This window comes from Nonomuraea glycinis (assembly GCF_014646515.1).
Taxonomy (GTDB): Bacteria; Actinomycetota; Actinomycetes; order Streptosporangiales; family Streptosporangiaceae; genus Nonomuraea; species Nonomuraea glycinis.
Genome location: NZ_BMNK01000019.1, coordinates 144739 through 200974, shown reverse-complemented (window position 1 = coordinate 200974; position 56236 = coordinate 144739). Strand labels below are relative to the sequence as shown.

The 56236-nt window shown below is 70.5% G+C and carries 55 protein-coding genes (2 of these 55 running past the window's edge); 16 read left to right on the top strand and 39 right to left on the bottom strand.

Going from position 1 to position 56236, the window contains the following annotated elements:
• Positions 1 to 370: the 3' portion of a PH domain-containing protein gene (locus IEY87_RS38455; protein ID WP_189143766.1), read on the top strand. The gene continues 32 nt to the left of window position 1, outside the view; the window shows 370 of its 402 coding nt (coding positions 33-402); its start codon lies beyond the left edge, outside the window; it ends in the stop codon at positions 368 to 370.
• Here the strand turns inward: IEY87_RS38455 and IEY87_RS38450 are convergent.
• The 9 genes from IEY87_RS38450 to argC form a co-directional block, all read right to left on the bottom strand.
• Positions 310 to 1026, bottom strand: a complete 717-nt coding sequence (locus tag IEY87_RS38450; RefSeq protein ID WP_189143765.1) for a DNA-3-methyladenine glycosylase — start codon at positions 1024 to 1026, stop codon at positions 310 to 312. The genes IEY87_RS38455 and IEY87_RS38450 overlap by 61 nt on opposite strands.
• Positions 1008 to 2405, bottom strand: coding sequence for an argininosuccinate lyase (argH, locus tag IEY87_RS38445; protein ID WP_189143793.1), 1398 nt, complete (start codon positions 2403 to 2405; stop codon positions 1008 to 1010). The genes IEY87_RS38450 and argH overlap by 19 nt, the downstream gene beginning before the upstream one ends.
• A gap of 68 nt (positions 2406 to 2473) precedes the next feature.
• A complete protein-coding gene (locus IEY87_RS38440; protein WP_189143764.1) occupies positions 2474 to 3673 on the bottom strand; it encodes an argininosuccinate synthase in 1200 nt (399 codons plus the stop codon).
• 52 nt (positions 3674 to 3725) lie between these two features.
• Positions 3726 to 4232: an arginine repressor gene (locus IEY87_RS38435; protein WP_189143763.1), complete on the bottom strand. Its 507-nt coding sequence runs from the start codon at positions 4230 to 4232 to the stop codon at positions 3726 to 3728.
• On the bottom strand, positions 4229 to 5149 hold the full coding sequence (gene argF, locus IEY87_RS38430) for an ornithine carbamoyltransferase (protein ID WP_189143762.1): 921 nt from the start codon (positions 5147 to 5149) through the stop codon (positions 4229 to 4231). Before argF ends, IEY87_RS38435 begins: the two co-directional genes overlap by 4 nt.
• Complete coding sequence (locus tag IEY87_RS38425; RefSeq protein WP_189143761.1) at positions 5146 to 6312, bottom strand: acetylornithine transaminase; 1167 nt, start codon at positions 6310 to 6312, stop codon at positions 5146 to 5148. The genes argF and IEY87_RS38425 overlap by 4 nt, the downstream gene beginning before the upstream one ends.
• A complete protein-coding gene (gene argB, locus IEY87_RS38420; RefSeq protein ID WP_189143760.1) occupies positions 6309 to 7184 on the bottom strand; it encodes an acetylglutamate kinase in 876 nt (291 codons plus the stop codon). Before argB ends, IEY87_RS38425 begins: the two co-directional genes overlap by 4 nt.
• Entirely contained in the window at positions 7181 to 8332 is a 1152-nt protein-coding gene (argJ, locus tag IEY87_RS38415; RefSeq protein WP_189143759.1) for a bifunctional glutamate N-acetyltransferase/amino-acid acetyltransferase ArgJ, read from the bottom strand. Before argJ ends, argB begins: the two co-directional genes overlap by 4 nt.
• 67 nt (positions 8333 to 8399) lie before the next feature.
• Positions 8400 to 9422: an N-acetyl-gamma-glutamyl-phosphate reductase gene (gene argC, locus IEY87_RS38410; RefSeq protein WP_189143758.1), complete on the bottom strand. Its 1023-nt coding sequence runs from the start codon at positions 9420 to 9422 to the stop codon at positions 8400 to 8402.
• 226 nt (positions 9423 to 9648) lie between these two features.
• Between argC and IEY87_RS38405 the strand changes: the two genes are divergently transcribed.
• From IEY87_RS38405 to IEY87_RS38370, 8 genes are all read left to right on the top strand, one after another.
• The gene (locus tag IEY87_RS38405) at positions 9649 to 11310 is read left to right on the top strand and encodes a class I adenylate-forming enzyme family protein (RefSeq protein ID WP_189143757.1); all 1662 of its coding nucleotides are present in this window, start codon (positions 9649 to 9651) and stop codon (positions 11308 to 11310) included.
• Between the two features lie 172 nt (positions 11311 to 11482).
• Positions 11483 to 11671 (top strand): DUF5999 family protein, encoded by a 189-nt coding sequence (locus tag IEY87_RS38400; protein WP_189143792.1) that lies wholly within the window; start codon positions 11483 to 11485, stop codon positions 11669 to 11671.
• A 2-nt stretch (positions 11672 to 11673) separates the two neighbouring features.
• Positions 11674 to 12126, top strand: coding sequence for an ATP-binding protein (locus tag IEY87_RS38395; protein WP_225278022.1), 453 nt, complete (start codon positions 11674 to 11676; stop codon positions 12124 to 12126).
• A gap of 210 nt (positions 12127 to 12336) precedes the next feature.
• Entirely contained in the window at positions 12337 to 14619 is a 2283-nt protein-coding gene (locus IEY87_RS38390) for an ATP-binding protein (protein ID WP_225278015.1), read from the top strand.
• Positions 14620 to 14707: 88 nt separating this feature from the next.
• A complete protein-coding gene (locus IEY87_RS38385) occupies positions 14708 to 15112 on the top strand; it encodes a hypothetical protein (protein ID WP_189143755.1) in 405 nt (134 codons plus the stop codon).
• A gap of 34 nt (positions 15113 to 15146) precedes the next feature.
• A complete protein-coding gene (locus IEY87_RS38380; RefSeq protein WP_189143754.1) occupies positions 15147 to 15503 on the top strand; it encodes a nuclear transport factor 2 family protein in 357 nt (118 codons plus the stop codon).
• 100 nt (positions 15504 to 15603) lie between these two features.
• Positions 15604 to 16920, top strand: coding sequence for an MFS transporter (locus IEY87_RS38375; protein WP_225278014.1), 1317 nt, complete (start codon positions 15604 to 15606; stop codon positions 16918 to 16920).
• A gap of 108 nt (positions 16921 to 17028) precedes the next feature.
• On the top strand, positions 17029 to 18123 hold the full coding sequence (locus tag IEY87_RS38370; protein ID WP_225278013.1) for a hypothetical protein: 1095 nt from the start codon (positions 17029 to 17031) through the stop codon (positions 18121 to 18123).
• A gap of 56 nt (positions 18124 to 18179) precedes the next feature.
• Here IEY87_RS38370 and IEY87_RS38365 read toward each other — a convergent pair whose 3' ends face one another.
• A complete protein-coding gene (locus IEY87_RS38365) occupies positions 18180 to 18413 on the bottom strand; it encodes a hypothetical protein (RefSeq protein ID WP_189143752.1) in 234 nt (77 codons plus the stop codon).
• A gap of 92 nt (positions 18414 to 18505) precedes the next feature.
• Between IEY87_RS38365 and IEY87_RS38360 the strand changes: the two genes are divergently transcribed.
• A complete protein-coding gene (locus tag IEY87_RS38360; protein WP_225278012.1) occupies positions 18506 to 19111 on the top strand; it encodes a Uma2 family endonuclease in 606 nt (201 codons plus the stop codon).
• 53 nt (positions 19112 to 19164) lie between these two features.
• On the opposite strand, the gene IEY87_RS38355 is transcribed toward IEY87_RS38360, so the two are convergent.
• The 7 genes from IEY87_RS38355 to infC form a co-directional block, all read right to left on the bottom strand.
• Entirely contained in the window at positions 19165 to 21720 is a 2556-nt protein-coding gene (locus IEY87_RS38355; protein WP_189143751.1) for a phenylalanine--tRNA ligase subunit beta, read from the bottom strand.
• The gene (gene pheS, locus IEY87_RS38350; protein ID WP_225278021.1) at positions 21720 to 22760 is read right to left on the bottom strand and encodes a phenylalanine--tRNA ligase subunit alpha; all 1041 of its coding nucleotides are present in this window, start codon (positions 22758 to 22760) and stop codon (positions 21720 to 21722) included. Before pheS ends, IEY87_RS38355 begins: the two co-directional genes overlap by 1 nt.
• A 121-nt stretch (positions 22761 to 22881) precedes the next feature.
• Entirely contained in the window at positions 22882 to 23916 is a 1035-nt protein-coding gene (locus IEY87_RS38345) for a sensor histidine kinase (protein WP_189143788.1), read from the bottom strand.
• 98 nt (positions 23917 to 24014) lie between these two features.
• The gene (locus IEY87_RS38340; RefSeq protein ID WP_189143749.1) at positions 24015 to 24818 is read right to left on the bottom strand and encodes a TrmH family RNA methyltransferase; all 804 of its coding nucleotides are present in this window, start codon (positions 24816 to 24818) and stop codon (positions 24015 to 24017) included.
• A gap of 115 nt (positions 24819 to 24933) precedes the next feature.
• Positions 24934 to 25317 carry a 50S ribosomal protein L20 gene (gene rplT, locus IEY87_RS38335; RefSeq protein WP_189143748.1) on the bottom strand — a complete coding sequence of 128 codons (384 nt, stop codon included), beginning with the start codon at positions 25315 to 25317 and terminating at the stop codon, positions 24934 to 24936.
• Between the two features lie 24 nt (positions 25318 to 25341).
• Positions 25342 to 25536 (bottom strand): 50S ribosomal protein L35, encoded by a 195-nt coding sequence (gene rpmI, locus IEY87_RS38330; RefSeq protein WP_049568545.1) that lies wholly within the window; start codon positions 25534 to 25536, stop codon positions 25342 to 25344.
• Positions 25537 to 25659: 123 nt separating this feature from the next.
• Positions 25660 to 26334, bottom strand: coding sequence for a translation initiation factor IF-3 (gene infC, locus IEY87_RS38325; RefSeq protein ID WP_225278011.1), 675 nt, complete (start codon positions 26332 to 26334; stop codon positions 25660 to 25662).
• A 242-nt stretch (positions 26335 to 26576) separates the two neighbouring features.
• Here infC and IEY87_RS38320 point away from each other — a divergent pair, with 242 nt between their 5' ends.
• Positions 26577 to 26855, top strand: coding sequence for a type II toxin-antitoxin system Phd/YefM family antitoxin (locus IEY87_RS38320; protein ID WP_189143747.1), 279 nt, complete (start codon positions 26577 to 26579; stop codon positions 26853 to 26855).
• Positions 26852 to 27268, top strand: a complete 417-nt coding sequence (locus tag IEY87_RS38315; RefSeq protein WP_189143746.1) for a type II toxin-antitoxin system VapC family toxin — start codon at positions 26852 to 26854, stop codon at positions 27266 to 27268. Before IEY87_RS38320 ends, IEY87_RS38315 begins: the two co-directional genes overlap by 4 nt.
• Here the strand turns inward: IEY87_RS38315 and IEY87_RS38310 are convergent.
• From IEY87_RS38310 to IEY87_RS38270, 9 genes are all read right to left on the bottom strand, one after another.
• Complete coding sequence (locus tag IEY87_RS38310; protein WP_189143745.1) at positions 27243 to 28097, bottom strand: shikimate dehydrogenase; 855 nt, start codon at positions 28095 to 28097, stop codon at positions 27243 to 27245. The genes IEY87_RS38315 and IEY87_RS38310 overlap by 26 nt on opposite strands.
• A gap of 5 nt (positions 28098 to 28102) precedes the next feature.
• On the bottom strand, positions 28103 to 29248 hold the full coding sequence (gene mltG / locus IEY87_RS38305; protein ID WP_225278010.1) for an endolytic transglycosylase MltG: 1146 nt from the start codon (positions 29246 to 29248) through the stop codon (positions 28103 to 28105).
• A gap of 247 nt (positions 29249 to 29495) precedes the next feature.
• On the bottom strand, positions 29496 to 30542 hold the full coding sequence (gene mltG / locus IEY87_RS38300; RefSeq protein ID WP_189143743.1) for an endolytic transglycosylase MltG: 1047 nt from the start codon (positions 30540 to 30542) through the stop codon (positions 29496 to 29498).
• Positions 30539 to 31021, bottom strand: a complete 483-nt coding sequence (gene ruvX, locus IEY87_RS38295) for a Holliday junction resolvase RuvX (RefSeq protein ID WP_189143742.1) — start codon at positions 31019 to 31021, stop codon at positions 30539 to 30541. The genes mltG (IEY87_RS38300) and ruvX overlap by 4 nt, the downstream gene beginning before the upstream one ends.
• Before the next feature lies 1 nt (position 31022).
• Complete coding sequence (gene alaS / locus IEY87_RS38290) at positions 31023 to 33695, bottom strand: alanine--tRNA ligase (RefSeq protein ID WP_189143741.1); 2673 nt, start codon at positions 33693 to 33695, stop codon at positions 31023 to 31025.
• Between the two features lie 17 nt (positions 33696 to 33712).
• Positions 33713 to 33943: a hypothetical protein gene (locus IEY87_RS38285; protein ID WP_189143740.1), complete on the bottom strand. Its 231-nt coding sequence runs from the start codon at positions 33941 to 33943 to the stop codon at positions 33713 to 33715.
• The gene (locus IEY87_RS38280; RefSeq protein WP_189143739.1) at positions 33940 to 34311 is read right to left on the bottom strand and encodes a DUF948 domain-containing protein; all 372 of its coding nucleotides are present in this window, start codon (positions 34309 to 34311) and stop codon (positions 33940 to 33942) included. Before IEY87_RS38280 ends, IEY87_RS38285 begins: the two co-directional genes overlap by 4 nt.
• A gap of 123 nt (positions 34312 to 34434) precedes the next feature.
• Positions 34435 to 35736: a replication-associated recombination protein A gene (locus IEY87_RS38275; RefSeq protein WP_189143738.1), complete on the bottom strand. Its 1302-nt coding sequence runs from the start codon at positions 35734 to 35736 to the stop codon at positions 34435 to 34437.
• A 9-nt stretch (positions 35737 to 35745) separates the two neighbouring features.
• The gene (locus tag IEY87_RS38270; protein ID WP_189143737.1) at positions 35746 to 36204 is read right to left on the bottom strand and encodes a DUF2231 domain-containing protein; all 459 of its coding nucleotides are present in this window, start codon (positions 36202 to 36204) and stop codon (positions 35746 to 35748) included.
• Between the two features lie 167 nt (positions 36205 to 36371).
• On the opposite strand from IEY87_RS38270, the gene IEY87_RS38265 reads away from it, so the two are divergent.
• Complete coding sequence (locus IEY87_RS38265) at positions 36372 to 37262, top strand: peptidylprolyl isomerase (protein ID WP_189143736.1); 891 nt, start codon at positions 36372 to 36374, stop codon at positions 37260 to 37262.
• Positions 37263 to 37308: 46 nt separating this feature from the next.
• Here IEY87_RS38265 and aspS read toward each other — a convergent pair whose 3' ends face one another.
• The 3 genes from aspS to IEY87_RS38250 are packed head-to-tail and all read right to left on the bottom strand — an operon-like array spanning position 37309 to position 40981.
• Positions 37309 to 39045: an aspartate--tRNA ligase gene (gene aspS, locus IEY87_RS38260; protein WP_189143735.1), complete on the bottom strand. Its 1737-nt coding sequence runs from the start codon at positions 39043 to 39045 to the stop codon at positions 37309 to 37311.
• On the bottom strand, positions 39042 to 40301 hold the full coding sequence (gene hisS / locus IEY87_RS38255) for a histidine--tRNA ligase (RefSeq protein WP_189143734.1): 1260 nt from the start codon (positions 40299 to 40301) through the stop codon (positions 39042 to 39044). The genes aspS and hisS overlap by 4 nt, the downstream gene beginning before the upstream one ends.
• A complete protein-coding gene (locus IEY87_RS38250; RefSeq protein WP_189143733.1) occupies positions 40301 to 40981 on the bottom strand; it encodes an MBL fold metallo-hydrolase in 681 nt (226 codons plus the stop codon). The genes hisS and IEY87_RS38250 overlap by 1 nt, the downstream gene beginning before the upstream one ends.
• A 139-nt stretch (positions 40982 to 41120) precedes the next feature.
• On the opposite strand from IEY87_RS38250, the gene IEY87_RS38245 reads away from it, so the two are divergent.
• The 3 genes from IEY87_RS38245 to IEY87_RS46335 all read left to right on the top strand — a co-directional run bounded on the left by IEY87_RS38245 (position 41121) and on the right by IEY87_RS46335 (position 44630).
• Positions 41121 to 41996: a peptidylprolyl isomerase gene (locus tag IEY87_RS38245; RefSeq protein WP_308113007.1), complete on the top strand. Its 876-nt coding sequence runs from the start codon at positions 41121 to 41123 to the stop codon at positions 41994 to 41996.
• Between the two features lie 61 nt (positions 41997 to 42057).
• Positions 42058 to 43287: a DUF349 domain-containing protein gene (locus IEY87_RS38240; RefSeq protein WP_189143731.1), complete on the top strand. Its 1230-nt coding sequence runs from the start codon at positions 42058 to 42060 to the stop codon at positions 43285 to 43287.
• Positions 43288 to 43532: 245 nt separating this feature from the next.
• Complete coding sequence (locus IEY87_RS46335) at positions 43533 to 44630, top strand: cupin domain-containing protein (protein ID WP_225278009.1); 1098 nt, start codon at positions 43533 to 43535, stop codon at positions 44628 to 44630.
• Positions 44631 to 44889: 259 nt separating this feature from the next.
• On the opposite strand, the gene IEY87_RS38225 is transcribed toward IEY87_RS46335, so the two are convergent.
• The 10 genes from IEY87_RS38225 to IEY87_RS38180 all read right to left on the bottom strand — a co-directional run.
• Positions 44890 to 47079, bottom strand: coding sequence for a RelA/SpoT family protein (locus tag IEY87_RS38225; RefSeq protein ID WP_189143730.1), 2190 nt, complete (start codon positions 47077 to 47079; stop codon positions 44890 to 44892).
• Between the two features lie 174 nt (positions 47080 to 47253).
• Positions 47254 to 47817 carry an adenine phosphoribosyltransferase gene (locus IEY87_RS38220; RefSeq protein ID WP_263653088.1) on the bottom strand — a complete coding sequence of 188 codons (564 nt, stop codon included), beginning with the start codon at positions 47815 to 47817 and terminating at the stop codon, positions 47254 to 47256.
• A 145-nt stretch (positions 47818 to 47962) separates the two neighbouring features.
• Positions 47963 to 48958 carry a protein translocase subunit SecF gene (gene secF, locus IEY87_RS38215; RefSeq protein WP_189143728.1) on the bottom strand — a complete coding sequence of 332 codons (996 nt, stop codon included), beginning with the start codon at positions 48956 to 48958 and terminating at the stop codon, positions 47963 to 47965.
• Position 48959: 1 nt separating this feature from the next.
• Positions 48960 to 50750, bottom strand: a complete 1791-nt coding sequence (gene secD, locus IEY87_RS38210; RefSeq protein ID WP_225278008.1) for a protein translocase subunit SecD — start codon at positions 50748 to 50750, stop codon at positions 48960 to 48962.
• A 43-nt stretch (positions 50751 to 50793) separates the two neighbouring features.
• Complete coding sequence (yajC, locus tag IEY87_RS38205) at positions 50794 to 51177, bottom strand: preprotein translocase subunit YajC (protein WP_225278007.1); 384 nt, start codon at positions 51175 to 51177, stop codon at positions 50794 to 50796.
• 195 nt (positions 51178 to 51372) lie between these two features.
• The gene (ruvB, locus tag IEY87_RS38200; RefSeq protein WP_189143727.1) at positions 51373 to 52404 is read right to left on the bottom strand and encodes a Holliday junction branch migration DNA helicase RuvB; all 1032 of its coding nucleotides are present in this window, start codon (positions 52402 to 52404) and stop codon (positions 51373 to 51375) included.
• Complete coding sequence (gene ruvA, locus IEY87_RS38195; RefSeq protein WP_189143726.1) at positions 52401 to 53021, bottom strand: Holliday junction branch migration protein RuvA; 621 nt, start codon at positions 53019 to 53021, stop codon at positions 52401 to 52403. The genes ruvB and ruvA overlap by 4 nt, the downstream gene beginning before the upstream one ends.
• On the bottom strand, positions 53018 to 53572 hold the full coding sequence (gene ruvC, locus IEY87_RS38190; RefSeq protein WP_189143783.1) for a crossover junction endodeoxyribonuclease RuvC: 555 nt from the start codon (positions 53570 to 53572) through the stop codon (positions 53018 to 53020). Before ruvC ends, ruvA begins: the two co-directional genes overlap by 4 nt.
• 85 nt (positions 53573 to 53657) lie before the next feature.
• The gene (locus tag IEY87_RS38185) at positions 53658 to 54812 is read right to left on the bottom strand and encodes a GNAT family N-acetyltransferase (RefSeq protein ID WP_225278006.1); all 1155 of its coding nucleotides are present in this window, start codon (positions 54810 to 54812) and stop codon (positions 53658 to 53660) included.
• Positions 54813 to 54823: 11 nt separating this feature from the next.
• Positions 54824 to 56236, bottom strand: partial view of a carbohydrate ABC transporter permease gene (locus tag IEY87_RS38180; protein WP_189143725.1) — the 3' portion only. It continues 420 nt past the right edge of the window; the window shows 1413 of its 1833 coding nt (coding positions 421-1833); its start codon lies beyond the right edge, outside the window; the stop codon is at positions 54824 to 54826.

Here is a 56236-nt window from a genome sequence, read left to right as displayed (position 1 = left end):
CAAGATCTTAGGGGCTCTGGCATGCGCCGGGCTCGCCGCCTACTGGTATGTGGACGGCGACGTGCGCGGGGTGATCCTGGCGGTGCCGGCCACCATGCTGGTGGGGGCGATGGGGGTGCGGGATCTGCTGGTGCCGGTGCGGCTGTCGGCGGACCCGAGCGGCATCACCGTGGTGCGCGGCTTCGCGGGCAGGCGGCACGTGCCGTGGGAGGCGATCGAGGACGTCAAAGTGGACGTGCGCAGAAGGTTCGGGCTGCGCAGCGAGATGCTGGAGATCGACACCGGCGACGACCTGCACATCTTCAGCCCTCACGATCTGGGCGCCTCCCCCACCGAGGTGGCCGCGGCGCTGCGCCGCCGTGGTGCGTGAGCCTTGTAGGGCGACACCGTCGGGTCGCCCTCGATCCAGAACCGCCAGGGCGTGTCCCTGGCCGTCGAGACCCCGGTCCGCGGTCCTGACCTGATCGCGGCGGGCTCCGGCGGGCGGCCTGCCAGCAGCACGACCGAGCCGGCGGGCAGGCCGGTCAGCGAGCCGTGGCCGTTCAGCGCCTGCGGGGAGCCCTCCCAGATGGCGTCGAGGCCGTTGTGCTCGCGCAGCAGCCCGAGCGCCACCGCCAGCCGGGCCGGGCCGCGGGCCAGATCCCGGTCGGGCAACGTCTGGCCGCCCGAGCGGCGGGCGCGGGCCACGGCGCCGCCCGCCACCACCTCGCCGGCCCGCATCAGCACTCCCGACCCGTGGCCCTCGGGCAGGCAGACGACGTTGGCGCAGAAGTGCATGCCGTAGGTGAAGTACACGTAGAGGTGGCCGGGCGGGCCGAACATGACCGCGTTGCGTGGCGTCTTGCCGCGGTAGGTGTGGGCCGCCGGATCCTCGCCCGGACCGCCGTACGCCTCGACCTCGGTGAGGCGTACGGCGACGTCGCCGTGCACGAGCACGCGCCCGAGCAGCTCGGGCGCGACCTCGTGCGACGGCCTGTCGAAGAAGGCGCGCGGCAGCGGCGCGGAGCTCAGGAGCCCGCCGCCCATGCCGCCTGGGCGTCGACGGCCTCGCCCAGCGCCACGAGCTGGTCGCGGACCCGGTCCGGGGCGGTGCCGCCGGGGGCCTTGCGCGCGGCCAGGGCGCCCGGCACGTTGAGCACGTCGCGGACGTCGGGCGTGAGGTGCGGTGAGACCTTGGCCAGCTCGTCGTCGGTGAGGTCGCCGAGGTCGGAGTCGTTGACCTGGCACCACACCACCAGGTGGCCGACGGCCTCGTGCGCCTCGCGGAACGGCACGCCGCGGCGCACCAGCAGCTCGGCCAGGTCGGTGGCCAGCGCGAAGCCGTCGGGCGCGGACTCCTGCATGCGGGCGGTGTTGACGCGCATGGTGGCGACCAGTCCGGCGACGGCGGGCAGCACCAGCAGCAGCGTGTCGACCGAGTCGAACACGGGCTCCTTGTCCTCCTGCAGGTCGCGGTTGTAGGTGAGCGGCAGGCCCTTGAGCGTGGTCAGCAGCGCCATGAGGTTGCCGATGAGGCGGCCGGACTTGCCGCGGGCCAGCTCGGCCACGTCCGGGTTCTTCTTCTGCGGCATGATCGACGAGCCGGTGGAGTAGGCGTCGTCCATCTCGATCCAGCGGAACTCCTGCGAGGCCCAGAGCACGATCTCCTCGCCCAGCCGCGACAGGTGCATGCCGATCATGGCCGCGGCGAACAGGAACTCGGCCGCGAAGTCACGGTCGGAGACCGCGTCCATCGAGTTGGCCGCCGGCGCCGAGAAGCCGAGCTCCTCGGCCACGGCCTGCGGGTCGAGCGGCAGCGACGAGCCGGCCAGCGCGCCCGCGCCGAGCGGCGAGATGGCCGCGCGCTTGTCCCAGTCGGTGAGCCGGTCGATGTCGCGGGTGAAGGCGTGCACGTGCGCGAGCAGCTGGTGGCCGAAGGAGACCGGCTGCGCGTGCTGCAGGTGCGTCATGCCGGGCGCGGCGGTCTCGGCGTGCTGCTCGGCCTGGGCCATCAGCGCCGTTTCCAGCTCGACCAGGCGGGAGACGATCGTGCGGGCGTGGTCGCGGAGGTAGAGGCGCAGGTCCGTGGCGATCTGGTCGTTACGGCTGCGGCCGGCGCGCAGCTTGCCGCCGAGCGAGCCGAGCCGCTCCAGCAGGCCGCGCTCCAGTGCGGTGTGCACGTCCTCGTCGGCGACCGTCGGCCGGAACTCGCCCGCCTTGCAGGCGCGCTCCAGGTCGTCGAGCGCGCCGATCATGCGCTCGAGCTCGCCGCCGTCCAGCAGCCCCGCCCTGTGCAGCACGCGGGCGTGCGCCCTGGACGCGGCCAGGTCGTACGGCACCAGCCGCCAGTCGAAGTGCACGCTCACCGATAGCCGGGCCAGCGCGTCGGACGGGCCGCTCTCGAAGCGTCCGCCCCACAGCCGCATCGGCTTGCCATCACTCACCAGTGTCTCCTCAAACTTCCCCACGACGTCCTCCGCGACGATAGTGCAACTCAGCCGTGCTTGGCGTCGCGCGCCGCTGCGATCTTGGATGGCAGGCTGAAGAGCTGCACGAAGCCCTTGGCCAGGGATTGGTCGAAGGTGTCGCCGGTGTCGTAGGTGGCGAGCGAGAAGTCGTACAGGGACTGCTCGGAGCGCCGGCCGGTGACGGTGGCGCGGCCGCCGTGCAGGGTCATCCGGATGTCGCCGGAGACGTATTTCTGGGCGTCGGCGATCAGCGTGTCGAGGGCCCGCTTGAGCGGCGAGAACCACAGGCCGTCGTAGACGAGCTCGCTCCAGCGCTGGTCGACGCCGCGCTTGAAGCGGGCCAGGTCGCGCTCGACGGTGACGGCCTCCAGCTCCAGGTGCGCGGTGATCAGCGCGATGGCGCCGGGCGCCTCGTACACCTCGCGGGACTTGATGCCGACCAGCCGGTCCTCGACCATGTCGATGCGGCCGACGCCCTGCGCGCCCGCGCGCTTGTTGAGCTCGTCGATGATCTGGTACGGCGTCAGCGTCCGGCCGTCGATCTTGACCGGGACGCCCTGCTCGAAGGTGATGACGAGCTCGTCCGGCTCGCGCGGGACGGCGGGGTCGGCGGTGTAGGCGTAGACGTCCTCGGTGGGGCCGTTCCAGATGTCCTCCAGGAAGCCGGTCTCGACGGCGCGGCCCCACAGGTTCTGGTCGATGGAGAACGGGTTCTTCTTGGTGGTCTCGATCGGCAGGCCGCGCTGCTCGGCGAACTCGATCGCCTTGTCCCGGGTCCAGGCGTAGTCGCGGGCCGGGGCGACGACCTTGAGGTCGGGGGCCAGCGCGGCCAGGCCGGCCTCGAAGCGGACCTGGTCGTTGCCCTTGCCGGTGCAGCCGTGGGAGACGACCGTGCCGCCGAACTGCTTGGCGGCGGTGACCAGGTGCTTGACGATGAGGGGCCGCGACAGCGAGGACAGGAGAGGGTAGCGGTCCATGTAGAGGGCGTTGGCCTGGAGCGCGGGCACGCAGAAGTCGGCGGCGTACTCCTCCTTGGCGTCCACCACCACGGACTCGACCGCGCCGCAGTCCATGGCGCGCTTCTGGATGACCCCCATGTCCTCGCCGCCCTGGCCGAGATCCACCGCGACGGCGACGACCTCGGCGTTCATCTTCTCGGCGAGGAAGGGGATGGCGACCGAGGTGTCGAGGCCCCCCGAGAACGCTAGAACTACTCTCTCCGTCATTTCGTGATCTCCATTACTAAAGTCTGAAATTTCGCCTTAACGCCCTTGAGGGCTAGGTACGTCGGTCAGCCACCTTCAGCAGGGCCTCGGCCACGGCCTGTCCGCCCTGCGGATCGCGGCTGATGACCAGAATCGTGTCGTCGCCCGCGACGGTGCCGAGAATCGACTCCCAGTCGGCGTGGTCGATGGCGGAGGCGAGGAACTGCGCGGCGCCCGGCGGCGTCCTGGCGATCACCAGGTTGGCCGACGCGTCCGCGCTGACCAGCAGCTCTTCCGCGATGCGGTGCAGCCGGGCGGCCGGCGACTCGCCGGTGCCGAGCCGCGCCAGCCGGATCCGGTCGCCGCCCTCGCCGGGCAGCGCGTAGACCAGCGAGCCGTCCTCGGCGCGCAGCTTGAGCGCGCCCAACTCGTCCAGGTCACGGGAGAGCGTGGCCTGAGTGACCTCGACGCCGCTCTCGGCGAGCAGTTTGGCCAGCTCGGGCTGGGAGCGTACGGCCTGCCGCTGCAGCAGGTCGGTGATCTTCGCCTGCCGGGCGACCTTGGTCATCGGGAGGGTCATGTCCGGCTCACCAGCCAGTGCAGCAGCGCCTTCTGCGCGTGCAGCCGGTTCTCCGCCTGGTCCCACACCACACTCCGCGGACCGTCGAGCACCTCCTCGGTGATCTCGTTGCCCCGGTAGGCCGGCAGGCAGTGCAGCACGATCGCTTCCTCCGCGGCGTGCTCCAGGAGCTCGGAGTTGACCTGGTAGGGCATGAGCGTCGCCACCCGCTCCTGCTTGCCGTCCTGGCCCATCGACACCCAGGTGTCGGCGGCCACGACGTGCGCGCCCCGTACGGCCGCCGCCGGGTCCGACAGCGAGAGCACGGAGCCGCCGGTCCGCGCGGCGATGGCCGCGGCCTGGTTCACGATGACGGCGTCCGGCTGGTAGCCGGCCGGGGCGGCGACGCGGACGTGCATCCCCGCGGTGGCGCCGCCGAGCAGGTAGGAGTGGGCCATGTTGTTGGCGCCGTCGCCGACATAGGTGAGCGTCAGCCCGGCCGTCCTGCCGAGCCGCTCGCGCACCGTCTGCAGGTCGGCGAGGATCTGGCAGGGGTGGAAGTCGTCGGTGAGCGCGTTGACCACGGGCACGGCCGAGTGCGCGGCCATGGTGTCGATCAGCTGCTGGCCGCCGGTGCGCCAGACGATGGCGGCGACCTGCCGGTCGAGCACCCGGGCGAGGTCCTCGACGGGCTCGCCCCGGCCCATCAGCGTCGAGACGCCGTCGACGACCAGCGGCAGGCCGCCGAGCTCGCCGATGCCGACGTGGAAGGAGACCCGGGTCCTGGCCGACGGCTTGTCGAACAGCACCGCGACCGTCTTGGGCCCCTCGAACGGGCGGTAGCCGTAGCGGTCCTTCTTCATCGCCGCGGCCAGGTCGAGCACCTCGGCCTGCTCGGCGGGCGAGAGGTCGTCATCGCGCAGGAAGTGCCTGGTCATCCGGCCGCCTCCGTGAGGATCCGCGGGAACGCGGCGACGAACGCGTCGATCTCCTCGTCCGTCACCACCAGCGGCGGCGCGAGTCGTACGGCGTCCGGCTGCAGCGCGTTGACCAGGAAGCCGGCGTCGGCGGCGGCCTGCTGCACCTTGCCGGAGACCGGCTCGCTGAGCACCGCCGCGAGCCACAGGCCGCGCCCGCGCACGCCCTTCAGCAGCGGATGGCCGATCGCCTCCAGCCCGCCGCGCAGCCGAGCGGCGGCCGACCGCACCCGGTCGAGGTCCACATGATCGAGTACGGCCAGCGCGGCGGCGCACGAGACCGGGTTGCCGCCGAAGGTGGAGCCGTGGTCGCCCTTGTCGAACAGCGTGCCCGCGTCGCCGAAGCCGATGCACGCGCCGATCGGCAGGCCGCCGCCCAGCCCCTTGGCCAGGGTGAGGATGTCCGGGGTGAAGCCGTCGGCCTGGTGGGCGAACCAGTGGCCGGTGCGGCCGATGGCCGACTGGATCTCGTCGGCCACCAGCAGGGCGCCGGTGGCGTCGCAGATCTCGCGGGCCGCCCTCAGGTAACCGTCCGGCGGCGGGACCACGCCCGCCTCGCCCTGCGTGGGCTCGAGGAAGACCGCGGCGCACTCGCCGGTGACGGCCGCCTTGAGCGCGTCCGCGTCGCCGTAAGGGACGAACCGGACGTCCGTCGGGAAGGGGCCGAACTGGTCGCGGATCGACGCCTTGCCGGTCAGCGACAGGGCGCCGAGGGTGCGGCCGTGGAAGCCGTTCTCGGCGGCGACCAAGTAACTGCGGCCGGTGCGCTTGGCGTACTTGAGCGAGAGCTTGAGCGCGGCCTCGTTGGCCTCGGTGCCGGAGTTGGCGAAGAAGACGCGGCCGGGCGCGTCCAGCAGGCCCAGCAACCGCTCGGCCAGCAGCACCTCCGGCTCGTGCAGGAACAGGTTGCTGGTGTGCGCGATCGTCGCGACCTGCTTGGCGACCGCCTCGACCAGCGCCGGGTGGGCGTGGCCGATCGAGGTGACCGCGATGCCGCCGATGAAGTCGAGGTAGGTCTTGCCGTCGACGTCCCACACGCGGGTGCCCTCGCCTCTGGCAAGGGCCACCGGCGGGACGCCGTAGTTGGGCATGAATGCCTGCTCGAACCTGTCGTAGAGGCTCATGAGGGCATCACCATGGTTCCGATTCCTTCGTTGGTGAAGATCTCCAGCAACAGCGAGTGGGGCACCCGGCCGTCGAGCACGTGCGCCTGCGGGACGCCGCCCTGGACCGCGGTCAGGCACGCCTCCATCTTGGGCACCATGCCGCTCGACAGGCTGGGGATGAGCCGCTCCAGCTCCGCCGCGTTCAGCTGGTCGATCAGTTCGGTGTTGTCGGGCCAGTTGGCGTACAGGCCCTCGACGTCGGTGAGGACGACCAGTTTCTCCGCGCTCAGCGCCACGGCGAGGGCGGCGGCGGCGGTGTCGGCGTTCACGTTGAAGACCTCTCCGTCGACGCCGCGCGCCACGCTGGAGACCACGGGGATGCGGCCGTCGGCGATCAGGGCCTGGACCGCGCCGGGCTCGACCTTGACGATCTCGCCGACCTGGCCGATGTCGACCGGACTGCCGTCGACCATCGCACTCTTGCGCTCGGCGGTGAACAGGTGGGCGTCCTCGCCCGACAGGCCGACCGCGAACGGGCCGTGCCGGTTGACCAGGCCGACGATGTCGCGGTTGACCTGGCCGACCAGCACCATCCTGACGACCTTCATGGCCTCCGGGGTAGTGACGCGCAGGCCGGCGGTGAAGGTCGACTCGATGCCGAGCCGGTCGAGATGCTCGCTGATCTGCGGGCCGCCGCCGTGCACGACGACGGGCCGCAGACCGGCGTAGCGCAGGAAGACGATGTCCTCGGCGAAGCCCTCCTTGAGCGCCTCGTCGGTCATCGCGTTGCCGCCGTACTTGATCACGATGGTGGCGCCGTGGAAGCGCTCCAGCCAGGGCAGTGCCTCGATGAGCACGCCCGCCTTGGCGTGTGCCGTGCCGGCCCTCATGAGGAGTACGCCGAGTTCTCGTGGACGTAGTCGGCCGTCAGGTCGGTGGTGTGCACGGTCGCCGTGTGCGGACCGGCCGACAGGTCGACGGTGATCGTCACGTCGCGGGGCCGCATGTCCACCTTGTCGCGATCGTCGCCGACCGCGCCGGCGCGGCAGATCCAGATGCCGTTGATGGCCACGTTGAGCCGGTCGGGCTCGAACTCGGCGTCGGTGGTGCCGACGGCGGCCAGCACCCGGCCCCAGTTGGGGTCCTCGCCGTGGATGGCGCACTTGAGCAGGTTGGAGCGGGCGACCGAACGGCCCACCTTGACCGCGTCGTCCTCGGACGCGGCGCCGACGACCTCGATGGCGATGGCCTTGGAGGCACCTTCGGCGTCGACGAGGAGTTGCCTGGCCAGGTCGGCGCAGACCTCGGTGACCTTCTGCTCGAACTCCGCGATATCGGGCTTGATCCCGGAAGCGCCGCTCGACATCAGCAGAACCGTGTCGTTGGTCGACATGCAGCCGTCGGTGTCGAGCCGCTCGAACGTCTGCGCGGTGGCCCTGCGCAGCACCGCGTCGAGCTCTTCTGCGGTGAGGTCGGCGTCGGTCGTGATGACGCTGAGCATGGTGGCCAGGCCGGGGGCGAGCATGCCCGCGCCCTTGGCCATGCCGCCCACCATGTAGCCCTCTCCCCGCTTGAAGGAGATCTTGGAGACGGTGTCGGTGGTGCGGATCGCGTCGGCGGCGGCCAGGCCGCCGTCCCTGGAGAGCTGCGCGGCCGCCACCTCGACGCCGGGCAGCAGGTCGTCCATCGGCAGCCGCTCACCGATCAGGCCGGTCGAGCAGACCGCGATCTCGCCCGCGGAGTCCTCGATGACCTCGGCCACCTTCTCGGCCGTGGCGTGCGTGTCCTGGAAGCCCTCCGGGCCGGTGCAAGCGTTGGCGCCGCCCGAGTTGAGCACGACCGCGCGCAGCCGGCCGCCGCGCAGGACCTGCTGGGACCAGAGCACCGGGGCGGCCTTCACGCGGTTGGCGGTGAAGACTCCGGCGGCCGCGCGGTTCGGGCCGTCGTTGACGACGAGGGCCAGATCGCGGGAGCCGCCCGCCTTGATGCCGGCGGCGATGCCCGCGGCCCGGAAGCCGAGAGGTGCGGTCACGCTCATGCGGCCTCCTTCGCCGACCGCCAGGGTGTCACGCACCCGTGCTTGCTGATGGATGGGCTGCGCTTGCTCACGGAGCAACTCCTGTCAGGGGGAGGCCGAGCTCTTCCGGCAGGCCGAGGGCGAGATTGGCGCTCTGGACAGCGCCTCCGGCCGTGCCCTTGGTGAGGTTGTCGATGGCGATGACGGCGACCACGCGGCCGGCGCGCTCGTCGAGCGTCACCTGCACGGCGGCGGTGTTGGCGCCGTAGGTCATCGCGGTGGCGGGCCAGGTGCCTTCCGGCAGCAGTCGCACGAACGGCTCGGCCTTCAGTGCCGCCTCGTAGGCGGTCCTGAGCGACTGCCGGGTGACGCCGGGCTTGGCGGGGGCCGAGCAGGTGGCCAGGATGCCGCGGCTCATCGGGGCCAGCGTCGGGGTGAACGACACCCGCACCGGCGTGCCCGCGGCCAGGCTGAGGCCCTGCTCCATCTCCGGCGTGTGGCGGTGCGTCCCGCCCACGCCGTAGGCGCTGACCGAGCCCATGACCTCGCTGCCGAGCAGGTTGGTCTTGAGCGAGCGGCCGGCGCCGCTGGTGCCGCTGGCGGCCACGACCACCACCTCCGGCTCGGCCAGGCCGTGCGCGAAGGCGGGCAGCAGCGCCAGCAGGACGGAGGTCGGGTAGCAGCCCGGCACCGCGATGCGGGTGGCGGCGCGCAGCACGTCCCGCTGGCCGGGCAGCTCGGGCAGGCCGTAGGGCCAGGTGCCGGCGTGCTCGCCGCCGTAGAACTCCTGCCAGGCGGCGGGGTCGGCGAGCCGGTGGTCGGCTCCGCAGTCGACGACGAGCGTATCCTTGCCCAGCTGTGCGGCCACGGCCGCCGAGTGGCCGTGCGGCAGGGCCAGGAAGACCACGTCATGGCCGGCCAGCGCCTCGGCGGTGGTCTCCTGGATGATCCGGTCGGCCAGCTGCGGCAGGTGGGGCTGGTGGGCGCCGAGCGCGCTGCCCGCGCTGGCGGCCGCGGTGAGCGTGCCGATCTCCAGCTCGGGGTGGCCGAGCAGGAGGCGGAGCAACTCGCCACCCGCGTAGCCGCTGGCTCCGGCGATCGCCGCTCTCATCAGACCTCCTGCATGTTCATGCATCCGTGCTCATGTTCTTGCTTATCGATGATGCCCTCCAGCGGGTGCACATGCAAGCCGATAGCGCCGAGTGTCCAGATGTCGAGACGATGTCAGAGTCCGCAATTCCCACTCCCACCGGCCGTGAAGACAATCTGGCGTCACGTACTTACCGGTCGGTACTGTGATTTATCCGACAGTCCTTAATTGCCGGGAGTGCTACGCAATGACGCTTTCGCACGATGAGGTCCAGGCCAAGCTCACCGCCCCGGGCGAGCTGTTCGAGACCGTGGAGCTCGGCGACACCGGAATACGCACCTGGAAACACGCCCCCACCGACCTCCGTGCCCTGCTCGGCATCAGCAGGTTCCACGGCGACAAGATCTTCCTGGTCTACGAGGACGAGCACCTCACCTTCGAAGAGCACTTCCGGCGCGTCGCGACCCTGGCGGGCCGTCTCATCGAGGACTACGGCGTGACCAAGGGCGACCGGGTGGCGATCGCCATGCGCAACTATCCGGAGTGGTCGATCGCCTTCTCCGCCGTCCTGGCCTGCGGGGCCGTCGCCGTACCGCTCAACGCCTGGTGGACCGAGCCCGAGCTGGCCTACGGGGTGAGCGACTCAGGGGCCAAGGTGCTCATCGCCGACGGCGAGCGCGCCGTGCGGCTGCTGGGGACCGGCGTGCCGCTGATCGTCGTCAGAGGCGAGGCGCCGGCGGGCGCGCGGACACTCGGCGACGTGCTGGGCGAGGTCAGGCCCGACGTGACGCTGCCCGAGGTCGACCTCTCCCCCGAGGACCCGGCCACCATCTTCTACACCTCCGGCACCACCGGGCACCCCAAGGGCGCGCTCGGCTCGCACCGCAACCTGGGCCAGTCGCCCATGACGGTCGCCTACGGGCTGATGCGGGCCGTGACGATGGCGGGCCTGGACCCCGCCCAGGCGGCCGCCGTACGCAGGGTGACGCTGCTGGCCGTGCCGCTGTTCCACGTCACCGGCTGCTTCTCCGCGCTGACCACCACCATGTTCACCGGCGGCGGCCTGGTGCTCATGTACAAGTGGGACGCCGGCAAGGCGCTGCGGCTGATCGAGCGGGAACGGGTCACCACGATGATCGGTGTGCCCACCAACGCCTGGCAGCTCATGTCGCATCCGGACTTCGGCTCCCATGACCTGTCGTCGCTGACCACGCTCGGCTACGGCGGCGCCCCCGCGCCGCCCAAGCTGCTGGAGCGGATCACCGCGAACCTGCCCGGCCGGGCGCCCTCCAACGGCTACGGCATGACCGAGACGACGGCCCTGGCCATCGGCAACGCGGGCGGGGACTATCACGGCAGACCCGACAGCATCGGCCGCCCCACGGCCGTGGTGGACGTGCGGGTCGTCGGCCCGATGGGCGCGGAGTTGCCCCCTGGCGAGGTGGGCGAGCTGTGCGTACGCGGGCCGAACGTCATCCTGGGCTACTGGAACAAGCCCGAGGCCACCGCCGAGACGTTCGTGAACGGCTGGCTGCACACCGGCGACCTGGCCCGGATCGACGAGGAGGGCTTCGTCTACATCGTCGACCGGGCCAAGGACATGGTCATCAGGGGTGGTGAGAACGTCTACTGCGCCGAGGTCGAGGCGGCCCTGTTCGAGCATCCGGCGGTGGACGACGTGGCGGTGATCGGCGTACCGCACGACGAGCTCGGCGAGGAGGTGGGCGCGGTGGTCCGGCTGACACCGAGCGCCACCGCCACCGAGGAGGAGTTGCGGACCTTCCTGACCGGCCGGATCGCCGCGTTCAAGATCCCCGAGCACGTCTGGCTCCGCGACACCGACCTGCCGCGCAACCCGGGCGGCAAGATCCTCAAGACGCACCTGCGCCGGGAGATCCTGGGCGGCTGACGACCCCGACAACCCGCGCGGTTTCTTGGGATCCGCGCGGGTTTGCGCATTTTCCGGGGCTACCTAGGTAATACGAATATAGGTAGTGACACAGGGATTTATCACCTTCTACGTGTGTATGGGGAGTGGAGATCCTGGGTAACTCAGTGGCTTCACCCGGAGAGGGAGAATGATGTGCCAGCACCACCCGACGTGTCCGCCGGCGGACGCCCCGGACCATGAGGCCGCGCGGCTCGTGGCCTACCACCCCGAGCAGGGCTGGGGACTGCTCTGCAACGGCGTCGTGTCCTTCGACGACACCGGCGAGTTGCTGCCGGACGGTCAGGCCGTGCCCGCCGGCACCGTGCAGGGCGCGGCGTGAACATGGTCGTCCAACGACTGATGTCGGCCGTGTGCGGGAACCGTACCAAGATGGCGTCGTGGACGTTCCCGCCCACCGCCGTCTCCGTGCGCAGGGCGCGACACGAGGCCCGCACGCAGATGGAGCACTGGGGGCTCGGCCGGCAGGTCGAGGTCGTCAAGCTGCTCGTCAGCGAGCTGGTGACCAATGCGATCCGGCATGGCCGCGGCCAGATCCGGGTCACCATGTCCGTCGAGAACGGGGTGCTGCGGTGCGGGGTCGAGGACGAGAGCGCCGAGCCGCCCCGCATGCGTCACGTGGGCTGGGACGCCGAGCGGGGCCGGGGCATGCACCTGGTCGACATGCTGGCCTGCCGCTGGGGCAGCGCGCACACCCGCCTGGGCAAGGTCGTCTGGTTCCAGCTGGCCGTGAAGGCTCCCAGCACCTGCTGGGAGACCGTTCCCGAGGCTCGCTGAGCACTTCTGGGCTCGTTCGGTCACGCGATGCTCAAGAGTAGTTGCCGGTCCTTTGACCTGCGAGGACGCATCCTTCTTGAGAACCGGGCATAACGGTTATGGACCGCCGTTCCCCATGAAAGGAGCGGCCCTCCCGGCATTAAGGCGTCCATGACTGCGGTGACAGCGAGCTCTACCCGCCGGCGGCGGGTGAACAGGCTGCCTGCCGAGATGACCAGTTTCGTGGGGCGCCGCCACGAGGTGGCCGCCGCCAGGAAGGCCCTGGGTGAGTCACGCTCGGTGACGCTGACCGGCGCGGGCGGGGCCGGCAAGACCCGGCTGGCGCTGCGGGTGGGCGAAGAGGTTGCGCGCGCGTTCAGGGACGGCGTGTGGCTGGTGGAGCTGGCCGCGCTGGACGACGCCGGGATGCTCGCCCAGACCGTGGTCGAGGCTCTGGAGATCCGCGGCCCCTCGGCCCGCGACCCCCTGTGGGTGCTCACCGACCACCTGCGGGACAAGCAGGCCCTGCTGATTCTGGACAACTGCGAGCACCTCGTCGAGGAGTGCGCCGTACTCGTGGAGAGACTGCTGCGCGCCGCCCCGGGGGTACGGGTCCTCGCCACCGGCCGGCAGGCGCTGGGCATCGCCGGCGAGCAGACGCTGACCGTGCCGCCGCTGCCGCTGCCCGCGACCGGCGAGCCCCGCGAGTCGCTCGACGCGCTCCTGCGGTACGACGCGGTACGGCTGTTCGCCGAGCGGGCCCGCGCCATCCTGCCGACCTTCGCCGTCACCGAGGAGAACCGGGACGTGGTGACGGCCATCTGCCGCCACGTCGACGGCCTGCCGCTCGCGATCGAGCTGGCGGCCGCCCGGCTACGGGCGCTGTCGGCCCAGCATATCCTCGACCTGCTCGACGACCGCTTCCGTCTGCTCACCGCCGGGTCGCCCGCCGTGCTCCCCCGCCATCAGACGCTGCGCGCGCTGATCGACTGGAGCTACGAGCTGTGCTCGCAGCAGGAGCGGCTGCTGTGGGAGCGCGCCGCCGTGTTCGCGGACGGCTTCTGGCTGTCGAGCGCCGAGGAGGTGTGCGCGGGTTCGGACATCGCCCGCGAGGAGGTCGTCGACCTGGTGATCGGCCTGGTGGACAAGTCCATCCTGATCCGGGAGGAGCACCAGCAGGACGTGCGGTACCGGATGCTGGAGACGATCCGCCAGTACGGTCGCGACCGGCTCACCGCCTCCGGCCAGGAGAGCACGCTGCGGCGGCGGCATCGCGACCACTACCAGGCCCTGGCCGCCCGGGTGCGCTCGGAGCTGTTCGGGCCCGCGCAGGTGTCCTGGTTCACCCGGCTCCACCTGGAGAACGCCAACCTGCGCACCGCGCTGGACTACTCCTTCGGCGAGACCGGCGAGACCGAGGCCGGCATCGACATGGCCACCGACCTGCTCTACCACTGGATCACGAGCTGTTACCTCGGTGAGGGCCGGCGCTGGCTCGACCAAGGGCTGGCCGCCTACACCGAGCCGGACGAGATACGCGCCCGCGCACTGTGGACCGGCGCCTGGCTGGCCATCCTCCAGGCCGACGCACCGGCCGCCACCTCGATGCTGGACGAGAGCCGAAGCATCGGGGAGCGCCTGCGGGACGAGTCGATCCTCGGCTACACGGCCCTCTTCTCCGGCATGATCGCCATGTCCGACGGACGCGCGGAAACGGCGATCAAGCTGTACGAGGACGCCCTGGCCAGGCATGCCGACTCCCAGGACCCGGTCGGCCGGGCACTGTCGCTGATCCGGCTGTCTCTCGTCCACTCCCGCCTCGGCAACTTCTCGCTGGCCGAGACCCTGGCCGAGGAGTGCATGGCCGTGTGCGACGCGTACGGCGAAGGCTGGCACCGCGCGTACTGCTCGATGGCACTGGGCGTGGCGGCGTGGCGGCAGGAGGACCTCGGACGCGCGACCGAGCTGGAGAAGCAGAGCCTGCGCTTCAATCGCTCGCTCGGCGACGCGCTCGGCGCCGGCGTCGCCCTGGAGGTGCTGGCGTGGACCGCCGCCACCCAGAAGCGGTACCGGCGGGCGGCCCGGCTGCTGGGGTGCCTCTTGACGGTATGGCGGTCCGCCGGCGCGCCGCTGTCCGGCTACGGGTTCATGGCGGACTATCACGACGGCTGCGCGGCTCGTACACGTAAGGCGCTGGGCGAGACGGCCTTCGCCACCGCCCTGAGGCAGGGCGCCCGGCTCTCCTACGACGAGGCGCTCGCCTTCGGCCTGGAGGAGGACAGGCCCGCGGAGGAGGAGTCCGCGGAGCCCGCGCCGCTCACCCGGCGGGAGAGCGAGATCGCCCGGCTCGTCGCCCAGGGGATGACGAACAAGGAGATCGCGGCGTCCCTGGTGATCGCCCAGCGGACCGCGGAAGGCCACATCGAGCACATCCTGACCAAACTGGGCTTCAACTCCCGGGCGCAGATCGCCGTGTGGGTCGGCGAGCAGGCCCGGTCCTCCCACGGGATTTGACACCCGGCATTACCTCACGCGTAATCGCGGCGGCTATGCCTCCGGTGGCACCTTGGCGTTGTCGGAAAACGCCCAAAGGAGACGCGAGATGACCGCTCTTACCGTTGCCACCGCCGATCGCACCAGGTTCCTGCGCCTCGTCCTGGCCCTCGACGCCGCCGTCACGGGGGTCAACGGGCTGGCCTACCTCGCCGGCGCCGGTCCGTTCACCGATCTGCTCGGGCCCGGCGCCGGCGTGCTGCGCGGGCTCGGGATCTTCCTGCTCGGGTACGCCGTGGCGGTCGGCCTGCTGGCCGCTCGCGGCACCGTCAGCCGGGTGGCCACCATGGCGGTCATCGGGCTGAACCTGGCCTGGGCGCTCGGCAGCGTCGCCGCCGTTCTCACCGGGCTCCTGGAGTTCACCACGATCGGCGCGGTCTGGGCCATCGCCCAGGCGCTCGTGGTGGCGGTCTTCGCCGAGCTCCAGATCGTCGGCCTGCGCAGACTCCGCTGACTTCCGTACCCCTCCTTCGAAAGGCTGAAAAATCATGACTAACCTCATCGAGCGCTACCTGGCCGCCTGGAACGAGACCGACGCCGACGCCCGTGCCAAGGTCGTCGCCGAGGTGTGGACCGAGGACGCCACCTACACCGACCCGCTGGCCGACGTGGCCGGGCACGCCGGGATCGCCGCCGTGATCGAGGGCGCCCAGGGCATGTTCCCCGGCTTCGTCTTCACTCCCGGCGAGGTCCACGACGCCCACCACGGCATCGCCCGCTTCACCTGGCACCTGGGGCCGGCGGGCGAGGAGCCCGTGGTGGTCGGGTTCGACGTGGTGGAGGTGGCCGAGGACGGCCGGATCAGCAAGGTGCTGGGCTTCCTGGACAAGGTCCCCACGGCCTGAGGATCCCGCCCGCGGGGNNGCGGACCTCCCGGCACGCCGGGAGGTCCGCGGGCGGAAAACCATTTGCGCGGCGGGTACGGGCGACCGACAATCGACGTCCGTGCTCAGTCGCATCAGAACCCTGGCAGGTCACCTCGCGCTGGACGTGAGCCCGCTGCGCGACTCGCGCGAGTTCCGGCTGTTGATGGCCTCGGGCGTCGTCACCATGTTCGGCACGTTCATCACCATGGTGGCGGTGCCTTACCAGATGTGGGAGCTGACCGGCTCCTACCTGGCGGTCGGGCTGATGAGCCTGGCGGAGTTCGTGCCCATGGTGGCCTGCGGGCTGTGGGGTGGCGCGATCGCGGACTCACTGGACCGCCGAAAGATCATCCTGCTGAGCGAGCTGGGGCTGACGATCACCTCGGCGCTGCTCATGGTCAACGCGATGCTGCCGGCCCCCCAGATCTGGGTGCTGTACGTGGTCGGCGCGCTGGCGACGGGCATCAGCTGCCTGCAGCGGCCCAGCATGGAGTCGCTGATCCCGCAGGTCGTCGCGCACGACCAGCTCGGCGCGGCGGCGGTGCTGACGAGTCTGCGCTGGAACTTCGGCGCGATCGCCGCCCCCGCCCTGGGCGGACTGCTGGTGGCCACGCTCGGCCCGGCCTTCGCCTACGGGCTCGACACCCTCAGCTTCGTGCTGTCCCTCCTCCTGCTCTGGCGGATCTCCTCCAGGCCGCCGGCTCGGGATGCCGCCGCCGCCTCGCTCAGGTCGCTGGCCGAGGGGATGCGCTATGCCGTCGGCCGCAAGGACCTGGTCGGGACCTACCTCGTCGACATCGCCGCGATGGTGTTCGCCATGTCGACCTCCCTGTTTCCCGGCCTGGCCGAACGGTACGGCGCGCTGGAGGCCGTCGGCCTGCTGTATTCGGCGGGCGCCGTGGGAGGCCTGCTGGCCTCGCTGACCGGCGGCTGGACCGCGCGCGTGCACCGGCAGGGCCTGGGCGTGCTCGTGGCGGCGATGCTGTGGGGCGTGGCGGTCGCGCTGGCCGGCGCGATCCCGAACTTCTGGGTGATGTTCGGCTGCCTGGCGGCGGCGGGCGCGGCCGACATGGTCAGCGGCATCTTCCGGATGACCATGTGGAATCAGACGATCCCCGATGAGATGCGCGGCAGGCTGGCGGGCATCGAGCTGCTGTCCTACTCCACCGGCCCGATGCTGGGCAACACCAGGGCGTCGCTCATGGAGCCGCTCGGCGGGCCGCGGCTCTCGCTGGCGGCGGGCGGGCTGCTGTGCGTCGCCGCCGTCGCCGCGCTGGGCGCCGCCCTGCCTCGCTTTCGCCACTACGACGCGCGTACCGACGAGCACGCCCTGGCGGAGCGCGCCCGCCGTGCCGCTCAGCTGACCCCGGAAGTTCGCTCCACGGACATGGTCTAGTCAGATCTGGGTCCCATAGGGCACTCTAATGTCCTGATTTATCACCTATATCGATGAAAGGCGTGCGAAGAACACATGCGGGCTGCACACGTGGTTGTTACGGCTTTGATGGCTTCTGCCCTTTTCGCTACCCCTGCTCACGGCTCCGGCAAGCCGGAGTTCCCCGCGGAGGTGTACGGCGGAGCATGGACGTCGGGCCACGTTCAGGGGATCGCGGTCGACGAGAAGAAGGGGTTCATGTACTTCTCCTTCACCAACCTGCTCGTCAAGACCGACCTGGCGGGCCGCCCGGTGGGCTCCGTCACCGGCTTCACCGGCCACCTCGGCGACCTCGACTTCAACGCCAAGGACGGGCGGGTGTACGGCTCCCTGGAGTACAAGGAGGCGCAGGCCTTCTACGTCGCCATCTTCGACGTCGATCGGATCACCAGCCTCGACATGGACGCCGAGAGCGCCAACGTGGTGACCGCCGTCTACCTCAAGGAGGTCGTGGCGGACTACAGCGCCGACATGAACGGTGACGGCACCTTCGACGGCAACGTCGGCAACACCCCGGACCACCGCTACGGCTGCAGCGGCATCGACGGCGTCGCCTTCGGCCCGTCGTTCGGCAAGCGGCACGGCAAGCAGAAGCTGACCGTCGCCTACGGCGTCTACTCCAACACCGGCCGCCAGGACAACGACCACCAGGTGCTGCTGCAGTACGACATCACCAAGTGGCGCGCGTTCGAGCGCCCTCTCACCCAGGCCGCCCCGCACACCTCCGGCCCCGCCCGCCCCGACGGCAAGTATTTCGTCTACACCGGCAACACCACCTACGGCGTGCAGAACCTGGAGTACGACGGCTACACCGGCAAGTGGCTCATGGCCGCCTACAAGGGCGTCAAGCCGAAGTTCCCCAACTACTCCCTCTTCACGGTGGACGGCTCCGCGCGCCCCACCCGCGGCCCCGTCAAGGGTCAGCCGCAGCCGGAGCAGGGTGACCTTCTCCGGCTCTCCCCCGAAGGCCTGCACCACCCGGAGACCGGCATCCGGGGCTGGGAGTCCGGCGGCCAGTACGGCCTGGCGTCGCTGGACGACGGCCGCTTCTACGTGACGCAGGACGGCAAGATCGTCGAGGACGGCGTGACCAAGCAGACCGCCCACTCCCGGCTCCACCGCTGGACCGGCCAGACCCCGACCCCGTTCGAGCGCATCCAGTAGCCTGTCAGCCCTCCGGCGGCGGAGCGTGCCGTCCCGGCATGCTCCGACGTCCGGGCTCAGCCCTGCTCGCGCCAGCCGTCATACCGCGCCACCAGCTCGTCGACCTTCGCCAGAGCGCCCTCGTCCAGCCCTTCGGCCACGACCAGCCACTGCGCGTCCTCGGCGTCGTCCTCCCCCGCCAGCGTCTCCCTGACCACCCTCGGCACCCCGAGCCCGGGAAACCACTCGGCCAGCGTCTCCGCGACCTCCTCGGCATCGTCCCGCTCGCCGAACACGAGTAGCTGCCTCATGAACCCGCATTCTGCCAGCCCCACGTGGAAGCGCCGAACATGTACAGGCTCGTTCACAGGCAGTGAACGCGGTAGCTTGCTACCGTAAGACCATGACGGCCGAAGCGGTGAGCCTGGAGATGACACCACCGTCGCTACCGGATTGGGTGTTCCCGCCCCCGCAAGGGTTTGTGGCGGAAGACCTCGATCACATTGCGGATTTGCCTGCGCACACAGAGTTGATTGATGGAAGCTTGGTCTTCGTGAGTCCACAGCGAGACTTCCATACCTCGGCTCTTTACCTGCTGCAGGTCAGCCTGTGCCAGGCGGCGCCGGAAGGGTTTCGGATTCGCCGTGAGATGAGCATCAAGCTCGGCCCCCGGCAACGTCCCGAGCCGGACCTGATCGCGCTCGGGCCCAATGCCGTCGTTCACGCCGACGCGACCTTCTACGAGGCCAAGGACGTCGTCCTCGCGATCGAAGTCGTGTCTCCCGAATCCGAGGAGCGCGACCGGCACCGGAAGCCGGCGCTTTACGCGGAGGCCGGGATCCCACACTTCTGGCGCGTCGAGAGCGACTCCGGCCGGCCCGTGGTCTACGTCCACGAGCTCGACCCGCCGACCTCCACCTACGTCCCCACCGGCATCTACCACGACCGCCTCAAGGTCACCGTCCCGTTCGACATTGAGCTCGACCTCTCCGAGATCGACCGCCTCTGAGCCACGAAGAAAGGGCCGGTACGGAATCCGTACCGGCCCTTTCTTCGTGGGTGTCAGCCGCTCCGGAGCTGAGCTCCGACGCGGTCGGCCGCCAGGGCGACGGCGGCGTCGCGGGCGGCGGTCGTCTCCTCGGCCGTCAGCGTGCGGTCCGGCGCCCGGAAGCGCAGTGTGTAGGCCAGGGACTTGTTGCCCTGGCCCACCTGCTCGCCCGTGTAGACGTCGAACAGCCGGATGGACTCCAGCAGCTCCCCCGCGCCGTCACGCAGCGCCGCCTCCACGTCGGCCACCGGCGTGAAGTCGGGCACGAGCAGGGCCACGTCCTGGGTGGCCACCGGGTAACCGGAGATGGCCGGCGCCTGGACGGGGCCGGGCATGGCCGACTGCAGGCGGGTCAGCTCCAGCTCCATCGCGGCCGTGCGCGGCGGCAGGCCGTAAGCCTCGACGACGCGCGGGTGGAGCTCGCCGGCGTGGCCGACGAGGGTGTCGCCGACGTAGAGGGCGGCGCACCTGCCGGGGTGCCAGGGCTCGTGCTGGTCGGCGCTGATCGACAGGTCCAGCCGTGCCTCGCCCGCCACCAGGCGCGCGGCCTGCACCGCGTCGGCCCAGGAGGCCTGCCGACCGGCGCCCCACCAGCCGGAGCGGTCGAACTCGCCGGCGAGCACGACCGCGACCCGGATCGGCTGGTCGGGCAGCGCCTCCTCGATCGAGGCCAGCTCCTCGGCCGTCGGCCTGCCCTCGACGCCGAGCACCGGCGCGGTCGCCGGGGCGCCCTCACGCGGCCGGTAGACGGCTCCGGTCTCGAACAGCGCCACGTCGCCGAAGCCGCGCCCGACGTTGCGGACCAGGGTCTTGAGCAACCCCGGCAGCAGCGTCGTACGCATCAGCGGCTCGTCCTCGGCCAGCGGGTTGGACAGCCGCATGGCGCGGCGTCGCGCGTCGTCGGCGGGCAACTGCAGCTGGTCGAAGTCGTCGGCGCTGATGAACGGGTAGGCGAGCACCTCGACGTAACCGGCTTCGGCGAGCACCCGGCCGACCCGCCGGTGCAGCCGCTGCCCTTCGGTGAGCCCGGCGCCGGCGGGGGCCGTGGGCAGCACCGAGGGCAGGTTCTCGTAGCCCTCCAGCCGGATGACCTCTTCGGCCAGGTCGCTGGGGTCGGTGATGTCCGGCCGCCACGACGGCGGTGTCACCGTGATCATGTCGTCGCCGGTGACGGCCAGCTTGGCGGCCAGCTCGCCGCCCGTGACGACGCCGGTCGGGTCCACACCGCCGCGGCGCACAGCGGGGTCGTCGCCGTCGACGACGATGCAGCCGATCTGCTCCAGCCGCTGGACGACGGTCTCCTTGGAGTAGGGGATGCCGGCCACGTCGCCCGGGTGGCTCGCCGGAATGGCGATGCGGGCCGGCGTGACGTCCACCTGGGCGTGCGTCACACCGGGGTGCACGGTGGCGCCGCCCAGCTCGGCCAGCAGCTGCGCGGCCCGCCACGAGGCGACGAGCGGCAGCTCCCTGTCGACGCCCCGCTCGAACCGCTTGGACGCCTCCGACACCAGATTGTGCCTGCGTGACTCGCGGGAGATGCCGGTCGCCGAGAAGTGCGCGGCCTCGATCACGATGTCGGTCGAGCCGCCGGAGATCTCGGTCTCCAGGCCGCCCATGGTGCCGGCCATCGAGATCGGACCCGAATCGTCGGTGATCAGGATGTCGTCGGGGTCGAGGTCGCGTACGACGTGGTCGAGCGTCTCCAGCCGCTCACCCTGCCGCGCCCTGCGTACGACGATCTCGCCGGTCAGCTTGCCGGTGTCGAAGGCGTGCAGCGGCTGGCCGAGCTCCAGCATCAGGTAGTTGGTGATGTCGACGGCCAGCGACACCGGGCGCATGCCGGCCCGGGACAGCCGCACCCGCATCCACAGCGGGCTCTGCGCCTCCGGGTCGAACCCGCTGACCTGGCGCAGCACGAACCTGTCGCACGCGGTCGGGTCGGCGATCGAGGCGGGCCACGAGGACTCCGCCTGCTCGGGCAGCTCGACGTCGGCGGGGTCGCGGAACGGCACGCCGAAGCCGGTCGCGGCCTCGCGGGCGACGCCCCGGATCGACAGCGCGTAGCCGATGTCCGGGGTGATCTCCAGCTCGATGACGTCGTCGCGCAGGCCGAGCAGCTCGACGACGTCGGCGCCGATGGGCGTGTCGGGCGGCAGCACCATGATGCCGTCGTGGCTGTCGCCCAGGCCGAGCTCGCGCTCGGAGCAGATCATGCCTTCGGACATGCGGCCGTAGGTCTTACGGGCGCCGACCTCGAACCCGCCGGGCAGCACGCCGCCCGGGAGCACGACCGGCACCCGGTCGCCGACGGCGAAGTTGACGGCGCCGCAGACGATCTCACGCGGCGTCGCCTCGCCCACCTCGACCTTGCAGTGCCGGATCGGCTTCTTGAACCCGGTCAGCTCCTCGACCTCCAGCACCTCGCCGACCACGACGTTCTTGACGTCGTAGCCGTGAGAGGTGATGGACTCCAGCTTGAGCCCTGCGGCGGTGAGCTTGTCGGCCACCTCGTGCGCCGTGACCGCCGGGAGATCGACACACTCCCGCAGCCAGGAAAGCGGGACCTTCATCAGATCTCCATTCCGAACGGGAGCGTGAAGCGCACGTCTCCCTCGATCATGTCGCGCATGTCCTCGGCGTTGTGGCGGAACATCAGCGTCCGCTCGATGCCCATGCCGAACGCGAACCCGGAGTAGACGGACGGGTCGATGCCGCAGGCGACGAGCACCCGCGGGTTGACCATGCCGCAGCCGCCCCACTCGATCCAGCCCTCACTCTTGCAGGTGCGGCAGGGCGGGTTGCCGGGCACGGCCGAGGCGCCGCGGCAGACGAAGCACTTGAGGTCCATCTCGGCCGACGGCTCGGTGAACGGGAAGTAGTTGGGCCGGAACCGGGTGGTGATGCCCTCGCCGAACATGACCTCGGCGAACCGGTCCAGCGTGCCCTTGAGGTGGGCCATCGTCAGGCCCTTGTCGACGGCCAGCCCTTCGGTCTGGTGGAAGACCGGGGTGTGGGTGGCGTCGAGCTCGTCGGTGCGGAAGGTCTTGCCGGGCGCGATCGCGTAGCAGGGGGCACCCCGCTCCAGCAACGCGCGGATCTGCAGCGGCGAGGTCTGGGTGCGCAGCACCATGCCCGAGTCCGCGGAGCCGACGAAGAAGGTGTCGTGCTCGGAGCGGGCCGGGTGGTCCTTGGCGATGTTGAGCGCCTCGAAGTTGAACCATTCGGCTTCGAGCTCGGGGCCTTCGACCACCTCGTAGCCCATCGCGACGAAGCTGTCCTCGATGCGCTCCTGCATGGTGGTCAGCGGGTGGCGGGCGCCGCGGGGCCGCCGGTCCCAGGGCTGGGTGACGTCGACGGCCTCCTCGACGAGCACGCGGGCGTCGCGCTCGGCCTCCAGCTCGGCCTGCCGGGCGACGAGCGCCTCGTTGATGGCCTTGCGGGCGCCGCCGACGCGCTTGCCCGCCTCGGCGCGGGCCGCCGGAGGCAGGGCGCCGATCTCGCGGTTGGCCAGCGCGATGGGCGAGCGGTCACCGGCGTGCGCCAGCCTGGCCTGCTTGAGTGCGTCGAGGCTGTCGGCCGTCTTGATCGCCGCCAGGGCGTCGGCCTCCATGCGGGACACCTCGTCGGCGTGCAAGGGTGTGACCTCGACCGGGTCGTAGTCAGACAAGAGTGAGCTCCGTATTCAGGGCTTGAGCGGAAAAGTCTAGTGGGGCCCGCCCACCGGTCCTGCTCTAGGCGAAGTCAGGTGTGCCGGTGGGCATGGTAAATCGGAACTCCGCCCCGCCCTCAGGCGCCTGCTGCACGATGATGGTGCCGCCGTGGGCTTCGACCAGCCCCTTGACGATGAACAGACCGAGGCCGGTGCCGCCTCGCCTGCGGCTGTTGCCCCGCCAGAACTGCCTGAAGACGCGCGGGGCCAACTCGGGCTTGACGCCCTCGCCCTGGTCGCGCACCGACACGGCAACTCCCCATCCCACGGATTCGATCTCTATCGTCACAGTGCCGCGCCCATGGCGCACCGCATTTTCCATCAGATTAGCGAGGATCTGGTCAATCTTGTCCTGGTCGAGCCACATCTCGGGGAGATTGTCGCCCACGATCAGGTGGAACCGCGTCTCCTGCTCACCCGCCGCGACCCGGCCCGCGACGATCCGCCGAACCCTGGCCGGCACGTCGACGACCTGCCGGTGCACCTGCATCCGGCCGGACTCGATCCGGGAGACGTCGAGCAGCTCGGTGATGAGCCGGGTGACGCGGTCGGCGTCGTTGTTGACGGTCTCGAGCATGACGCGCTTCTGCTCGTCGGTGAAGCGGGTCCACTTCGCCAGCAGCGTCGCGGTGAAGCCCTTGACGCTGGTCAGCGGGGAGCGCAGCTCGTGGGCGACCGTGGAGACCAGGTCGGCGCGGCTGCGCTCCAGCCGGGCGCGGGCGCCGCCGTCGCGCAGGGTGATCACCACCCGCTCGACGTCGCCGCACCGCTCGGGCTCACGCACCAGCCTGGCCGCGACGTAGAGCTCCTGCCCGCCCGGCAGGTGCAGCGGCCGCTCCGGCACCCTGGTCCGGGTACGCAGGCCGCCCTCGGGATCGAGGGCCTTCCACCATTCGCGGCCGTCGTTGTCGCGCAGCGGGAACACCTCGTTCATGTCCCTGCCGACGGCGCGCTCCACGGGCACCTTGGTGAGCCGGGCGGCGGCGCGATTGACGGCGAGCACCCGGCCGAACCGGTCGGTCATGATGAGGCCGTCGGGAAGGTCGTCGATGGCCATCGTGTACGCGGCGGCCACTACTCGCCCGTCGGTGTCCTCGCCGTGCACGACCTAGCCTCCTCCGCCTACAAGGCCGACAATAGCGGGTTTCCCGCCGCCTAGGACACTCGCTGAGCCCTTGCGGAGGAGTAAAGGCAGACCGCCGCGGCGGTCGCCAGGTTGAGGCTTTCGGCCCGGCCGTAGATGGGCACGCGGACCACCTCGTCGGCCTGTCCGAGCACCTCCTCGGGGAGCCCCCACGCCTCGTTGCCGAAGATCCACGCGGTGGGTCCGGAAAGATCCACGTCGTCGAGGGTGTGCTTGCCCGCGCCGTCCGCGGCGAGCACCCGCAGCCCGCGCTCCCGCAGCAGGCTCACCGCCCGCGCCACCGGTGCGCCGATCACCACGGGCAGGTGGAAGAGGCTGCCCGCGCTGGCCCGTACACACTTGCCGTTGTACGGGTCGACCGAGGCGTCGGTGAAGATGACGGCGTCGGCCCCGGCGGCGTCGGCGGCGCGCATCACGGTGCCCGCGTTGCCCGGGTCGCGCACGTGCGCCAGCACGGCGACCAGGCGCGGCTCGGCGGGCAGGGCGTCGTCGAGCGCCACGTGCACCAGCCGGCAGACGGCCAGCAGCCCCTGCGGGGTGACGGTCTGGGACAGCTGGGCCATGACCTCGCCACTGGCGCGGTGGACGGGCACGCCCTGGAGCGTGGCCTCGGTGACGAGCTCGGGGTGGCGCAGCTCGGCCTCGGCGGTGGCGAACAGCTCCAGCGTCACGCCGTCGAGCTTGAGCGCCTCGCGCACCGCCTGCGGGCCCTCGGCGAGGAACTTGCGGTCCTGCTCCCGGTAGGCGCGCTTGGTGAGCCTGCGCGCCGCCTTCACCCGCGGTGACCGCACGTTCGTCAGCTCGGTTCCGGCCATCTCTCCCCCTGCTCGCGCGTACGGAGTGCCGCACGCCTGCCCTGCAACATGCCGAAGGGCCCACCGGAACGGTGGGCCCTTCGACTCACAAGCCCGGCCGGGCCTGTCGAACGGCTCAGCTCGCGGCCGGCGCGTTCACGTCCGCCGGCAGCGCCTTCTTGGCGGCCTCGACGAGCGTGGCGAAGGTCTGGCTGTCGTTGACCGCGAGGTCGGCCAGGATCTTACGGTCCACCTCGATGTTGGCCAGTCGAAGGCCCTGGATCAGGCGGTTGTAGGTCATGCCGTTCTGGCGGGCAGCGGCGTTGATCCGCTGGATCCACAGACGGCGGAAGGCGCCCTTACGGTCCTTGCGGTCCCTGTAGGCGTAGGTCATCGAGTGGAGCATCTGCTCCTTGGCCTTGCGGTAGAGCCGCGACCGCTGGCCACGGTAACCGCTTGCCCGCTCGAGAACGACCTTGCGCTTCTTCTTGGCGTTGAGCGCCCGCTTCACGCGTGCCATGATTCTTCTCCCCGGGGGTTCGCGTTACTTGGCGAGCAGTTTCTTGATCTTCTTGGAGTCGGCGTCCGAAAGGACGACCTCGTTCTTGAGACGGCGCGTCAGCGTGGACGACTTCCACTCGTTGTAGTGCGCGCGGCTGGCGCGGCGGCGCATGACCTTGCCGGAGCCGGTAAGCCGGAACCGCTTCTTCGCACCGCTGTGCGTCTTCATCTTCGGCATGTCGCCGTCTCTCCTCAATTCGGTCGTGCCGGGGGCCGGGTCGGTGCTGGCCGACCCGGTCGCGGCGTCTTCGTCGGGCGGTGGCTGCTCGGGGTGCCCAGTAAGGCTAACCCCGACGGCAGGTCACGCTTCCTGTGGGGAAGGCTCCTCGTCGCTGCCACCCTGTGCCTTGGCCGCGGCCTTCTCGGCCTTGGCCTCAGCCTTCTTCTTGTGCGGACCGATCACCATGATCATGTTTCGGCCGTCCTGCTTGGGCTGGGATTCGACGAACCCGAGCTCCTGGACGTCCTCGGCCAGCCGCTGCAGGAGCCGGAAGCCGAGCTCCGGGCGGGACTGCTCACGACCACGGAACATGATCGTGACTTTGACCTTGTCCCCCGCCTTGAGGAACCGCACCACGTGACCCTTCTTGGTCTCGTAGTCGTGCGGGTCGATCTTCGGCCGGAGCTTGATCTCCTTGATGATCGTGTGCGCTTGATTCTTGCGCGCCTCGCGCGCCTTCATCGCGGACTCGTACTTGAATTTGCCGTAGTCCATGAGCTTGCACACGGGCGGTCGAGCCGTCGCCGCGACCTCGACGAGGTCAAGGTCGGCTTCCTGGGCGAGCTTCAGCGCATCGTGAATCGACACGATGCCCACCTGCTCACCGTTCGGGCCCACAAGGCGAACCTCGGGAACTCGGATACGCTCGTTGATGCGGGGCTCAGTGCTGATGGGGCCTCCTAGGTTTGCGATCCCTACGTGCTCGTCGTGCCGGAGAGCTTTCGCAGAACGCGAAAAGCCCCGCACGTCGCGCATGCGGGGCCACTGAGCTCTTCGGCATTGCGGCCTTAAGCTCCCCGGAAGAGTCCGGCGTGATCCGTTACCCGGCCGCCTCTCGGCGACTCAGGTGGGAGGGAGACCTCCGCTTGCGCGTCCAGCAGTGATGCCGGACCGATCAGAGAGCTACGTTACCACAACCACGACACTTCCTCGAATCATCCCCGCTGGCCAGAGTCCGTGCACTAGAATTCTGTCCAGAATAGTCAGAAGGAGATCATATGTCCGTACATCAGGTGGAAGCCACCAAGTGGCAGCTCCAAGAGGCCAAGCAGCGCTTCAGCGAGGTCGTCCGCCGCGCCCACGACGAGGGCCCGCAGATCGTCACCCGGCACGGTCAGGACGTGGCGGTGATCATCGACATGGATGAGTACCGCCGGCTGAAGGGCGGAGAGCCCGACTTCAAGGAGTTCCTGCTCAACGGTCCTGATCTCAGCGAGCTCGACCTCACCCGGGACCAGAGCACGATGCGGGAGATCGACCTCGGAGATGACTGGTGAGCTACGTTCTCGACACCAGCGTCGTCTCGGAGATGACCAAGCGCACCAGAGACCCGAACCTCCAGGCATGGCTCGACACCATCACCGGACCCAACCTGTACCTGAGCGTCATGGTCTTCGGTGAGATCCGCAAAGGCGTGGAGCTGCTGCGCCGTCGCGATCCGGCGCAGGCCTTCGGCTACGAGTCCTGGCTGGATCATCTCCTGCAGGAGTTCAGGACCCGGATTCTGCCCGTCACCACGTCCGTGGCCGAGGAATGGGGGCGGATGCACGCAAAACGTCCGCTTCCGGCCGTCGACGGCCTCATCGCCGCCACCGCCCGCACGCAGGGGTGGATCCTGGTGACACGCAACGTGAAGGACTTCGCCGGGCTCGACGTCAAGATGATCAACCCGTTCGACTGGCCCGCCTGAGGATCTCCGCCTCACCGGCGGCGCGCATGGCCTGCACCGGCACGTCCGCCCGGCCCGTCATCAGCTCCACCTGCCGCACCGCCTGGTGCAGCAGCATCTCGAACCCGCCGACCACGGTGCCGCCCGCAGCTCCTACGGCCACCGCCGCGCTGGTCGGCCAGGGCGAGTAGACCACGTCGAAGAGCGCGGGAACCCCCGCCAGCAGGCCCGCGTACCCGTCCGCCGCCCCACCGGGCAGCGTGGACACCACCAGATCGACGTTCGTGAGCGCGTCGAGCTTGTCGAACGTCCGCACCGACAGCGCCACGCCGAGCCTCTCGGCCACCTCCGCCGTCTCCCCCGCCCGGGCCGGATCGCGCACCACCAGCGTCACGGCGAACAGCCCCAGGTCACGCAGCGCCGCCAGCGCCGAGCCGGCCGTCGCCCCGCCGCCCAGCACGGTCGCCGACCGCGGCGCGGTCACCCCGGCCTCCGCCAGCGCCCGCTCGATGCCGTACACGTCGGTGTTCTCACCGTGCGCGGCCCCGTCCGCGAACACCACCGTGTTGGCGCCGCCCACCTCGACGGCCAGCTCCGAGACGGTGTCGAGCAGGGGCAGCACGGCCCGCTTGAGCGGCATGGTGAGCGACAGCCCCGCCCACGTGCCCGCCGCGTCCGGCCCCGCACCCCGCACCGGGCGCAGCTCGTGCAGCATCCCGGGCAGCCGCTCCTCGTCGCACTCGAACGACGCGTAGCTCCAGCCGGTCAGCCCCATCTCCCGGTAGGCCGCCCGGTGCAGGAAGGGCGAGAGGGAATGACCGATCGGGGACCCCATCACCGCGGCACGCATCCGGCTCAGCCTCCGTTGCGGCGGAGCTTGGCCTCCAAGACCTGGAACTCCGCGTCGGTGGTGGCGAACTCGGTGACCTTGCTCTTCGGGTCCGTCGCCACGAAGAAGAGCCAGCTCCCCTTGGCCGGGTTCAGTGCCGCCTCGATCGCGTGATCGCCGGGATTGGTGATCGGGCCGGGCGGCAGGCCGTAGTTCTTGTACGTGTTGTACGGGGACTTGATCTCCAGCTCGGCGTGCGTGGCCGAGGTCCGGAAGCGCTTCCACGCGTACATCACCGTGCTGTCCATCGACAGCGTCATCGGCGGCTCGCGGTTGAGCCGGTTGTAGATGACCCGGGCGATCTTGGGCATGTCCTCGTGCCGCCCGGCCTCGGCCTGGATGATGCTGGCGATGGTGACGATCTCGTGCGGCGTGTGGCCGAGGCTCTTGGCTCCGCCCACCAGATCGGCCTTCTCCGCCGCCTGGTGGAAGCGCTGCACCATCCGTGCCAGCACATCGCCGGCCGTGGCCTTGGGCGGGAAGTCGTACGTCGCGGGGAAGGCGTAGCCCTCGAGCTTGCCCTTGGCGTAGGCGGGCAGGTCGAGGTTGTCGACGTTCTTGGCCGCGGCCTCGAACTTCTTGCGGTCCAGGCCGGTCTGCTCGGCGAGCTTGGTGTAGATCTCGGACAGCCGCAGGCCCTCCGCGAGCCGCACCTTCATGAGCACCTGCTGCTTCGGGTCGAGGAGCAGCTTCACCACGTCGGCGGCCGGCATCTTCTTGCGCACCTTGTACGTGCCGGGCTGGAGCGCGTCGCTCTTGCCGGCGTTGCCGATGGCGTTGGTGAAGGCTCTGGCGCTGGCCACGACCCCCTGCCGCTCCAGCTCCTGGGCCACGTCCGAGGCGATCTGGCCGTCCTTGACCTCGAAGACGATCTCCTCCGTGCCCTTGCCGGTGTAGTCGTCGGGCACGAGAGCGTCGTTCGCCCACCGGTAGCCGTAGTAGCCGCCGCCGCCGATGATGCCGGCCAGGATGAGGAAGGCCAGCAGCGGGGCGAGAAGGCCGCCCCGGTTACGGCGCCTGCGCCGCCTGCGGCCGTTGCCGCGCTTGCCGGAGCCTCTGCTGCGGCGTCCGCCCCGGCCGTCGTCGTCCTCGGCGCCGAGGAGAAAGTCCATGTCGAGATCGTTCATAGCTGAGCTGGCCAATCTCCCGGTACAGCGAACCCGGCGTCGATTGGATACACCGGGCGGTGGGGGGGCACCGAGCGGACGAGGGGGCTGCGCCGGACGCGGCATGACGACCGGCGGAAGTCACTGTGGGTAGCCATGCTAGAGGACGGAAAGAGCGTGTGTGTCCCGGGTCGGAAGTGCCGCACAGAGTCGGCGGCGATCTCCCGCGTGGCGGTAAGCGGACCGATGAGCATCAGTTCGTCCCGAGGTTCTCGTTCAACTCTTTCCGGTATCTCACGAACTCGCTCTCTTTGTTGGTGAATTTGGTGATTCTATGCAGCGGATCCGTCGTAACGAACCAGCGCCAATCACCCCTCGCCGGGTACAGCGCCGCCATCAGTGCCTTCTCTCCCGGATTGGCGATGGGCCCCGGCGGCAGTCCCTTGCGGGTGAACGTGTCGTATGGCGAGTCACTCCGCGTGACGCTGACGGTCCGGCCGTCCTGGGCGTAAGCGAGAGTGCTGCCCAGCCGGAGCGGCAGGCCCCGCCGGAGCCGGTTGTAGATCACTCTAGCGATCTTCGGATAGTCCGGCACCGCGCAGGCCTCGACCTGGACGATGCTCGCCACCGTGACGGCCTCCAGCGGCGTCAGATGCACCCGCGCCGCCCGCTGCCGCAGCCGTAGCTGCCGGGCGGTGACGCCGAACCGCTCCACCATCGCGGCCAGCACGTCCACGCCCCTGGCCGCGGGCTCCACCTCGTACGTCGCCGGAAACAGGAACCCCTCCAGCCCCGCGGCGTACGCCGGCGTCTCCACCAGGGCGGGATCGACCGCACGCAGCTCATTCAGCGGCAGACCGGACTGCGCGGCGACCCGCCGCAGCGTCTCCTCCACCCGCAGGCCTTCAGGTACGGTCACCCGCCGCACGACGCGTGATCCGGGGGCGAGCAGCAGGTCGAGCGCCGCCGCTGCGGCCATGCCCCGGCGCAGCCGGTAGTGGCCGGGCCTGAGCCAGGACGCCATCGAGCGCTGCTCGGCCACGTTGACGAAGGAGCCCACGCTGGCCACCACCCCGGCTCCGGCCAGCGTGGAGGCCACGTCGGCGGCGGTCGCGCCGGGCGCGATCCGCACCGTCACCGGCTCGCCACCGCCGCCGTCGAAGTCATCGGGATACAGGCGCGGCTTGAGCACCGCGTGGCCGCCGGCGCCCAGGGCGAGCACCGAGGCGGTCAGCCCCAGCGCGAGCGCCCTCGACCGGCGCCGCGCGGGCTGAGTGGAGCAGGGGGAGCAGCCGGTCATGAGGCAGGGCCGTCGGCCGCCGCGGAAGGCGGGTCGACAGGCCTGCCCGGTGGCCGGTCCGTGGCACGTTCGGCGTCGAGTGCGTCCTGCAGCAGCACCACCGCGGCCGCCTGGTCGATGACGCCGCGCTGTTTCTTGGCCCGCACCCCGCTGGCCCGCAGGCCCTGCTGGGCGGCCACGGTGGTGAGCCGCTCGTCGAACAGCCGGACCGGCGTGGCCGGGAGCCGGCCGGCGAGGAGGGTGGCGAACTCGCGCGCCAGCTCCGCGGCCCGCCCCTCCCTGCCGGACAGCGACGTGGGCAGCCCCACCACCACCTCGATCGCCTCGTGCTCCACGGCGATCGCGGCGATGCGGTCAAGGTCACCCTGGCCGCGCCGGACCGTCTCCACCGGCGTGGCCAGCATCCCCGAAGGGTCGCTGCGCGCCACGCCGATGCGTACGGACCCGACGTCGACGCCGAGGCGTGCACCGAACCTCATATCAGCCGAGCTGCTCCGTGACGGCCTGCTCGACCTGCCGCAACGCGTCGTCGATCGCCTCCGGGCGGGTCCCGCCGCCCTGCGCGACGTCGTCCTTGCCGCCACCGCCACCCCCCAGCGCCTTGGCGGCGACGCCGACCAGTCTCCCGGCCTTGAGCCCCCGCTCGCGCCCCGCCTCGTTCACCGCGGCAACGACCACGGGCCGGTCGGAGGGGACACCGGCGATCACGATCATCGCCGGTCGGTCGGCCGGGAACCTGCCACGCACGTCAAGCGCGAGCTTACGCAGGTCGTCGGCGCTGGTGCCATCAGGCGCGCGGTGTGTCACGGCGGCGACTCCGGCGAGGTCACGGGCCTGCGCGGCGAGCTCGCCCGCCACCTGGAGCACCTGCGCCGAGCGAAGCTTGTCGAGATCCTTCTCGGCGGCGCGCAGCCGGGTCACGATGCCCTCGATGCGCTCGGGCAGCTCCTCGCGGCGCGCCTTGAGCTGCTCGGTGAGCTGCGCCACCAGCAGGCTCTCGCGCGCCAGGAAGCGGAAGGCGTCGATGCCGACCAGCGCCTCGACCCGGCGCACGCCCGCGCCGACCGACTGCTCGCCGAGCACCTTGACCAGGCCGAGCTGGCCGGAGCTGTGCACGTGGGTGCCGCCGCAGAGCTCGCGGGAGTAGTCGCCGATCTCGACCACGCGGACCTCGTCGCCGTACTTCTCGCCGAACATCGCCAGCGCGCCCATCGCCCTGGCCTCCGCCTGCGAGGTGTAGAAGGCGTTGACCTTGAGGTCGTTGATGAGGACCGCGTTGACCTCGTCCTCGACGTCACGCAGCACGCTCGGCGGGACCGCGCCCGCCGCGGTGAAGTCGAAGCGGAAGCGGCCGGGTGAGTTCTCCGAGCCCGCCTGCGCCGCCGACTCGCCCAGCGCGTTCTTGAAGCCACGGTGGACCAGGTGGGTGGCGCTGTGGCTGCGCGAGATCGCGCGCCGGCGCTCCAGGTCGATCTCCGCGCGCGCCTCGTCGCCGACCTTGATCTCGCCGCTGCGGACCTTGCCGCGGTGCACGACCAGGCCGGCGAGCGGCGTCTGCACGTCGACGATCTCCACCTCGGCGCCGCCGGTGCGGATCACGCCCTGGTCGGCGAGCTGGCCGCCGCCCTCGGCGTAGAAGGGGGTGCGGCCGAGCACGACCTCGACCGTGCTGCCCGCGCCCGCGGCCGGGACCGACACCCCGTCGACCAGGAGGCCGATCACGCTGGTGTCGGACTCGATCTCGTCGTAGCCGAGGAACTCGACCTTGCCCGCCTGCTCCAGAAGCTGCCCGAAGACCGAGATGTCGGCGTTGCCGGTCTTCTTGGCCGCGGAGTCGGCCTTCGCCCGCTCCCGCTGCTCCTTCATCAGGCGGCGGAAGCCCTCTTCGTCGACCTTGAGCCCCTGCTCGGCCGCCATCTCCAGGGTGAGGTCGATCGGGAAGCCGTAGGTGTCGTGCAGCTGGAACGCCTGGGCGCCCGACAGCGTGGCGGCGGACTTGCGCTTGGTCTCCTCGACGGCCACGTCGAAGATCGCGGTGCCGGTGCGGAGCGTGCCGAGGAAGGACGCCTCCTCGGCGTCGATGACCCCGTGGATCTGCGGCGCGTCGGCCTTGAGCTCGGGATACTGCTCGGCCATCACGCCGATCGCGACGTCGGTCAGCGTGTGCATGTGGCGCTCGTCGCCGGAGCCGAGCAGGCGCAGGTTGCGCACCGAGCGGCGCAGGATGCGGCGCAGGACGTAGCCGCGGCCCTCGTTGCCGGGCATGACGCCGTCGGCGACCAGCATGGTGCCGGTGCGGACGTGGTCGGCGATGACGCGCAGGTTGACGTCGGTGCGCGGGTCCTGGCCGTAGCGGGTCCTGGTGAGCTCCGCCGCCTTGTCGAGGATCTTGTAGGTGGTGTCGATCTCGTAGATGTTGTCGACGCCCTGCAGGATCGCCGCCATGCGCTCCAGGCCCATGCCGGTGTCGATGTTCTTGCTCGGCAGGTCGCCGGCGATGTCGAAGTCGACCTTGGAGCGCACCTGGCTGAGCTGGTATTGCATGAAGACGAGGTTCCAGACCTCGAGGTAGCGGTCCTCGTCGGCGATCGGCCCGCCCTCACGGCCGTACTCGGGGCCGCGGTCGTAGTAGATCTCCGAGCAGGGGCCGCCGGGACCCGGCACGCCCATGTGCCAGTAGTTGTCCTCCAGGCCGCGCCGCTGGATCCGGTCGGCGGGCAGGCCGACCTTGTTGCGCCAGATGTCGTAGCCCTCGTCGTCCTCCAGGTAGACCGTCGCCCAGAGCCGGTCCTCGGGGAAGCCGAAGCCGCCGTCGGACTCGGACCTGGTGAGCAACTCCCAGGCGAACGGGATCACCTCGGCCTTGAAGTAGTCGCCGAAGGAGAAGTTGCCGAGCATCTGGAAGAAGGTGGCGTGCCGGGTGGTCTTGCCGACCTCTTCGATGTCGGGGGTGCGCACGCACTTCTGCGCGGTGGCCAGCCGTGACCCCGGAGGCTTACGCTGCCCCAGAAAGTACGGCTTGAACGGCACCATACCCGCGTTGACCAGGAGAAGCGTTGGGTCCTCAGCGATCAGGCTGGCCGAGGGCACGATCTTGTGCCCACGCTCCTCGAAGAAGCGCAGGAAGCGGCGCGCGATCTCTGCCGACTCCATGGTGGCCATCCTTTGCTTTAGTCGTTGGTTTCAGCGTTGCCCAGGCCGAAGTGGGCCCGCAACTCGGTTTCGCGGCCGGCGGCCTCGCCGAGCGCGTCCGAAGTAAAGTCTCTCACCTGCGTGAGCATGTCCGCGGCACCGCCGACGGTCCTGCGGGCCACATGGGCCGGATGCAGGGCCTGCAGCCTGCGCATCACCCACACGGCGAGGAACGCGCCGAGCAACATGTAGAACAGTCGCCTGATCATCGCCGCCCCGCCCTGCGCGGCCTGCGGGCCTCGATGGCCCGGCGCACGCCGTGCCCGAGGGCGGACACCTTGATCAGCGGCCCGGTGAAGATGGTCTGCGTCACGGCGCTGAGCTTGGCGGCGTGCCCGCTGACCTGCTTGACGTCCCGCGCGATGGCCTCCACCGCGACGAGTCGTCTGTTGGTCTCGTTGACCGTGACGCTCATGTCGTCGAGCAGCGGCGTCAGGCGTGCGTTGAGCTCGGAGACCGCCTTGGTGGTCTCGTTGAGCAGCCTGGCGAGCTTGACGAGCACCATGACGAGAACGCAGACCAGGACCGTCCAGCCCGTGGCGGCGATCAGACCGGCGACCTCTCCAGCGGTAAGCATCCGCTCATCTCCCTCGTACGCTGGGCCGGAACGGCAAGACCCTATCGCGTCCCGGCGACAAGGTCGGTGAGGCCGCCGCAAACTCGGCATCCCACCGCGAAGCCCGTCTCCTTCCGGCAGGGGTCAGGCGCCTCGGAGAAAGTCGCGGATCTTGGCCCAGCGCTCGGCGACCGGCCCCTCCGCCCCGTGTGTGGTGGGCTCGTAGTAGCGCCGGTCGCGGACCTGCTCGGGGGCGTAGTCCTGGCGCACCAGGCCGTGGTCGAAGTCGTGCGGGTATTTGTAGCCGTCTCCGTGGCCGAGCTTGGCCGCCCCCGGGTAGTGGCCGTCGCGCAGGTGGCCGGGGACCTGGCCGATGAGGCCGCGGCGCACGTCGCCGACGGCCGCCCCGATGGCCTTGACGACGGCGTTGGACTTGGGGGCCAGCGCGCAGTGGATGACGGCGTGCGCGAGGTTGATCTGGCCCTCGGGCAGGCCGATGAGCTGCACCGCCTGAGCCGCGGCGACCGCGGTCTGCAGGCAGGTGGGGTCGGCCAGGCCGACGTCCTCGGAGGCGAAGATCACGATGCGGCGGGCGATGAAGCGCGGGTCCTCGCCGGCCTCGATCATGCGGGCGAGGTAGTGCAGGGCGGCGTCGGCGTCGGAGCCGCGCATCGACTTGATGAAGGCGCTGATCACGTCGTAGTGCTGGTCGCCCTGCCGGTCGTAGCGGACGGCCGCCTTGTCGACGGCCTTCTCCACCACCTCGACCGTGATGTCGTCGGCGAGCAGGGCCGCCGCCTCCAGGTAGGTCAGCGATCGGCGGGCGTCGCCGCCGGCCAGCCGGACGAGGTGGTCCAGGGCCTCGGGGGCGAGCGTGCCGCGCCCGCCGAGCCCGCGCTCGTCCGACACCGCGCGCCGCAGGACGGCGCCGATGTCGTCGTCGGTCAGCGACTCCAGCGTGAGCAGCAGCGAGCGGGACAGCAGCGGCGAGATGACGGAGAAGAACGGGTTTTCAGTCGTGGCGCCGATGAAGGTGACCCAGCGGTTCTCGACCGCGGGCAGCAGGGCGTCCTGCTGGGCCTTGTTGAAGCGGTGGACCTCGTCGACGAAGAGGACGGTCTGGCGGCCGCTCATGCCGAGCTCGCGCCGGGCGTTGTCGATGGCGGCCCGGACGTCCTTGACGCCCGCCGAGACGGCGGAGATCTCGACGAAGCGGCGCTTGGTCACGTTGGACACCACGTAGGCGAGCGTCGTCTTGCCGGTGCCGGGCGGCCCCCACAGGAAGAGCGACATCGGCGCCTCGCTCTCGACCAGCCGGCGCAGCGGGGTGCCGGGGCCGAGCAGGTGCCGTTGGCCGATCACCTCGTCGAGCGTGCGGGGGCGCATGCGCACGGCCAGCGGCTGCGGTGTGGCGTCCTCGGCCGCCGCATCGAACAAACTCTCCACAACGCGAGGCTACCCCCAAACGGCTCTTGCTCCGGAGTCGCCGGTGCGGAAGACGAAGTAGGCGGCGGCCAGCGCCAGCACCACGGTCGCCCCGGACAGCACCATCGTGCCGGACTTGCCGAAGCGGTCGCCGCGGGAGACGTACACCAGGACCAGCGAGATGGCGCCGAGCCCGAGGACCGACAGCAGCAGCGGGGTGGCGAAGGAGGCGTGGGCGGCGAGGCCGTCGGCCATGGCGCCCTCGGCGGTGGCGAAGCGAGCCTCCAGCAGCTTGGGGCCGCTCGCCCAGGAGGCGAAGACGGCCACGACCGTGGCCAGGGCGAGCAGGACCACCGCCCACGCCGTGGCTGCGCGCCAGCGGGGCACGAGGGCGTACGCTACGGCGACGCCGACCAGCAAAGGGGTTAGAACCACCGCAAAGTGGACGACAAGTGCATGGACCGGCAGGCCGAGGACCTCATGGAACATATCGGGGCTCCTTAGTTTCAATTTGAACTATGCACCCCGAAGCTTATGGTTTCCGACCAGTTGCCCCGCAATAGTTACTTTGCGTGACTTACATGCAGCACATTTCCGGGCCGGTAGCATTCCCGTGTTGTTCGGGTCATGTGTAGGCAAAGATGGAGGACATACCGGTGAGCGGCGACGACGACCGCCAGAGCGAGTTGGCGCGGGAGCACAAGGAGCGGCAGGCGCAGCGCGCCGCCGAACAGGCCGCCAAAGCGAGGCGTAACACCTTCATCGGCGCGGGTGTGGCCGTGGCGGTGGTGGCAGGCGGGATCTTCGCCGTCACCGCGATGGCCGGCGGCGGGCCGGCCAAGACCCCCGTAGCCGCCGAGACCTCGGCCTCCGCCACACCATCGGCTCCGGTGCCGGCGACGGCAACGCCGACGCCCACGAAGACCGGCCCGGTGACCTGCACGTACAAGCGGGACACCTCGGACGTGCCGATGAAGTACGTCGGCATGCCGCCCAAGAAGCCCAACCTGAAGCTGAAGAAGATGACCATCGCCACCAACCATGGTGACATCGTCATCGACGTCGACCCGGCGGTCTCCCCGTGTTCGGTGAACTCGATGGCCTTCCTGGCCAAGAAGAAGTTCTTCGACAACACCAAGTGCCACCGCCTGGCGAAGCCGGAGACGTCGGGGCTGTACCTGTTGCAGTGCGGCGACCCGAAGGCCAAGGCCGACGGCAAGAACCCCACGGACGGCCAGGGCACGGCCGGCTACGTCTTCCCTGACGAAGCCCTCGGCATCGTCCCCTACGCGCGCGGCGTGGTGTTCCTGACCCAGGCGGCCGACGCGTCCGGGCAGAACAGCAGCCAGTTCGCCATCTCCATGTCGGACGAGAACACCCAGATCGACCCGGCTTACTCGGTGCTCGGCATGGTCAGCTCGGGCCTGGAGCTCATCGACAAGGTCGCCGAGGAGGGCGTGATCGTCAACGACGCCGACATCACCGGCGACGGCGGCTCCAGCGCCCCGAAGAACCCGATCATCATCAAGAAGGTCACGCTCTCCTGACGACCACGGCAGGCGTCCCCTGGACGCCTGCCGTGCTCACTCCTGTCTACGCCTCCGTCTTGGGCCGGGCGTCGACGCCCGCCTCCTTGCGCTGACCGGCCGTGATCGGCGTGGGCGCGCCGGTGAGCGGGTCAAAGCCCGAGGCCGTCTTCGGGAAGGCGATCACGTCCCGGATGGACTCGCCGTCCGACAACAGCATGCAGATCCGGTCCCAGCCGTAGGCGATGCCGCCGTGCGGGGGCGGGCCGTAGTTGAACGCCTCCAGCAGGAAGCCGAACTTGCTCTCCGCCTCCTCCTTGGAGATGCCGAGCACGTCGAAGACGCGCTGCTGCATCTCGGCGCGGTGGATACGGATCGAGCCGCCGCCGATCTCCATGCCGTTGCAGACCATGTCGTAGGCGTAGGCCAGGGCCTCGCCCGGATGGTCCTGGAAGCTGTCGGCCCACTCGGGCTTGGGGCCGGTGAACGGGTGGTGCACGGCGGTCCAGCCGCCCTCCCCGTCCTCCTCGAACATCGGCGCGTCGACCACCCAGAGGAACGACCACTGCGAGAAGTCGATCAGGCCGCAGCGGCGGCCGATCTCCAGCCTGGCCGCGCCGAGCAGGTCGCGCGAGGCGTTCTTGGCCCCGGCGGCGAAGAACACCGCGTCGCCCGGCTGGGCGCCGACCTTGGCCGCCAGACCCGCGGTCTCCGTCTCCGACAGGTTCTTGGCCACCGGGCCGCCGAGCGTGCCGTCCTGCTGGACCAGCACGTAGGCCAGGCCCTTGGCGCCGCGGCTGCGCGCCCACTCCTGCCAGCCGTCGAGCTCCTTGCGGGTCTGCGAGGCGCCGCCGGGCATCACCACGGCCCCCACGTAGTCCGCCTGGAAGACGCGGAAGGACGTGTCGGCGAAGTAGTCCGTCATCTCCACGAGCTCCTGGCCGAAGCGCAGGTCGGGCTTGTCGGAGCCGTAACGGGCCATCGCGTCGGCGTAGGTCATGCGCGGCAGCGGCAGCGGGATCTCGTAGCCGAGGATCTCCCGCCAGAGCCGCCCGATCAGCTTCTCGCCGACCGCGATGACGTCCTCCTGGTCGACGAAGGACATCTCCACGTCGATCTGGGTGAACTCCGGCTGCCGGTCGGCCCGCAGGTCCTCGTCGCGGTAGCACTTGGCCAGCTGGTAGTAGCGCTCCAGGCCGCCCACCTGCAGCAGCTGCTTGAACAGCTGCGGCGACTGCGGCAGGGCGTACCAGCTGCCCGGCTGCAGCCGGACGGGCACCAGGAAGTCGCGAGCGCCCTCGGGCGTGGAGCGGGTCAGCGTCGGCGTCTCGACATAGACGAAGTCGAGCTCGTGCATCACCTCGTTGGCCAGGTAGGTGGCCTTGGAACGGGTGCGCATCGCGCTCGCCACCTGCTGGCGGCGGATGTCGAGGTAGCGGTACTTCAGCCGCGCCTCCTCCGACACCCCCACGTTGCCCTCGATCGGGAACGGCAGCGGCGCCGACTCGCTGAGCACCTCGACCGTGTCGGCCACGACTTCGATCGCGCCGGTGGCCAGCTCGGGGTTCTCGTTGCCCTCGGGCCGCACCCGGACCTGGCCGACGACCTTCACGCAGTATTCGGCGCGCAGGTCGTGAGCGTGGTCCTCCTCGCGGAAGACCACCTGCGCCGAGCCCGAGGCGTCGCGCAGGTCGATGAAGACCACGCCGCCATGGTCACGGCGGCGGGCCACCCATCCTGCGAGCGTCACCTGCTGCCCGGCGTGCTCCTTGCGGAGCGACCCGGCCGTATGCGTGCGGATCACTGCACTTTCCCCTTCAAGACGTCAACGACCTGGGCCAGCGGCACCTCGGTCTGCTCAGCGGTGGTCAGGTCCTTCAGCTGTACGGCTTTCGCCGCCAGGTCACGCTCGCCCAGGATCAGCGCGAAGCGCGCCCCGGAGCGGTCGGCGCCCTTCATCGCGCCCTTGAGCCCCTTGCCGCCGAAGGCCATGTCGGCGCTGACGCCCGCCTGGCGCAGCTCGTGCACGAGCAGGAACATCCGGCGGCGGGCGTCGTCACCCAGCGCGACACCGTACACCTGGACGCGGCCGGGTGCGGCCTCGGCGATCAGCCCTTCGGCCTCCATGGCCAGGAACGTGCGGTCGACGCCGAGCGCCCAGCCGACGCTGGGCAGCGGCGGCCCGCCCAGCATCTCGCTCAGCCCGTCGTAGCGGCCGCCGCCGCCGATGGCCGACTGGGAGCCGAGCCCGCCGTGCAGGAACTCGAACGTGGTGCGGGTGTAGTAGTCCAGGCCGCGCACCAGCCGCGGGTCGTCCTCGAAGGCGACGCCGGCGGCGGTCAGCAGGGCGCGGACCTCCTCGTGGTAGCTCTTGCAGGCGGCGCAGAGGTGGTCGACCACCAGCGGCGCGCCGCCGAGCTGGGCCTGCACCTCGGGCCGCTTGTCGTCGAGCACCCGCAACGGGTTGATCTCGATCCGGGCCCTGGTGTCCTCGTCGAGATCGAGGCCGCGCAGGAACTCCTGCAGCGCCGCCCGGTAGGCGGGACGGCAGGTCTGGTCGCCGAGCGAGTTGACCAGCAACCGCACCTCCCGCAGGCCGAGCGAGGCGAATCCCTGGGCGGCGAGCACGATGAGCTCCGCGTCGATCGCCGGGTCCTCCGAGCCGAGCGCCTCGGCTCCGACCTGCCAGAAGTGGCGGTAGCGGCCCTTCTGGGCCCGCTCGTAACGGAACTGGCTGCCTGAGTACCAGAGCTTCACCGGGAGCTGTCCGTTGTGCAGGTTGTGCTGGAGCACGGCGCGCACCACGGACGCGGTGCCCTCGGGCCGCAGGGTCAGCGAACGACCGGCCTTGTCGGGGAAGGTGTACATCTCCTTGGAGACGATGTCGGTCGACTCCCCCACGCCCCTGGCGAACAGCTGCGTGTCCTCGAAGACGGGCGTCTCGATGTAGCCGTAACCCGCTCGCCGTACCGGGGCGACGAGAGCCTCGCGGACGGCGAGAACCTGCTCGGAGCGGGGTGGCAGCCAGTCGAAGGTGCCCTTGGGTGCTTGGAAGCTCATTAGATCCCTCGTGTGGGACCGGCGTGCGGCGCGGCCTCCTTGAGATAAGGATTGGTGGCGCGCTCGCGGCCGATCGTGGTCTGTGGTCCGTGGCCCGGCAGGACGACCGTATCGTCCGGCAGCGGCAGGCACTTGGCCGCCAGGCTGCGCAGGATCGTCGGATAGTCGCCGCCCGGCAGGTCGGTGCGGCCGATGGAGCCGGCGAACAACAGGTCGCCCGCGAACATGATGTCCTCGTCGGGCAGCCGGAAACTCACCGACCCCCTGGTATGGCCGGGCGTGTGATCGACCACCAGCTCCATCCCGGCCAGCTCCAGCGTGGCGCCGTCGGACAGCTCACGCACCTCGTCCGGCTCGCTGAAGGTGAGGCCGCCGAACATCGAGGCGCTGCCCGGCGACAGCCCCGCGGACGGGTCGCTCAGCAGATGACGGTCGTCGGGGTGGATCCAGGCCGGGATGTCGCGCGCGCCGCAGACGGGCGCCACCGACCAGACGTGGTCGAGGTGGCCGTGGGTCAGCAGGACCGCGACCGGCTTGAGCCGGTGCTCCCGCAGCATCTCCTCGATCCCCTCGACGGCGTCCTGACCAGGGTCGACGATCACGCACTCCTCGCCGGCGGCGGGCGCGACTGCGTAACAATTGGTCTGGAAGGCCCCTGCGGGGAAGCCTGCGATGAGCATCTGCCTCAGCTGATCTCGTCAAAAAAGCCAATGGGAATGTAACCGAAGGGTACCGGTGCGGGTCGCCGGGCTGCGAATCATTACCCGTTGGCCGATACGATTCGCCCACCTCAGTTGATTCACTATGGGAGGCAAAGCGGTGGCCACGGGGAAGGACCGGCAGAAGCAGCTGGCACGCGAGCACCACGAGCGGCAGCTTCAGCGCCGTCTCGAGCGCGAGCAGCGTAACAAGCGCACCGCCATCATCGGCTCCACGGTAGGGGTGGTCGTGGTGGTGGGTGGCATCGTCGCCGCGGTCGCGCTGCTGGGCGGCGGCGACGAGCCGACCGACGCGGCCGCCTCGCCCGCGGCCTCGGCGCCACAGGACACCGCCTCGGCGGCGCCGGCGGCGCAGCCCAAGCCGTACGATGCCGCAACCGGCGCCTGCGAGTACGTCGCCGACACCACGGGCGGCGCGACCAAGGACGTCGGCATGCCGCCGGCGAAGGTCAAGCTCAAGCCCGCCACGAAGACGATGACGCTCGACACCAATCTCGGCGACATCGTGGTGGAGCTCGACAACGCCAAGGCGCCCTGCACGGTCAACTCGCTGCAGCACCTGGCGGACAAGAAGTTCTACGACGGCAGCAAGTGTCACCGGCTGGGCAACGACAAGTTCCCGATGCTGCAGTGCGGCGACCCGACGGCCAAGGCCGACGGCAAGGGCGCGGCGGACGGCTCGGGCGGCCCCGGCTACGTGATGGTCGAGGAGAACCTCAAGGGCGCCGCCTACAAGCGCGGGGTGATGGCCATGGCCAAGACCTCGGCGCCCGGCTCGACGGGAAGCCAGTTCTTCCTGGTGTACGGCGACATCGGGCTCACCCCCGATTACACACCGGTGGGTACGATCACCAAGGGACTCGACATCCTGGACAAGGTAAACAAGGCGGGCGTCATCGGCGATTCGGGCGATGGCACCGGAGCGCCGAAGGAAACCGTCGAAATCAAAGACGTGACAATCAGCGGCAAGAGCTGACGTAATACAAACTAGGGACGAGTAGTCCCGAAGGGTCTGATGGAAAGTGCGGGAGGACACGGTGAGCACCGACCCGTGGGGCCGGGTAGACGACGACGGCACCGTCTACGTGCGTACGGCTGAGGGAGAGCGGGCCGTCGGGTCCTGGCAGGCCGGTGAGCCCGAAGAGGCACTGGCCTATTTCCATCGCAAGTACGACGAGTTGGCCGGGCAGGTCCAGCTGCTGGAGCAGCGGGTCAAGGGCACCGACCTGGCTCCGGCGCAGGCGGAGGCCAGCATCGTCAAGCTGCGCGAGGCCGTCGCCGATGCGCACGCGATCGGCGACCTGGCGGCGCTGACGGCACGGCTCGACGGCCTGACGGAGCTGGTCGCCAAGCGCCGCGAGGAGGTCAAGGCCGCCCGCGAGCAGGCACGCGCCGAAGCCAGGACGACGAAGGAAGGCATCGTCGCCGAGGCCGAGCGCATCGCCGACGAGACCACCCACTGGAAGTCGGGTGGCGAGCGGCTGCGCGAGCTGGTCGAGGAGTGGAAGGCCGCCGACCGCATCGACCGGGTCACCGAGGCCGCGCTCTGGAAGCGGCTGTCGGCCGCCCGCACCGCCTTCGCCAAGCGGCGCAAGGTCTACTTCGCGGGCCTCGACGAGCAGCGTGAGGGCATCCGCGCCGCCAAGGAGGCGATCGTCGCCGAGGCGGAGGCGATCGCGGACTCCACCGACTGGGCGCAGACGGCGGCCGTCTACCGGGACCTGATGCAGCGCTGGAAGACGGCGGGCAGGGCCTCGCGCGAGGCGGAGGACGAGCTGTGGGCGCGCTTCAAGGGCGCCCAGGATCAGTTCTTCCACGCGCGCTCGGCCGTCTTCGCCGAGCGTGACGCCTCGCTCGCGGCCAACGCCGAGGTGAAGGAGGAGCTGCTGATCGAGGCCGAGAAGCTGCTGCCCGTCACCGACGCGCGCAGCGCGAGGGTGACGCTGCGCAACCTCCTGGAGCGCTGGGAGGCCGCCGGACCGGTGCCGCGCGAGCAGCGTGACCGGCTCGAAGGCGGGCTCCGCAAGGTGGACGAGGCGGTGCGCAAGGCCGAGGACGCCGAGTGGAAGCGCTCCAACCCCGAGGCCAGGGCCCGCGCGCAGAGCACGGTCGACCAGCTGCGCACCTCGATCGAGCAGCTGGAGAAGCGCCTGGGCAAGGCGCAGGCGGCCGGCCGGCCCAAGGACGTCAAGGAGGCCGAGGAGGCCATCACGGCCCGCCGCTCCTGGCTGCAGGAGGCCGAGCGCACGCTGGCCGAGTTCAGCTAGCCCTGAAGGCCGGTGTCCCTCCCCCGTGGTCTCGGGAGACGGAGACCGGCCTTCACGGTGTCACGAGTGCGCGCCGGCCCTGCCACGACCTCACGAGTGGAGTCGGCCCTGCCGCGTTCCGAGGATGAGATGCCGGCCCTCATGACCCGAGGCCTCACGGTCATGCGCATGGACGTGCACCGGCCCGCTCATGGTCTGGCGTTGAGGCCACGGTGAGCAGGTCTCGGCGTGTCTATGGTGTCCGTATGGATGCTGTGCGCGACGCGCGTGCCCTCGTCGAAGAGCTGTTCCCGGACGCGCTGTTCGCCTTTCTGGGCGGCAGCCTGGTGAACGGGCGCGGCACGGCCACCTCCGACCTGGACGTCGTGGTCGTGCTCGACGGCCTCGTCCGGCCGCAGCGGGAGTCACGCCGGTGGCGGGACTGGCCGGTGGAGCTGTTCACGCACAGCCAGACCAGCCTCACCGCCTACCTGGAGCAGGACGCGGAGCGCCGCCGGCCGAGCCTGCTGCGCATGTGCGCGGACGGGGTCGTGCTCGTCGACCGCAGCGGCGGCCGTGCCACCGCCCTCCAGCAGGAGCTACGGGCCCGCCTGGCCGCCGGACCGGGCGTACCGGAGCCTGCGGAGCTGGATCGGGCGCGCTACGTCCTGACGGACCTCCTGGACGACCTGTCGGGGGTGACGGATCCGGGCGAGCGGGCGTTCATCGGCTGGACCGCCGTCCAGGAGATCGCCAAGCTGGCGCTCTCGCTGGCCGGCGGCTGGCACGGCGACGGCAAGTGGCTACTGCGCGAACTGCGCGCCCACGACCCCGAACTCGCCGCGGAGCTCCTCGCCGCGCGTGAGCACCCCGCGGCGCTGGCCGCCGTGGCCACCCGCGTGCTGGACCGGGCGGGTGGCCGCCTGTGGGAGGGCTACCGGGCGACAGGGGACGCCTTCCACCGGCCGTTGCGGCACATCACCGCCGCCGAACTGTCGGGCCGGACGGCGCAGACGTCGGGCATGCGCAGGCTGGCCGCGATCGGCCGGAGCACGACGGGCGCGCAGCGGCTCTGGATGGGCCAGACGCACGTGGCTCCCGCATCCCGGTCCGCCGACCACCACCACGGCAGGTCGGAGACAGCGATCTACGTGGTCGACGGGGCCCCGTCGTTCGTCTTCCTGGACCCGGACGACGGGCAGGAGACCCGGATCGACACCAAGCCGGGCGACTACATCTTCGTCCCGCCCTATGTCCCCCATCGGGAGGAAAATCCGGACCCATCCCAGGAAGCGGTCGTGGTCATCGCCCGCAGCACCCAGGAGGCCATCGTGGTCAACCTCCCCGACCTCAGACACCACTGACGGCACCCGCCCCCTGCGGCTCGCCGTCCGTCGCCGAAGGGCTGCCTCCGAGCGGGGAGATTCTTCTTTACGGCCGGCCTGGTTCAGCCACCCGCCGCACGTGGCTGAGGGCCTCCAGGGGAACGGCCGCTGACCGGATGACAGCGGGCCGCCGTGACGCGAGCCCATGGTCGCCCATCCGCCAAGTGACGTGTCACCCGTTCACCCCAGGGGGCCGACCAGCCTGTCCAGTTGCTCTGGACCCGAGATTCGCGCCCGCTCAGCTGCCGGCGCCGCTCACACGGTAGACGTCGAAGACACCCTGGATGCCGCGCACGGCCTTGAGGACGTGCCCCAGGTGCTTGGGATCGCCCATCTCGAAAGTGAACTTGCTGACCGCCACCCGGTCGCGCGAGGTGGTGACCGACGCGCTCAGGATGTTGACGTGCTGGTCGGACAGGGTGCGGGTGACGTCGGACAGCAGGCGGGGCCGGTCCAGCGCCTCCACCTGGATCGCCACCAGGAACACACTGTCGTCCCCCGGCGACCAGCTCACCTCCACCAGCCGGTCCGGCTGCTCCTTGAGCTGCGCCACGTTGGTGCAGTCGCCGCGGTGCACGGACACGCCGTGGCCCCGGGTGACGAAGCCGACGATCTCATCGCCGGGCACGGGGGTGCAGCACTTGGACAGGCGTACCCACACGTCGGCGTCGCCCGCCACCACGACTCCCGCGCCGCCGCCCCGGGGGCGGCCGCGCAGGCGGGTCGGCAGCGAGGTCTCGGCGATGTCCTCTTCGGCGCTGTCAACCCCGCCGATGGACGCCACCAGCTTCTGCACGACCGTCTGCGCGGCCGTGTGGCCCTCGCCCACGGCCGCGTAGAGGGCCGACACGTCGGAGTAGCGCAGGTCGCGCGCCAGTGCCAGCAGCGCCTCGCCGGACATCAGCCGCTGCAGCGGCAGGCCCTGCTTGCGCATGGCCCGGCCGATGGCCTCCTTGCCCGCCTCGATCGCGGTCTCGCGGCGCTCCTTGGAGAACCACTGGCGGATCTTGTTACGGGCGCGGCCGGACTTGACGAACTTGAGCCAGTCCCGCGAGGGGCCGGCGTCGGGCGACTTGGAGGTGAAGATCTCCACGGTGTCGCCGTTGCCGAGCCGCGACTCCAGCGGCACCAGCCGGCCGTTGACCCGGGCGCCGATGCAGCGGTGGCCGACCTCGGTGTGCACGGCGTAGGCGAAGTCGACCGGCGTGCCCCCTTCGGGCAGGGCGATGACCTGGCCCTTCGGGGTGAAGACGTAGACCTCCGACACCGACAGGTCGAAGCGCAGCGACTCCAGGAACTCGCCGGGGTCGGACGTCTCCTTCTGCCAGTCGAGCAGTTGGCGCAGCCAGGCCATGTCGCTGCCCGGCTTGACCTTGCCGGTGGGACCCGGCCCGCCGACCTCCTCCTTGTACTTCCAGTGGGCGGCCACGCCGTACTCGGCCCGGTGGTGCATGCCGTGCGTGCGGATCTGCAGCTCCACCGGCTTGCCCTCGGGACCGATCACCGTCGTGTGCAGCGATTGGTACATGTTGAACTTGGGCATCGCGATGTAGTCCTTGAACCGGCCGGGGACCGGATTCCAGCGCGCGTGGATGGTGCCGAGCGCCGCGTAGCAGTCGCGCACGCTGTCGACGAGGACCCGGATGCCCACCAGGTCGTAGATGTCGTCGAAGGCCACGTCGCGGGCGATCATCTTCTGGTAGACCGAGTAGTAGTGCTTGGGCCTGCCCTTGACCACGGCGCGGATCTTCGCCTCGCGCAGGTCGCCGGAGACCTTCTCGATGACCTCCTGCAGGAACAGGTCCCTGCGCGGGGCCCGCTCCGACACCATCCGGGCGATCTCGTCGTAGCGCTTGGGGTAGAGCATGGCGAAGGCCAGGTCCTCGAGCTCCCACTTGATCGTGTTCATGCCGAGGCGGTGGGCCAGCGGCGCGAAGATCTCCAGGGTCTCGCGGGACTTCTGGTGGCGCTTGTGCTCGGGCAGGTAGCGCATCGTGCGCATGTTGTGCAGCCGGTCGGCCAGCTTGATGATCAGCACCCGGATGTCGCGCGACATGGCGACGACCATCTTGCGCACGGTCTCGGCCTGCGCCGCGTCACCGAACTTGACCTTGTCCAGCTTGGTGACGCCGTCGACCAGGGACATGATCGTGTCGCCGAAGTCGGCGCGGAGCTCGTCGAGGCTGTAGGCGGTGTCCTCGACCGTGTCGTGCAGCAGGGCGGCGCAGAGCGTCTCGTCGTCGGTGCCGAGCTCGGCCAGGATCGTCGCCACGGCCAGCGGGTGCGTGATGTAGGGATCGCCGCTCTTACGCTTCTGATCACGGTGGTGGTAAGCCGCCATGTCGTAAGCCCGCTCGATCAGCCGCAGGTCGGCCTTGGGGTGGGTGGCCCGGACCGTCCTGAAGAGCGGCTCCAGCACGGGATTCATGGCCCCACCCCCAAAGCGCCTGCGACGTCCGGTGGGCGCGCCGGAGACAGTCTCGGCACTGCCTGCGTCCGTTACGTCGGGCACGACCACATCACGGGGCACACAGACTCCTTACGTTCGAGTCCAGATCCCCCAGTGTATCCAGGTGGCGAACCCGGACCGTCGCGGGCCCGTTCAGACGATCACCAGGGAGCGGATCTCCACGCCTGTCAGCCGCTCGCGCCCCTTGAGGAAGGCGAGCTCCATCAGGACGGCGAAGCACACCACTTCGCCGCCGGCCCTGCGGACCAGCTCCACGGTCGCCGCCGCGGTGCCGCCCGTGGCCAGCACGTCGTCGACGATCAGGACCCGGTCGCCGGGCGTGAACGCGTCGTGGTGCACCTCGACGGTAGCGGTGCCGTACTCCAGCTCGTAGGACTCCGCCAGGGTCGGGGCGGGAAGTTTGCCCTTCTTCCTGACCGGCACGAATCCAGCGCCGGTGCGGTAGGCGACCGGGGCCCCCAGGATGAACCCGCGTGCCTCGATGCCGACGATCTTGTCCACGTCGTGCAGCCCGGCCAGCTCGTCCACCACGGCCGCGAACGCCACGGGGTCGCCGAGCAGGGGCGTGATGTCCTTGAACAGCACGCCCGGCTGGGGGTAGTCCGGCACGTCCCGGATGCGCTCCATGATCGTCGTGCTCAGCTCGCTCTTCACCGTTCTCCTCCGGGGGCCGGTCCCACGCCTGACGGGCTCCATGATGGCCCATGACGGCCCGTACTCCGACCACGCGGCCCCGATTCCCCGCCCCACGCCGCCGGGGACGCACGCGCCCCCTCAGGGACGGCCGGACATGACGACGCCCCCGCCCTGGACCTGGGCGGGGGCGTCGAGGTGGAACAGGTCAGCCGTTGGCAGTCGCGGCGCTCTTGGAGCCCTTGGCGCCCTTGGCACCGCTGGTGGAGGCGATCCTCCTGGCGATGGCCTGATATTTCGGCTCCCGCTCCTTGAGCGTCACCAGCAGCGGTGTGGCGACGCACAGGGAGGAGTAGGTGCCGACGACCATGCCGACGAACAGGGCCAGCGACAGGTCCTTCAGCGTCCCCGCGCCCAGCACCGTGGTGCCGATGAACAGGATCGCCGCAACCGGCAGGATCGCGACCAGCGAGGTGTTCAGCGATCGGATCAGCGTGTGGTTGAGCGCGTCGTTGGCCGCCATCGAGTACGTCTGCTTCGAGGTGGTGCCCAGCTTGGCCGTGACTTCCTTGATCATGTCGAACACCACGACCGCGTCGTAGAGCGAGTAACCGAGGATGGTCAGGAAGCCCAGCAGGGTGGCCGGCGTGACCTCGAAGCCCGACCAGGCGTAGACGCCCGCGGTGATGACGAGGTCGTGCACCAGCGCGACGATCGCCGCCAAAGCCATTTTCGGCTCGAACGCCATCGACAGGTACAGGATGATCGCCAGCATGAACACGCCCAGGCCGATCCAGGCCTTCTCCGAGACCTCACCGCCCCAGGACGCGCCGATCGACTGGATGTTGACCTCGTTGACGGGGACGCCGTACTCCTTCGAGATCACGTCCTGCATCTTGAGGGTGGTGCTCTCCGAGAGCGTCTCAGTGGTGACCCGGTAACGCTCTCCGGCGGTCTGCACGATCGGCTGGTGCACGCCCTCGTCGCTGAAGGTGCCGCGCACCTCCTCGACGCTGACGCTGGACTGCGGCTTGAAGGAGAAGACCGAGCCGCCCTTGAACTCGACGCCCAGGTTGAGGCCGTTGATCAGCAGTCCCGCGAGCGAGATGACCAGCAGCAGACCGGAAAGGCCGTACCACAGCCTCCACTTGCCGACGAAGTCGACATCGATCTCGCCGCGGTAGAGGCGACGCCCCAGTCCCATCTCAGGCCTCCTGCACGGTGTTCTTGTGACCGGCGGCGCCGGACGACGGGTTGACGCTCATGCGCTCGGCGTCGAGGCCGGACAGCGGATGTCCCTTGGCGAAGAACTTCATTCTCGCCAGCAGGGCGATGAACGGCTTCGTGAACATGAACACCACCACGATGTCGATCAACGTGGTCAGGCCCATCGCGAACGCGAACCCGGCCACACCGCCCACCGCCAGGACGTAGAGCACGACCGCGGCGATGAACATGACGGCGTCGGCGATCAGGATCGTGCGCCGGGCGCGGACCCAGGCCACCTCGACGGCCGCGCGCAGCGTGCGGCGGCCCTCCTTCATCTCGTCGCGGATGCGCTCGAAGTAGACGATGAAGGAGTCGGCGGTGATGCCGATGGACACCACCAGGCCGATGATGTGCGGCAGCGACAGCCGGAACCCGGCGTTCTGGCCGAGCACCACCACCGCCGTGTAGGTGAGGATCGAGGCGACCACGAGGCTCAGCACGGCCACGATGCCCAGGCCGCGGTAGTAGAGCAACGAGTAGATGACCACGAGCGCCAGGCCGATGATGCCGGAGATCAGGCCGCCACGGAGCTGGTCCTGGCCGAGCGTCGAGGAGACCGTGTCGATGGAGCTGCGCTCGAACTTCAGCGGCAGCGCGCCGTACTTGAGCTGCTCGGCCAGCTCACCCGCGCTCTTCTGGTTGAAGCCGCCGGTGATCTCGGCGCGGCCGCCGGGAATCGGGCTGATGATGTTGGGGGCGGTGATCACGACGCCGTCGAGGACGACCGCGACCTTGTTGCGCGGCTCCTGCGAGTTGAACGCCGCGGAGGTGAGCTTGCTCCACTCGGTGGCGCCCTTGCTCTTGAAGTCGAGCTGGACGACCCACTCGGTGCTGCCCTGCTGGACACCCGAGGAGGCGGTGTCGATGTCGGTGCCGACCACCTTGGCCACGTCGAGGACGTACTTGAAGGTGCCGTCGGTCTCGCACCCGGCGTACTGCTTGTTGGGGTCGTCCTGAACGCCCTGGCCGCGCTTCTTCGGGTCGGTGCAGTCAAGCTCGTTGAACTGCTTGAGCACCGCCGGGTCGATGCCCTGGGTGTTGATGCCGGCGTTGGGGTCGTCTTCCGGCTGAGCGCTCGGACTCGGCGTCGGGCTCGTCTTCCGGCTGTTGTCGCCCTTGTTGGGCTGCTTCTTGGTCTCGGTCGCCGAAGGGACCGGGGCGGGCGAGGTCAGGGCCGACGACAGCGCCTTGCCCGTGGGGGTGGCGGAGGGCCGCGCGGCCGGTGACGTGGTCGACTGGGGCACGACCGACTGGGTCGGCACGGACGACGAGGGAGAGCTCGGCGCGGCGGACGGTGAGGCGCCGGGGGTCGGAGCCTCGGTCGCGAGCTGATCCTGCAGCAGCTGCGTCGGCTCCATGGCCATCACCTGCCGGAAGCGGAGCTCCGCCGTGGTGGCGACCAGCGCGATGGCCTCGCTCTGCCCGACGCCGGGGATGGAGATGATGATGTTGTCGCCGGATTTGGCGACTTCCGCGTCGGAGATGCCGGTCCCGTTGACCCGGGTCCGGATGATGTTGACCGCGCGGTCCAGGATCTCCTCAGGTGGAGCCGCACCGTTCTGTGTGACGGGAGAGAGGGTCACCGTCGTGCCACCGGCGAGGTCTAGCCCCAGCTTCGGCGTGAACGCCTGCTGCAGGAACATCGTCCCGCCCAGGGCGAGGGTGAGCGCCAGGAGCAGCAGGAGCGTGCGCCCCGGCTTGCTGTGGCTGCTGGTCGGTCGGGCCACTGGTCGTCGATTCTTTCAGGTAGGAGTCGGGTGGGGAGCCTAGTCAGGATTGCTTGCTGCTGGAGCCCTGATCGCCGTTGTGCTCCACACTCGCATCCTTCTCGTCGACCGCGTCGCTGTCGACCTCGTCCACAGGCTCGTCACCAGGGGTGACGACTCGACCGATGGCCGCCTTGACCCAGCGGGTCTGGACGCCGGGCGCCAGTTCGAGGATGACGTCCTCGTTCTCCACGGCGACCACGGTGGCGAACAGGCCCGTCGTCGTCATGACGCTGGCGCCGGGCGCCAACGAGTTCTGCATCTTGAGCGCTTCCTGCTGACGCTTGCGCTGAGGACGGATCAGCAGGAAGTAGAACACCACCACCAGCAGAATCAGCGGCAGGATGCTGCTGAGTTGTCCCATGTCCATAAGAGGGCGACCTTCCATCGTCGTACAAGAAGTTTGACACCGGCCTCGCGCCGGAAATTCCGTGCGTTGCTTCGGGCCGCGCCGCTCAGCCCGTCAGCCTACACAGCCAGCCAAGGCACGGAGTGTAGGCGGTTGTTGCGAAACGCGGCAACGAAGCAGCGTTCCGGCGCGCGGGGAAGTTCCCGATTTGAAATGGTTGCAACCATTCTGTAATCAGTCGAAAAGTGTAGCTCCGAACGCATCCGGGGGCGCCGTCATACCCAGGTGCGCCCACGCCGCGGCGGTCGCGACCCGGCCGCGCGGGGTGCGCGCGAGCAGGCCCTGACGCACCAGGAACGGCTCGGCCACCACCTCGACGGTCTCCGGCTCCTCCCCCACGGCGACGGCCAGGGTGGACAGGCCGACGGGGCCGCCGCCGAACTTGCGCAGCAGGGCGTCGAGCACCGCCCGATCGAGCCGATCGAGCCCTTCGGCGTCGACTTCATAAAGATTGAGCGCCGCCGATGCAATTTCACGATTTATCAGGCCATCGGCGCGTACATCGGCGAAGTCGCGCACCCGGCGCAGCAGCCGGTTGGCGATCCGGGGCGTGCCGCGCGAGCGCCTGGCGACCTCGTGCGCACCCTCCGCGGGCAGCGTCACGCCGAGCAGTCTGGCCGAGCGCTCCAGCACCTGCTCGAGCTCCGCCACGTCGTAGAAGTCCATGTGCGCGGTGAAGCCGAACCTGTCGCGCAGCGGCGCGGGCAGCAGCCCCGCCCTGGTGGTGGCGCCCACCAGGGTGAACGGCGCGATCTCGAGCGGGATCGCGGTGGCGCCCGGCCCCTTGCCGACGACGATGTCGACCCTGAAGTCCTCCATCGCGAGGTAGAGCATCTCCTCGGCGGGCCTGGCCATCCGATGGATCTCGTCGATGAACAGCACCTCGCCCTCGGCCAGCGTGGACAGGATGGCGGCCAGGTCGCCGGCGCGCTCCAGGGCCGGTCCCGAGGTGATGCGCAGCGGCGCCCCCAGCTCGGCTGCGATGATCATGGCGAGGGTGGTCTTGCCGAGCCCCGGGGAGCCGTTCATCAGCACGTGGTCGGGTGGTCGCTGCCGTCGCAGCGCGCTCTCCAGGACCAGCGAGAGCTGCTCACGCACCCGCGCCTGGCCGATGAACTCCGCCAGCCGCTTGGGCCGCAGGGCGGCCTCGATCTGCGCGTCGTCGCCCTCGGCGGCCGGCGAGACCAGCTCGCGCTCGTAGCTCATCGGACGCTCAGCGCCCGCAGCGCTGACTTCAGCAAGCTCGCCACCTGAGGCTGGCGACCGGCGGCCAGATCGGCCTCGGCCTCCGGCTCGACCTCGGCGATCGCCTCGTCGGCGTCCTTTGCGGAGTAGCCGAGACCCACCAGCCCGGAGTGCACCTGGTCCCGCCAGAGGGCGACCCGCCGGCCGCCGTTGAGCGCGGCGTTGACGGCCTCCTCCGGCGTGCCGAGGCGGTCCTTGAGCTCCAGCACGATGCGCTGGGCGCCCTTCTGGCCGATGCCGGGCACCCGGGTGAGCGCCTTGAGGTCGGCGGCGGCGACGGCCACCCGCAGGGCTTGGGGCGAGTGCACGGCGAGCATGGCCAGGGCCAGCTTGGGGCCGACGCCGCTGGCGGTCTGCAGCAGCTCGAACACGGTCCGCTCGTCGTCGGTGGCGAAGCCGTAGAGCGTGAGCGACTCCTCGCGCACCACCAGGCTGGTGGCCAGGCGCGCCTGCTCCCCCACCTTGAGCGTGGCGAGCGTGCCGGGGGTGCAGTGGGTCAGCAGGCCGACTCCGCCGACCTCGACGACCACCCCGTCAGGGGCGATCGCGGCCACCCGTCCGGTCACCGACGCGATCACGGCCGCGGGTCCTTTCGTGAGCGGGCCGGCGCCGCGCCCGCCTTGGCGCGGGCCACCGCCTCGGCCAGGCGGTGCTGGACGCCGCCGCGCCAGACGTGGCAGATGGCCAGCGCCAGGGCGTCGGCGGCGTCGGCGGGCTTGGGCATCTCGGTCAGCCGCAGCAGCCGGGTCACCATGGCGCCGATCTGCTTCTTGTCGGCGGTGCCGCTGCCGGTGACGGCCGCCTTGACCTCGGAGGGCGTGTGCAGCGCGACCGGCAGGCCGCGCCGGGCGGCGCACAGGACGGCGATGCCGGCGGCCTGCGCGGTGCCCATCACGGTGCGCACGTTGTGCTGGCTGAAGACCCGCTCCACCGCGACCGCGTCGGGCCGCACCTCGTCGAGCCACTGCTCGATGCCGGCCTCGATGCCGACCAGCCGGGCGCCGAGCTCCTCGTCGGCGCCGGTGCGGATCACTCCGACGGCCACCAGGCTGAGCGGCGCGCCGGGGCGCCCCTCGACGGCGCCGAGGCCGCACCGGGTCAGTCCTGGATCGACGCCCATCACCCGCACCCGCATGCCTCCCCGCGCCCGCCGAACACCTGTTCGGCACGAGACTCTACCCCTGCCCGCCCGCTCTCGCATCGGGAAACGCCCGTCAGAAGTGGTCGAGCATGTACGGCCGGGCGGCGAAGGCGGCGTCGAGCACCTCGTCATAGCGCTCGTCGCCCGACATGAGCCCGCTGCCGCGCAGCGTGGCGGTGGGAATCCCGGCGTAGAGCGCGGAGATGGCGTTGACGCTGAGCACCGGCCCGGCCGCCGCCGTCTCCAGGGCGGTCGCGACGCCCGCGCCCTCGGCGAACTCCAGCCGCCACCGGCCGGTGTTGCCCTCCACCAGCGGATCGTTCACCTGGACGACCGCGGTCGCGGTCAGGACCGCCGGATAGCCCCGGCGGCGCACGGCCTCGGCCACGTCGAGCACGCGGAACATCCACGGATCCCGGGTGATCCGCTCCTTGGTCCGCTCGCGCAGCAGCCACAGCACCGGGTCGTCGGGGGCGACGGTGGCGGTGACCCGCTCGGCGATCGAGGAGGAGCTGCCGACGACCGACCACAGCGCCCTGGCGGTCTCCGCGGAGCCCGCGACGAGGTTGTCCACCTCCATGTCGGAGCCGTCCCAGCGGTAGACGAGAAAGCCGTCCTCCGCCAGGTAGAGGAAGTCGTCCTTGTCGTCGAGCCAGAGCCGCCAGGTGTCCTCGTCCCAGGACATCGGCCCGCTGGCGCGGGTCGCGGCGTGCACCCGGTGCAGCACGGAGACCACCTCCGCGGCGTCGCCCGGGCCCATCCTGCGCAGCTTGACCTGCTGCGACGGCACGACGGCGCGCAGCGCCGCGGCCGGGAGGCTCACCTGGTAGCGAGCCCCGGCGTGCTCGAAGCCGAGCGAGCGGTAGATCGGCGTGGTGGCCGGGAACAGCGCTGACACGGCGTCGCCGAACGACCCGGCCCGCGCCACGGCCGCGCGCATGATCGTGGTGCCGAGGCCGCGCCCCCGGTCCTCGGGGCTGACGGTGACACCCGCCACGCCCGCCATCGGCTGCGGCCTGCCGTGCCACCACTGGGTGAACGACCGCAGCCGCGCGGTCGCGACCAGCCGGTCGCCGTCGAAGGCGCCCAGGTAGCGGCCCTGCGCCAGCGTGGGCAGCACCGACGCGCGCCAGGTCTGCGCGTCGGCGACCGCCAGCAGGCCGAAGGAGCGCTTGCGAATGTCGAGTACGGCGTCCAGATCGTCGGCCGTCAGGTCACGGATATCCACAAGGAACCAACTTACGCAGGTGGCGCGGGCACGCGCGACCGGGTATCGCCGCCCACCGTGATGGCCAGGCGGTCCAGGTAGAGCAGCTGCGCGGCGACCGCGACGGCGAGCGCGAGCCCGACCACGAGCAGCGGGGTGGTGACGCCCACCTCGACGACCCCGCCGCCGAACCCGCTCAGCGGCAGCACCTGGGCGACGGGAGCGGTGGCCAGCTCTCTGTCCTGCGCCACCAGCAGCGGCCAGAGCAGGTCCTGGGCGTTCACCAGCGTCACCGCGCCGGCCAGGATGCCCGCCATGGGCAGCGAGGGCAGGACCACGCCGCTCAGGAAGTCCCGGTCGGTCCGCATGACCAGGCCCTTGCACAGCAGGGTCAGGACGAACAGCGCGGGCACGCTGATCAGCAGCGGCGGGATCAGCGCCACGAAGGTGTCGATCAGGCCGAGGCCGCGCAGGTTGTTCCAGTTGGCGACGCTCAGCGGGCCCGCGCCGACCAGCAGCCACGGGGCGAACGGGAGCAGCAGCCACTCGCTGTGCCGGCCCAGCGGGCGCAGGCCGCCGATGCCGAGCGCCCCCAGGTAGGCGACGCCGACGGAGACCAGGGCGCCCACCAGCGCGGGCACCCACGTGTTCAGCTGGACGCGCAGCCCGGAAGGCGCCGGGGCGGCCGGCCCGGCGGGCGTGAACAGGGCCGACAGCCAGGGCCAGGCCAGGATCACCGCGATCACGGTGACGACCAGCAGGGCCACCACCCCGACCACGACGGCCACGACGGAGGGCCGCCGCGCGCGACCGCCGGGAGGCGGCGGCTGACCGTACAGCGGTGCCTTGTCCGTCGCGCGCGGTGCACCGCCGGGAGGCGGCGGCTGACCGTACAGCGGTGCCTTGTCCGTCGCGCGCGGTGCACCGCCGGGAGGCAGCGGCTGACCGTACGGCGAGGTCTCGTTCGTCGCGGGCGGTGCCCAGCCGGGGGGCGGCGGCTGGTCGTACGGCGACGGCTCGTCCGTCGCGGGTGGTGCGGTGACGGCGATGCGCAGGCCGCTGAGCACCACGATGAGCGCGGTGGCGAGGCCCAGCACGCCGAGGATCACCCCCGTCGCGGTCGCGATGGCCGCGCCCACGCCGAGCCGGGCCATCTGGAAGACGACGGTGTACTGCAGCAGCGCGATCGTCATCGTCGAGTCGAGCGGGCCGCCGCGGGTGAGCGCCTGGCTCAGGGTGAACGTCTGCAGGCCGGCGGCGACGGCGGCCAGCACGACGACGCCCGCCACCGCGACCATGGCCCCGGTCACGGTGCCGCCGCGCAGCGCGGGCAGGAACGCCGGCACGGCCAGGGCGCACACCAGGCCGAACGTCGCGGCGGCCACGACCAGCCTGAAGGTGCCGGGGGCCGTCGCCGGGTCGGTGAACGCGCGCACCATCGTGGC

Coding starts and splice junctions, on each gene's coding strand:
- IEY87_RS38450 (WP_189143765.1), bottom strand. CDS start 1,026: ATGGGCGGCGGGCTCCTGAGCTCCGCGCCGCTGCCGCGCGCCTTCTTC.
- argH (WP_189143793.1), bottom strand. CDS start 2,405: ATGCGGCTGTGGGGCGGACGCTTCGAGAGCGGCCCGTCCGACGCGCTG.
- IEY87_RS38440 (WP_189143764.1), bottom strand. CDS start 3,673: ATGACGGAGAGAGTAGTTCTAGCGTTCTCGGGGGGCCTCGACACCTCG.
- IEY87_RS38435 (WP_189143763.1), bottom strand. CDS start 4,232: ATGACCCTCCCGATGACCAAGGTCGCCCGGCAGGCGAAGATCACCGAC.
- argF (WP_189143762.1), bottom strand. CDS start 5,149: ATGACCAGGCACTTCCTGCGCGATGACGACCTCTCGCCCGCCGAGCAG.
- IEY87_RS38425 (WP_189143761.1), bottom strand. CDS start 6,312: ATGAGCCTCTACGACAGGTTCGAGCAGGCATTCATGCCCAACTACGGC.
- argB (WP_189143760.1), bottom strand. CDS start 7,184: ATGAGGGCCGGCACGGCACACGCCAAGGCGGGCGTGCTCATCGAGGCA.
- argJ (WP_189143759.1), bottom strand. CDS start 8,332: ATGAGCGTGACCGCACCTCTCGGCTTCCGGGCCGCGGGCATCGCCGCC.
- argC (WP_189143758.1), bottom strand. CDS start 9,422: ATGAGAGCGGCGATCGCCGGAGCCAGCGGCTACGCGGGTGGCGAGTTG.
- IEY87_RS38405 (WP_189143757.1), top strand. CDS start 9,649: ATGACGCTTTCGCACGATGAGGTCCAGGCCAAGCTCACCGCCCCGGGC.
- IEY87_RS38400 (WP_189143792.1), top strand. CDS start 11,483: ATGTGCCAGCACCACCCGACGTGTCCGCCGGCGGACGCCCCGGACCAT.
- IEY87_RS38395 (WP_225278022.1), top strand. CDS start 11,674: ATGGTCGTCCAACGACTGATGTCGGCCGTGTGCGGGAACCGTACCAAG.
- IEY87_RS38390 (WP_225278015.1), top strand. CDS start 12,337: ATGACCAGTTTCGTGGGGCGCCGCCACGAGGTGGCCGCCGCCAGGAAG.
- IEY87_RS38385 (WP_189143755.1), top strand. CDS start 14,708: ATGACCGCTCTTACCGTTGCCACCGCCGATCGCACCAGGTTCCTGCGC.
- IEY87_RS38380 (WP_189143754.1), top strand. CDS start 15,147: ATGACTAACCTCATCGAGCGCTACCTGGCCGCCTGGAACGAGACCGAC.
- IEY87_RS38370 (WP_225278013.1), top strand. CDS start 17,029: ATGGCTTCTGCCCTTTTCGCTACCCCTGCTCACGGCTCCGGCAAGCCG.
- IEY87_RS38365 (WP_189143752.1), bottom strand. CDS start 18,413: ATGAGGCAGCTACTCGTGTTCGGCGAGCGGGACGATGCCGAGGAGGTC.
- IEY87_RS38360 (WP_225278012.1), top strand. CDS start 18,506: ATGACGGCCGAAGCGGTGAGCCTGGAGATGACACCACCGTCGCTACCG.
- IEY87_RS38355 (WP_189143751.1), bottom strand. CDS start 21,720: ATGAAGGTCCCGCTTTCCTGGCTGCGGGAGTGTGTCGATCTCCCGGCG.
- pheS (WP_225278021.1), bottom strand. CDS start 22,760: ATGGAGGCCGACGCCCTGGCGGCGATCAAGACGGCCGACAGCCTCGAC.
- IEY87_RS38345 (WP_189143788.1), bottom strand. CDS start 23,916: ATGGCCATCGACGACCTTCCCGACGGCCTCATCATGACCGACCGGTTC.
- IEY87_RS38340 (WP_189143749.1), bottom strand. CDS start 24,818: ATGGCCGGAACCGAGCTGACGAACGTGCGGTCACCGCGGGTGAAGGCG.
- rplT (WP_189143748.1), bottom strand. CDS start 25,317: ATGGCACGCGTGAAGCGGGCGCTCAACGCCAAGAAGAAGCGCAAGGTC.
- rpmI (WP_049568545.1), bottom strand. CDS start 25,536: ATGCCGAAGATGAAGACGCACAGCGGTGCGAAGAAGCGGTTCCGGCTT.
- infC (WP_225278011.1), bottom strand. CDS start 26,334: ATGCGCGACGTGCGGGGCTTTTCGCGTTCTGCGAAAGCTCTCCGGCAC.
- IEY87_RS38320 (WP_189143747.1), top strand. CDS start 26,577: ATGTCCGTACATCAGGTGGAAGCCACCAAGTGGCAGCTCCAAGAGGCC.
- IEY87_RS38310 (WP_189143745.1), bottom strand. CDS start 28,097: ATGCGTGCCGCGGTGATGGGGTCCCCGATCGGTCATTCCCTCTCGCCC.
- mltG (WP_225278010.1), bottom strand. CDS start 29,248: ATGGACTTTCTCCTCGGCGCCGAGGACGACGACGGCCGGGGCGGACGC.
- mltG (WP_189143743.1), bottom strand. CDS start 30,542: ATGACCGGCTGCTCCCCCTGCTCCACTCAGCCCGCGCGGCGCCGGTCG.
- ruvX (WP_189143742.1), bottom strand. CDS start 31,021: ATGAGGTTCGGTGCACGCCTCGGCGTCGACGTCGGGTCCGTACGCATC.
- alaS (WP_189143741.1), bottom strand. CDS start 33,695: ATGGAGTCGGCAGAGATCGCGCGCCGCTTCCTGCGCTTCTTCGAGGAG.
- IEY87_RS38285 (WP_189143740.1), bottom strand. CDS start 33,943: ATGATCAGGCGACTGTTCTACATGTTGCTCGGCGCGTTCCTCGCCGTG.
- IEY87_RS38280 (WP_189143739.1), bottom strand. CDS start 34,311: ATGCTTACCGCTGGAGAGGTCGCCGGTCTGATCGCCGCCACGGGCTGG.
- IEY87_RS38270 (WP_189143737.1), bottom strand. CDS start 36,204: ATGTTCCATGAGGTCCTCGGCCTGCCGGTCCATGCACTTGTCGTCCAC.
- hisS (WP_189143734.1), bottom strand. CDS start 40,301: ATGAGCTTCCAAGCACCCAAGGGCACCTTCGACTGGCTGCCACCCCGC.
- IEY87_RS38250 (WP_189143733.1), bottom strand. CDS start 40,981: ATGCTCATCGCAGGCTTCCCCGCAGGGGCCTTCCAGACCAATTGTTAC.
- IEY87_RS46335 (WP_225278009.1), top strand. CDS start 43,533: ATGGATGCTGTGCGCGACGCGCGTGCCCTCGTCGAAGAGCTGTTCCCG.
- IEY87_RS38225 (WP_189143730.1), bottom strand. CDS start 47,079: ATGAATCCCGTGCTGGAGCCGCTCTTCAGGACGGTCCGGGCCACCCAC.
- IEY87_RS38220 (WP_263653088.1), bottom strand. CDS start 47,817: ATGGAGCCCGTCAGGCGTGGGACCGGCCCCCGGAGGAGAACGGTGAAG.
- secF (WP_189143728.1), bottom strand. CDS start 48,958: ATGGGACTGGGGCGTCGCCTCTACCGCGGCGAGATCGATGTCGACTTC.
- yajC (WP_225278007.1), bottom strand. CDS start 51,177: ATGGAAGGTCGCCCTCTTATGGACATGGGACAACTCAGCAGCATCCTG.
- ruvB (WP_189143727.1), bottom strand. CDS start 52,404: ATGAGCTACGAGCGCGAGCTGGTCTCGCCGGCCGCCGAGGGCGACGAC.